Below are 41,637 nucleotides of genomic sequence, written 5' to 3' on the forward strand. Positions count from 1 at the left end.
CAGGAAACCGTCGCCCCGCACACACCCCCACCCGGAGACACCACTGCCACCGGCCCGGTCACCATCGGCTCCGCCCAAACCAGCGCCACCCCCGCAAACGCCTGGAACGGCACCATCGAAAGCCCCGTCCTCGTCCAAGAAATCCTCAACACCACCACCATCAAAAACCTCTACACCACCTACTAACCAGGACAGGGGGGCCTGCGCAATACCTGGTCTGCAGCGCCTTGTGGTCCCACGCGGAGGACGCCTCTAGGCGGTTCGGTAGTGTCCGCCGCACCTATCAGGAGGCGCGAGAACGGTCGAGACGGTCAGTCCGCCAGCGCGCGCTCCCGCCGCTTCTCCCGGCCCGACGCGATCAGGCTCGCCCCGGTGGCGCCGAGCATGGCGACGACGATGACAGTGAGCGACAGCCAGATCGGCACATCCGGCGCCCATTCGATCGGCTGGCCGCCGTTGATGAACGGCACCGTGTTCTCGTGCATCGCGTGCAGCACGAGCTTCACGCCGATGAAGGCGAGGATCACCGCGATCCCATAGTGCAGGTAACGCAGCCGGTCGAGCAGGTCGCCGAGCAGGAAGTACAGCTGACGCAGCCCCATCAGGGCGAAGATGTTCGCGGTGAACACCAGGAAGCTGTTCTGCGTGATGCTGAAGATCGCCGGGATCGAGTCGATCGCGAACATCAGATCCGTCACGCCGATCGTGACGAACACGATGATCGTCGGCGTCCAGACCCGCTTGCCGCCCACGACCGTGCGCAGCTTCGGCCCGTCGAACTCGTCGCTGACCGGGACGAGCTTGCGTACCAGGCGGACCGCGAAGCCTTCCCTCGCGGCAGTGTCGTCCTCCTGCTCCTTCTCCGGCATGGCCTGGCGGATCGCCGTCCAGATCAGGAACGCGCCGAACAGGTAGAACACCGGTGCGAAGTTCTCGATGATCGTGACACCGAGCAGGATGAAGATCCCGCGCAGCACGAGCGCGATGATGATGCCGACCATCAGCACCTCTTGCTGCAGCTTCCGCGGCACCGAGAACTGGGCCATGATCAGCACGAACACGAACAGGTTGTCGATCGAGAGGCTGTACTCCAGCGCCCACCCGGTGAGGAATTCCCCTGCATGGCCGGGGCCGGCGACGACGAGCAGGAGACCTGCGAAGCCGAGCGCCAAAGCGACGTAGAACACCACCCAGAGCGTGGACTCCTTGGTGGACGGGATGTGCGGGCGCCAACGAACGATCAGCAGGTCGCCGATCAGGATCAGCAGCAGCACGGCGAGCGAGACGATTTCGAACCAGACGGGAACGTCCACGGGGGCCTTTCGAAGAGTCGGTCAAAGACCGAAAGTCTCTTCCCCGCTGGAACAGCGGCCACGCGCCCGGAGATCTGGCCGTGATGGACGGCGGAACCTCGTGATGACGATCGCGTGAAGTCGGAATACTCCCCTTCGCGGGATCCAGTCTACGGCATGGGGCGCGGAGTAGATCCCTTCGACAGGCCCAAGGACCGGGGTGAGGCACCAGGGAGCGAGAAGGGGCGGTGATCCTCCGGCTCGAGAGCCACGCGTCCACTTCAGCGGAATCGGAAAGAAAACCTGCTCAAGCACCAATAACAGCTCGGTCAGGGTCTGGCTTTTCTCGTAGTTTTGTTCTATACTCGTCTCATGGCAGCAGATCCCGATCCCTACCTCACCCGCAGCGGTGAGATCACGGATCAGTGCCGTGCGCTCGATCAGATCATCGCGCGAGCGGAGGCCGACAAGGCGGCGCTGCTCGGCGAGCGGGTGGATCTGCTGCTCGATGCCGTTCCGCCGGGAAGCGCCGGGTACGAGGCGGCAGAGCGATCGATGTTCGCCGAGATCTCCGCCGCCCTGCACATCACGCGGGGCGCCGCCGCACGCTCTCTCGGGATCGGCTGGGCGCTGCAGAAGCGCTTCCCGCAGACGCGTGCCGCACTCGAAGCCGGATCGATCTCCGCCCGCCATGCCGCGGTGATCATCGCTGCGGCGGCGGCGTTCGATCTCGCCGATATCGACGCGCACGAACGGTTCGAGGGTCACGTGGTTCCTTACGCGAAAGCGGAGACGCCGCCGCGCACCGAGGCTTTCGCGAAGTCGGTCGCCGCTGCCGTCGCTCCCGAGACCGTCGTCGAGCGCCACCGCCGCGCCCGCGGAGACCGGCGCATCACCGTCACCGACGTCGATGACGGGATGAGCCTGTTCGCGATCCTGATACCCACGCCCCTCGCGCACGCCGCATACGACCGGGCAACCGCGATCGCGAAGCAGATCAAGCTCACCCGGGCCGCGGAAGACTGCGGGGCCTTCCACGGGCCTTCCGCGCCGCAGCCCGGCCAGGAACTGACCGACAAGGAGAACGAGAGGCTCGCGGGCTTCGAGAGCATTCTTGAGGATCTCGGGGAGTCCCCCACAGACGATCGCACGCTCGACGAGATCCGCGCCGACATCGCCACCGACCTCCTGCTGGCCGCGCGCACCGATTCGCTCGCCGAGGCCGGCATCGACGCCATCCACGCCACCGTCCAGGTCACCATCGCCGCGACCACCCTCATCGGCTCCGATGATCGCCCGGCGGAGCATGACGGGCACGGCCCGATCCACCCCGATCTCGCCCGATACCTGGCCGGCGGCGCGGAGCACTGGGAACGACTCTTCCTCGATCCCACCGGAATGCTCACCCGCACCGACAGTTATGCGCCGACCGAACGGATGCGCCGGTATCTCCGGGCGCGAGACCGGCATTGCCGGTTCCCGGGCTGCCGGATGCCCGCTCACCTCTGCGAGATCGACCACAATCATGACCACGCCAAGGGCGGCCCGACCGATCTCTGCAATCTGTGCTGCCTGTGCGCGGGCCATCATTCGCTCAAACACCCGGACCATGATGTCCGCTGGCGATGGACCGCGGTGCAGCACCCCGGGGGCATCGTCATCTGGACCAGCCCCGACGGGCGCGTCTACGCCGACACACCGCCGCCACGCGTGCAGTTCGTGTGATCAGCGCGGTGTCGGGTCTGGTCCCTTCGACAGGCTCAGGGACCGGAGCGGGTTCAGGGACCGAGGTCGGCTCAGGGACCGGACGTTGCCGCGTCGGGGGTGTCGATCGCCCCGCCGAAGCGGCGGTCGCGGGAGAGGTAGATGCCGATCGCGCGCCACAGCTCCTCACGGGAGAAGTCGGGCCACAGGGTGTCCAGGAACACCATCTCCGCGTACGCCGACTGCCAGAGCAGGAAGTTCGAGGTGCGCTGCTCCCCCGAACTGCGCAGGAACAGGTCGACATCGGGCATGTCCGGGATGTAGAGATGCCGGCGGATCGCCTTCTCCGTGATCGCGCTCGGCCGCATCCGGCCCGCCTTCACGTCCTCGGCGATCGCGCGCACGGCGTCGACGAGCTCGACCCGGCCGCCGTAGTTGATGCACATCGTCAGGGTCAGCGTGTCGTTGCCCCGGGTGAGCTGCTCGGCGACCTGGAGTTCCTTGATGACGGATCCCCACAGCCGCGGCTTGCGTCCGGCCCAGCGGATCCGCACGCCCCACTCGTTCAGCTGGTCGCGGCGGCGGTGCAGCACGTCGCGGTTGTAGCCCATCAGGAAGCGCACCTCCTCGGGAGAGCGCGCCCAGTTCTCGGTCGAGAACGCGTACACGCTGAGGTGCTTCACGCCCGCCTGGATCGCCCCGGCGACCACGTCGAGCAGCACCTCCTCCCCCGCCTTGTGCCCCTCGATGCGATTGAGCCCCCGGCGGTTCGCCCAGCGGCCGTTGCCGTCCATCACGATCGCGACGTGATTCGGCACGGCGGGGAACGCCGGCGGCAGCACCCCGGTCCAGTCCAGCGGACGATAGGGTACGGCGTCCTTGTGCGTATACGGCTTCGGGCTCAACGCGGTCCTTCCACGAGGGAGAGCGAGCGGATCCCCCGCTCGAGATGCCACTGGGCATAAGCGGCGATGACGCCGGATGAGGCCGCAGTGTCGCGATGCGACGCGGAATCGACGCGCTCCCAGTCTCCCGCGATCAGCGCCTGCAGCACGTCGAGCGCGGAGGACGGGATCCGCGGACTGCCCACCGGGGCGCACTCGTCGCAGACGATGCCGCCCATCTGGGGGACGAAGACCGTGTGCGATCCGGGCTTGGCGCAGCGCGCGCAGTCCGTGAACGACGGCGCCCAGCCGGACAGTGCCATCACCCGCAGCAGGTAGGAGTCCAGGATGCTCCGCGCGGCGTGCTCTCCGCGCGAGAGCGCCCGCAGCCCGCCCACCAGCAGCAGATACTGCTCGGGCGTCGCCTCGGTGTCGTTGAGCTGGTCGGCGGTCTCCACCATCGCGTTCGCGGCCGTGTAGCGGTCGTAGTGCAGGGCGATGTCGGCGCCGTAAGAGCCGAGCGACTCGGCCTGCTGCACGATGTCGAGCGAACGGCCCTGATACAGCTGCACGTCGGCGACCATGAACGGCTCGAGCCGCGATCCGAACTTCGACGAGGTGCGGCGCACGCCCTTCGCGACCGCCCTGACCTTGCCGTGCGCCCGCGAGAGCATGATGACGATCCGATCGGCCTCACCGAGTTTGTGGGTGCGCAGGATCACCGCTTCATCTCGGTAGGTGGGCACCTCTCGATTATCCTCCGTGCGGGACAATGGACGGGTGACCGAACCGCTCTTCACCATTCCGCTCTGGGCGGATCTGCTCGGCGTCGGCCTCGGCGGAGTGCAGGGTGCGATGTTCGCCTCCGGCTTCCAGGGGCAGCGGCGCCTGGACTGGCTCGGGGTCGCGATCATCGGCATCATGATCGGGATGGGCGGCGGACTCATCCGCGACATCCTGCTGGGCGTGCCGCCCGCCTCTCTGCAGAGCAACTGGTACCTGCTCACGGCGACCGGCGCCGCACTGTTCGGGATGCTGCTCGCGGGGCTGTTCAACCGCCTCAACCGGATCATCGTCGTGCTCGACGCCGTGGTGATCGGCATGTTCGGCGCCTTCGGCACGAGCAAGGCGATCGGATTCGGCATCCCGCCGGTGCCCGCCGTGTTCATCGGCGTCTGCGCCGCGGTGGGAGGCGGCGTGCTGCGCGACATGCTGATGGGGCTGCCGACCGCGATCATGCACGTCGGATCCCTGTACGCGGTCGCGGCCGGTGCCGGGTGCGCGTTCATCGTGATCGCGAACGCCTTCGGCATGTCGATCACGCTCGCCGCGATCATCGGCATCATCGTGACGACGATCATCCGCGTGCTCGCCGTGACGTTCGACCTGTCGCTGCCGGAACAGCGTCGCCTCTACCGTCGCAAGGTCGCCGCCGAGACCGGGATGATCCCGGTCATCAAGTCCTGAGGATCCCGACTCCGGGATGGTTCGGGGTCGTTGAGCGAGCAGCGACGAAGGAGCAGCGAGACGAAACGCGCCGTCCCCGTGGAATCAGCGCGTTTCGTCTCGGTCGTCGCTCCGCTCCGTCCTCGCTCAACGACCCCGGGAAGACCCCGAAGAGCGTCGATTCAGGCGGTGACGAGCTCTGCGGCGTCGGTGTGCGCACGGATCGAGCGGTTCACGCAGGAGACGATCGCCTTCAGCGAGGCCGTGGAGATGTCGCCGTCGATGCCCACGCCCCAGAGGCGCTGGTCGCCGACCTGCAGCTCGACGTAGGCCGCGGCCTGGGCGTCGCCACCGGTGGACAGGGTGTGCTCGACGTAGTCGTAGAGCGAGATCTCGAAGCCACGTGCGCGCAGCACCTCGATGAACGCCGCGACCGGGCCGTTGCCCGCGCCCGACGTCTCGACGCGCTCGTCGTCGTCGCGCAGCACGACCTCGAGGCTGACCTCGCCCGACATGTCGCTGTTCGTGCGGGTGCCGAGCAGCTCGAACCGGCCCCACTTGGCGTCGTCGGCCGACGCGGGCAGGTACTCGTCGGTGAAGATGTCCCAGATCTGCTCGCTGGTGACCTCGCCGCCCTCGGCGTCGGTCTTGGCCTGCACCACGCCGGAGAACTCGATCTGCAGCTTGCGCGGCAGGTCGAGGGCGTGATCCGTCTTCAGCAGGTACGCGACCCCGCCCTTGCCCGACTGCGAGTTGACCCGGATGACAGCCTCGTAGGATCGGCCCAGATCCTTCGGGTCGATCGGCAGGTAGGGCACGCCCCACTCGATGTCGTCGACCGTCACGCCCTGCGCCTCGGCCTTCGCGGCCATCGCCTCGAAGCCCTTCTTGATCGCGTCCTGGTGCGAGCCGCTGAATGCGGTGAAGACCAGGTCGCCGCCCCACGGGCTGCGCTCCGGGACAGGCAACTGGTTGCAGTACTCGACCGTGCGCTTGACCTGGTCGATGTCGCTGAAGTCGATCTGCGGGTCGATCCCCTGGGTGAACAGGTTGACGCCCAGCGTGACGAGGTCGACGTTGCCGGTGCGCTCGCCGTTGCCGAACAGGCATCCCTCGATGCGGTCGGCGCCGGCCATGTAGCCGAGCTCCGCCGCGGCGACCGCGGTGCCGCGATCGTTGTGCGGGTGCAGCGACAGGATCACGTTCTCGCGGTGCGCCAGGTGCCGGCTCATCCACTCGATCGAGTCGGCGTAGACGTTGGGCGTCGCCATCTCGACCGTCGCGGGCAGATTGATGATGACCTTGCGTCCGGGGCTCGGCTGCAGGATCTCGAGCACCTCGTTGCAGACCTCGACGGCGTACTCGAGCTCGGTGCCGGTGTAGCTCTCCGGCGAGTACTCGTAGTAGACCTCGGTGTCGGGGATCCGCTTCTCGAACTCCCGGCACAACCGTGCGCCCTCGAGGGCGATCTGCTTGACGCCCTCACGGTCGGAGCGGAACACCACCTCGCGCTGCAGCACGCTCGTGGAGTTGTAGAAGTGCACGATGGCCTGCTTGGCGCCCGCGATCGCCTGATACGTGCGGTCGATGAGGTGCTCACGGCACTGCGTCAGGACCTGGATCGTGACATCGTCGGGGATCAGGTCCTCTTCGATGAGCTGACGCACGAAGTCGAAGTCGGTCTGGCTCGCGGACGGGAACCCGACCTCGATCTCCTTGTAGCCCATGTCCACGAGCAGCTGGAACATGACGCGCTTGCGCTCGGGCGACATCGGGTCGATGAGGGCCTGGTTGCCGTCGCGCAGGTCGACCGCGCACCAGCGCGGAGCCTGGGTGATGCGGGCGGACGGCCAGGTGCGGTCGGGCAGCTCGACGGGGATCTGCTCGTGGTACGGCCGATACTTGTGGATCGGCATCGCGGAGGGGCGCTGGTTGTTGATCATGAGGGTTGTGCTCTTCTCGTCGCTTCACATGTGGGGCGGGCCAACACGAACACCGCGACGAGTGGGGCCCTCAGATACGGGACTCGTCGCGGCAGCTAAGAAGGAGCAGACCGCCTGCGCGCATGCCGCCATGCTAGCACGGCGTCATCGGGGCCTCGCGGCTGTGACAGACCTGCGAGAATCGAAGCACGCGGATCCGAGGATCCGGACGGCACAGACTCCCGAGGAGCACCTCTTGCAGTACATCTCCACCCGCGGTGGCGGCGAGCCCAAGACCTACAGCGAGGCCCTGCTCGAGGGGCTGGCCACCGACGGCGGTCTGCTGGTGCCGGCCCAGTTGCCGACGGTCGATGCCGTCGCGCTGGAGAGCTGGCGCGCCCTGTCCTATCCGGAACTCGCGACCGAGGTGCTCGGCCTGTTCGCCACCGACATCCCCCGCGACGATCTCGCCGCGCTGTGCGCCGCCGCGTACTCCCCCGCCGTGTTCGCGGAGCCGGTGCCGCTGCGCCCGATCGGCGGCGGGATCACGCTCGTCGGTCTCTCCGAGGGCCCGACGCTGGCGTTCAAGGACATGGCCATGCAGTTCCTCGGGCAGGCGCTGGAGTATGCGCTGGAGCGCACCGGCGGCGTGCTGAACATCGTCGGCGCGACCTCGGGCGACACCGGCTCCGCCGCCGAGCATGCCCTCCGCGGCAAGGACCGGATCAGCGTGTTCATGCTGTCGCCGCAGGGACGGATGAGCCCGTTCCAGCGCGCGCAGATGTACTCGCTGCAGGACGCGAACGTGCACAACATCGCCGTCGACGGCGTCTTCGACGACTGCCAGAACCTGGTCAAGGATCTCGCCGGCGACCTCGACTTCAAGAACGCGCAGCACCTCGGCGCGGTCAACTCGATCAACCTCGCCCGCATCACCGCGCAGGTCGTCTACTACTTCTGGGCCTGGCTGCGCGCCACGGACGGCCTCGATGAGAGCGCCCGTCGCGGGTTCGAGGTTTCGTTCGCGGTGCCCTCCGGCAACTTCGGCAACATCCTCTCCGGCTTCTTCGCTCGCGGCATGGGACTGCCGATCCGCCGGCTCGTGCTCGCCGCGAACGAGAACAACGTGCTGGACGAGTTCTTCCGTACCGGCGTCTACCGGCCGCGCAGCGCCGCCCAGACGCTGGCGACCTCCAGCCCGTCGATGGACATCTCGAAGGCATCGAACCTGGAGCGCTTCATCTTCGATCTGGTCGACCGCGACCCGCAGCGCGTGCGCGCCGCGTGGGACGACCTCGCTGCGACCGGCGCCTTCGACTTCACCGCCGACCTCGGCCGCTTCGCCGAGGAGTTCGGCATCGTCAGCGGGACCAGCACTCACGCCGACAGGCTCGCCACGATCCGCTCCGTGCACGAGGCCTCGGGCACGATCATCGACCCGCACACCGCGGACGGGGTGCACGTCGCGGCCGCATACATCGAAGACCGCGTTCCGATGCTGGTGCTGGAGACGGCCAAACCGGAGAAGTTCGGCGAGACCATCACCGAGGCCCTCGGGATCGCGCTCCCGCTGTCGGACGAGTTGCAGGAGCTGCTCGCCGCACCGCAGCGGGTGGTCGAGATCGGGAACGACGAGGCCGTGCTCCGCGAGATCATCACGAGCAACGCGCTGCACTGAGTCTCTGTGGCCTTCGGACCCTTCGGCAGGCTCAGGGACCGAAAGCGGCTCAGGGGCCGGGGCGGGCTCAGGACCGCGGGCGGCTAATCTGGCTGGCATGACGGCTCGACTGCGCGCCCGCGTGCTCGCCCTGCTCGGAGCGCTCGCTCTCGTGCTCGCCCCGCTGCTGACCGCGCAGGCCGCGCGCGCGGATGCGAACAGCTTCTCCTACGCCTCGTGGACCGCCCAGTATCAGCTCAGCCGCGACGACAACGGCCGTGCGAAACTCCTCGTGACCGAGACGCTGGTCGCGGACTTCCCCGCCTTCGACCAGAATCACGGGATCATCCGCGGCCTGCCGACCTGGTACGACGGCGCCCCTCTCGACCTGCGCATCGTCTCGGTCACCGACGGCAAGGGAACGCACCTGCCCTACGACAACAGCACGACCGACAACGGCGAACGGCAGCTGAAGATCGGCGACGCGGACGTGTATCAGCACGGACTCACGACGTACCGGATCCAGTACACGATGCGCGACGTCGTGCACCGCCCCTCTGACCGTCAGATCGACGAGTGGTACTGGAACCTGCTGCCGCTGAATTCACAGCAGCCGATCACGCACTTCTCCGCGGTGCTGATGTTCGATCCGGCCATCAGCGCCGCCAAGCTCGGCGCACCGTCGTGCTATGTCGGCCCGGCCGGATCGACGACCCCGTGCGCGCTGACCCCGGACGCGTCCTCCGCGAAGATCCTGACCGTGGCGCAGGACGACGTGCCCGCAGGATCCGGCGTGACCGTCGCGTTCCCGATGAAGCTCGGCACTTTCGCGCAGGCACCCGCGCGCGTACCCGACGCTATGACCGACGTCGTGCCGTTCCCGCTCGCCGCGGCCGGCGCGCTGCTGGCGATCGGAGGCCCGATCCTCGGGATCTCGCTGCTGCGCCGCAGCGGACGCCGGCGCGGGCGCGGCATCGTGGTCGCCCAATACGACGTTCCGGCCGCGCTGCCGCCCGTGCTCGCCGCAGAACTGGAGGGCCGTAAGCCCGTCGCGAACTCCGCGGAGATCGTGCACCTGGCCGTGCATGCCTCGATCCGCATCGAGGATGGCGAGAGCAAACCCGTCCTGGAGCTGCAGGATGCGTCGGTCCCCGCGGACCCGCTCGACGCCGAGGCCCTGCACGCGCTGTTTCCCGGCTCCCCCGTCGGCACGAAGCTCTATCTGGACATTCCGAACGATCCGCTCGTGTCCCGCCTGAAGACTCTCACCGGCTCGGCCCATGCCGCGGCGTTCGAACGCGGGCTGTTCGAGCGCCGGCGTTCCCCGCTCGCGATCGTGCTCAGCGGGTTCGGACTCGCCGCCGGTCTCGGCGCCGTGGCTCTGGCCACGCCGGGCATGGCCGTGGGGCGCCCTGCGGCCATCGCCGCCTTCGTCGTCGCGATCGTGCTGTCGGTCGTGGCGCTGGTCGCGTTGCTCGTCTCCCTGCGGCGCCGCGCCGTGCTCACGGCCCAGGGCGCCGAGGCCCGCGAATATCTGCTCGGCGTGCGCGAGTACATCCGCCTTGCCGAAGCGGATCGGATCCGCATGCTGCAGTCGTATCGCGGAGCCGAGCGTCGCAAGGACGGCTCAGTCGACATCGTCGTGCTGTACGAACGCCTGCTCCCCTACGCGATGCTGTTCGGCATGGAGCGCGAGTGGGGGCAGGTGCTCGCGGTGCAGTACCTGAACGATGACATCGTGCCCGCCTGGTATCTCGGCTACACCGGTGCCAGCTTCGCGGGATCGCTCTCCGGCATGGGCAGCGCGCTGACCGCGACCCCGACGCCGAGCTCTTCGTCGTCGTCGAGCGGGTCGTTCGGCGGCGGGTTCTCGGGCGGCGGCGGAGGTGGAGGATCCTCGGGCGGGTGGTGACACCTGCCGCTCTCCTCGCGAGCGTCGGCCCACCCCTCATCCTGAATCCGCGGCGGGCTCAGGGACCGGGCGCGCTCAGGGACCGACGAGCCTCAGGGGATCAGGGCGAGTTTGCCGCCGGGGTGGCCCTCGGCAAGGAAGCGGGTGGCCTCGAGTGCGTCGGCGAGCGGATAGGTGCGCGCGAGCGGCACTGTCAGCAGGCCTTCGTCGGCGAGACGCACGAGCTCCCCGCGGATCCGGTCGCGGAAGAGCGCGCTCTCCGGCTGCGAGCCCGCGATCGCCGCGAAGCCGTGTTCCGCCGCACGCGCCGGCGCCGCGATCGTGACGATGCGAGAGCGATCCGGCACGAGAGCGAGGGAGACGTCGACCGCCTCGTCCGTGCCCACCGCATCCAGCGCTGCGTGCACGGGAATGCCGAGCGCCCGCACGCGTTCCTCGAGACCCGCGCCGTACGCGATCGGGATCCCGCCGAAGCCGCGCACGCGGTCGGCGCCGGCCTCACTCGTCGTGCCGATCACCCGGATGTCGCGCAGCGCGGCGAGCTGCAGCACCATGACGCCGACCGCACCGGAGGCGCCGTGCAGCAGGATCGTCTCCCCCGGCTCCGCGCGCACACGGTCGAGCATCTCGGCGGCCGTGGACCCGGCGAGCAGCAGGTTCGCCGCCTCCGCATGCGAGAGCGGCCCGGGCTTGCGGAACGCCTTCTCGGCGGGGATCGTGAGCGCCGTCGCGTACCCGCCCTGCACCCGGAACGCGATCACCTCGTCACCGACCTGCGCGTCTCCGGATCCGATCCGCGGGTCCGGCCCGATCGCGAGGATCTCGCCGGACACCTCGTAGCCGATCGGCGCCGGCAGAGTGAGACCGGGGCGAGCCGTCGCGACGTGCTTGCGGTCGGCGGGGTTCATCCCCGCGGCCCGCACCCGGATCGTGACCTCGCCCTGAACCGGGGTCGGCGCCGTCGTCTCGACGAACCGCCACCGCTCGGGCCCGCCGAACTCGGGGGCGATCCAGTGCCGCGCGGGAACAGCCATGTCAGAACCCCAGCCGCCCGAGCTGCTTCGGGTCGCGCTGCCACTCCTTGGCGACCTTGACATGCAGACCAAGGAACACCCGGGTGCCGAGGAGCTCCTCGATGCCGGTGCGCGCGGTGGCGCCGACGTCACGCAGCCGCTTGCCCTTGTGGCCGATGATGATGGCCTTCTGGCTGTCCCGCTCCACGACGATCGAGGCGTGCACGTCGGTGAGATCGGTGCCCTCGCGTGGTGCGATGTCGTCGATCACGACGGCGATCGAGTGCGGCAGCTCGTCGCGCACGCCCTCGAGGGCCGCCTCACGGATCATCTCGGCGATCCGGTCCTCGGTCGTCTCGTCGGTGACGATGTCGTCGTCATACAGCGACGGCCCCACGGGCAAGAGCGCGAGCACCTCGTCGGCGAGCACGTCGAGCTGCACGCGGGTCAGCGCGGAGAGCGGGATCACCGCCGCCCAGTCCTCGCGCAGGGAGTCGACCTCCATGAGTCGCTCGGTGATCTCATCGCGCTCGGCCGCGTCGACCTTGGTGACGATCGCGATCTTCTTCGCCCGGGGGTAGCCGTCCAGCGACGCGGCGATCCGCCGGTCGCCGGGGCCGACCTTCTCGGTGGCGGGCACGCAGAACCCGATCACGTCGACGTCGCCGAGAACCTGCTCGACGAGGTCGTTCAGCCGCTCGCCGAGCAGCGTGCGCGGGCGGTGGATCCCCGGGGTGTCCACGATCACGAGCTGGCCGTCGGGACGGTTCACGATGCCGCGGATCGCTCGCCGCGTGGTCTGCGGCTTCTCACTGGTGATCGCGATCTTCTCGCCGACCAGCGCGTTCGTGAGGGTGGATTTGCCGACGTTCGGCCGTCCCACGAACGTCACGAAGCCGCTGCGGTGACCGTCCTCGGTCTGTGCGGGCTCTCGCTCATCGCTCATCGTGGTTCTCCTTGTCATGATCCTCCGTGCGCGGCTCCTCGGCCCGCTCGACGAAGACGTATTCGATGCCCCGGCCGCGCCCTCGCGAGGCGCCGCCGGTGAGGAGCAGCCCGCGCACGACAGCGGTCGCGCCGGGGGTCGGGATGCGGCCGAGCTCCTTGCCGAGGAGCCCGCCGATCGAGTCGACGTCGTCGTCCTCCAGGTCGACACCGAAGAGCTCGCCGACATCCTCGAGACTCAGCCGGCCGCTGACGCGATAGCGCCCCGGCTCGAGCTCGACCACCTCGGCGCTCGGGCGGTCGTACTCGTCCGCGATCTCGCCGACGAGCTCTTCGATGAGGTCCTCCATCGTCACGAGACCCGCGATGCCGCCGTGCTCGTCGATGACGATGCACACGTGCACGGCCTCGCGCTTCATCTGCTGCAGCAGGGTCTCCGCGCGCATGGATTCAGGCACGAACACGGCCGGCCGGGCGATCTGGCGCACCGAGGCCGCCCGCCAGCTGCGGTCGTCGCGGTAGGCGAACTGCACGAGGTCCTTGAGATACAGCACGCCGAGCACGTCGTCGGCCTCGTCATCGACGACCGGGATCCGGGAGATGCCGCGGTTGAGGAACAGCTCCATCGCGTCCGACGTGGTCGCGGTCGCGTCGACCGTGACCATGTCGGTGCGCGGCACCATGACCGCACGCACGAACTGATCCGTGAAGTCGAACACCGAGTGGATGAGCTCGCGGTCGTCGGCCTCGATGAGGTCGTGCGAGGCGGCCTCGTCGACCATGCTCAACAGCTGCTCCTCCGACGCGAAGCTGCTCCGGCCCGCACCGGGCGTGACGCGGCTGCCGAACACGGCGAGGCCCTGCGCGATCGGGCCGAGGATCACCCGCACGGCGCGCACCACCGGGGCGCAGGCGCGCAGCATCGCATCCGAGTGCAGCCGGCCGAACGACCGCGGGCTCGCGCCGACCAGCACGAACGTGGTACCCGTCATGATCACCACGGCGGCGAGCATCGCCCACCAGATCTGCCCGTTCAGCAGCAGCACGAGGGCGACCGTGACGAGCACGGCCGCCGCCGTCTCCACGAAGACACGCATGAAGGCGACGGCGTTCGCGTGCGGCTCCGGGTCCGCCGCGATCCTGGCGAGCGCTGCGGCATTGCGCCCCTCGGATCCCATCTCCGCCAGATCCGCGCGCGAGGTCACCGACAGCGCGGCGTCGATGGCGGCCATGAGGCCGCCGAAGGCGACGAGCAGGATCGCGCCGGCGAGCAGGAGGAAGGGAGTCATCGACCGCGGGATCGCTCGTCGGCGGCGAAGCCCGCGATGAGCTCGCGCTGCAGGCCGAACATCTCCTTCTCGTCCTCGGGCTCGGCGTGGTCGAATCCGAGCAGGTGCAGCAGCCCGTGCGTGGTGAGCAGGATCAGCTCGTCGATCAGGTCGTGCTTGGCCGTGACGGCCTGCGTCTCGGCCACCTGCGGGCAGAGCACGATGTCGCCGAGCAGTCCGGCGGGCGTCGGCCGGTCGAGGGTGCCCGGACGCAGTTCGTCCATCGGGAAGCTCAGCACATCGGTCGGGCCCGGCTCGTCCATCCACTGCACGTGCAGCGCCTCCATGGCGCCCTCGTCGACCAGGACGATCGCGACGTCCGCATCCGCGCTGACGTTCAGCTCGGCGAGGTTGCGCTCGGTGAGGCGCAGCAGCACCGTCTCATCGATGGCGATCGCGGACTCGTTGTTGATCTCGATCATTTCAGGCCTCGTTTCGGCATGCGGTCGCGGGGACCGGGGCGCTGCATTCCGGACCGGCGCTCCGCCCGGTTGGCGAACTCGGCCGCCTGCTCGCGCTCCGTGCGGGCCGCCGTACGCTGCTCGTCGTATTCGGTGTACGCGTCGACGATCCGCCCGACCAGCGAATGCCGCACGACGTCGTCGCTCGTGAGCAGGGAGAAGTGGATGTCGTCGATGTCCTTGAGCACCCGGGTGACGATGCGCAGGCCAGAGGCGGCCGTCGGCAGGTCGACCTGCGTGATGTCGCCCGTGACGACCATGCGCGTGCCGAACCCGAGCCGGGTGAGGAACATCTTCATCTGCTCGGGCGTCGTGTTCTGCGCCTCGTCCAGCACGACGAACGAGGAGTTCAGGGTCCGACCGCGCATGTAGGCCAGGGGCGCCACCTCGATCGTGCCGCTCGCCATCAGCCGCGGCACGATCTCCGGATCCATCATCTCGTTCAGCGCGTCGTAGAGCGGCCGCAGGTACGGATCGATCTTGTCGGTGAGCGTTCCCGGCAGGAATCCGAGTCGCTCGCCCGCCTCGACAGCCGGCCGGGTCAGGATGATCCGCTCGACCTCTTTGCGCTGCAGCGCCTGCACGGCCTTCGCCATCGCGAGGTAGGTCTTGCCGGTGCCCGCGGGACCGATGCCGAACACGATGGTGTTCTCGTCGATCGCGTCGACGTACTCCTTCTGACCGGGCGTCTTCGGCCGGATCACCCGTCCGCGCGTGGACAGGATCGCCTCGCCGAGCACCTCGCTCGGCCGCAGGCCCTCGGACCGCTCCAGCATGCGCGCCGACTGGGACACGTCGCTCGGAGCGAGGGCATGACCGGATCGGGTCAGCTCGATGAGCTCGTCGACGAGCTTGTGCGCCGAGCGGACCGCGTCGGGTTCGCCGGTGAGGGTGACCTCGTTGCCGCGCACGAGCACGTCGACGGCCGGATGCTCCTTCTCGAGCATGCGCAGCAGCCGGTCCTGCGGGCCGAGCAGCTGCACCATGGCGACACCGTCCACCTCGATGCGAGCGGACACCGTGCTCTCTGCCTGATCGTCAGAAGCCAACGAGCTTGTTCTCCTCGAGGTTGCCGAGCACATGGGCGTGCACGTGGAAGACGGATTGCGCGACGCTGGCGCCGTTGTTGAAGATGAGGCGGTACTCGCCGTTCGCATGCTCGGCGGCGATCCGCTGCGCTGCGGCGACGAGGTCGGCGAGCAGGCCGGGATCGCCTGCGGCCAGCTCCGTCACATCGCGGTACTGCTCGCTCTTCGGGATGACGAGGACGTGCAGCGGCGCCTGCGGATTGATGTCGCGGATCGCGAAGACGCGGTCGGTCTCCAGCAGGATCTCGCCAGGGATCTCCCCGTTCAGGATGCGCGTGAAGATCGACGGCTCGCTCATGGGCTCAGTCTATCGATCGCCCGGGACGCCGGTGGGCTGCTCGGGATCCTTGCGCGGGCGCTCTCTCACCTGCTTCAATGTTGACGTTAACACTGTTGACGTCAACACAATCACGAAGGAGTGATGGATGAAGAGCACCCGAGCAGTGGCGCTCGCGGCCTGCACAGCCGTCGCGCTGGCCATGGCCGGCGTAGGAACGGCTCAGGCCGCGGTTCCCACCGGCGACCCGACGACCTACTCGACATATCCCGCGATACAGGATCCTGGGTCCCGCGCCGCCGACTACTTCCAGCCGTATTGGTTCGACGACAAGGGCGCCCACATCCAGGCGCACGGCGGACAGATCGTCACGGCGCAGGAGCTCGGCGTCACCGGCGACGGCGTCACCAGCGGCGTGGAGTCGGGACGCACCGTCTATTACTGGTACGGCGAGGACCGGACCAACGGATACTACGGAAGCCCGGGCGTGCACGCCTACAAGTCCTACGACACCCTGAACTGGACCGACGAGGGCGTGGTGCTGCGCGCGGTGTCCAGCGCCTCCGAACTCACCTCACCGTACTTCGACGCGCTGTACGACACCGTCGATGACGCGGGCAACCCCCGCGCCGACCGGATCGCTCAGCTGGACTACCACCTGGACACGGCCGATGCCGCCGACCACACGACGGTCTTCGAGCGCCCCAAGGTGCTCTACAACAAGAGCACCCGCACCTGGGTGCTGTGGTGGCACTCGGACGGCCAGACGACTCCCGGCGGCAGCATGTACGCGCGCTCGATGGCGGGCGTCGCGGTCTCGGACAGCCCGACCGGCCCGTTCACCATGGTCGGCGTCTACCGGTTGCCCAACCGCACGAACTACAAGGACTGCATCTCTGCCGCGGTCCCGGGCCAGGCCCGCGACATGACCGTCTTCCAGGATGCCGACGGCACGGCATACATCTCCTACTCCTCGGAGGAGAACCGCTCGCTCTACGTTGCGAAGCTCGACTCCTCGTACACCAACGTGACACACACGACGAACGCGGATCAGCTGAACGCCGGGCAGTACTCGGCGGACGGCCGCTACCCGTACATCTTCGCCGACGGCACCGCCGCCGCACCGGTGCGCGGGCAGGACTTCCAGATCGTGAAGGAGTGCGGCATGCTCGAGGCCCCCGCTCTCTTCGCACACGGCGGCAAGTATTACGCCGTGGCGTCCGGCGCGACCGGCTGGGGCCCGAATCCGCAGACGTACTACACCGCGGACAGCGTGCTGGGGGCCTGGATCCGCGGCGTCGATCCGAACGACCCGTACGAGAACGTCGCCTACAACTCGATCCCCGAGGGCGGGGACGGCCTGCTGTCGATCGGCGACACCCGGCGCACGACCTTTGGCTCGCAGACCGCGAGCGTGCTCGATCTCGGCGGGGGCCGCTATGTCTACCTCGGCGATCGCTGGGACTCCGGAGCCGCCGACTCCACCTATGTCGCCCTGCCTATCACGTTCGGGGAGAACGGCCGCGCCGAGATGAGAAACCCCGCCACCGAGGATCCGGCCCGGTGGGCCCGCGGCTGGGATGCGACCTACTGGGATGACAAGGGCCTCGGCAACGGCATCTGGTCGGTCGGCGACACCGGTCTGCCGACCACGATCGAACCCGGCATGGACTTCGGCGCGAGGCTGCCGGTGACCGTACCTGTGACATCGGGCGGCAGCACCGCGCAGGTCGGGGTGACCTGGAGTGCGACTTCGTTCACCGAGCGCGGGTCGCAGACGATCACGGGAACGCTCGGCGCCGATGCGCAGTTCACCGCCGGCCGCACGTTCACGCGCACGATCATGGTCGCGACGCCGGGGATCGTGAACCTCGCGCCACAGGCGACTGTCGCCGCCTCGAGTCGCAATGATATGGCGCCCAGCGTCGTCGACGGCAACGTGAAGGGTAAGGGCTGGGACAACTGGGTGGGCGGCGGCGCCTACCCGGCCTCGAGCTGGCTGTCGTTCTCCTGGCCGCTCGCCGAAAAGGTCGACGAGATCGACGTGCACACCTACAAGGACGGATCCACCGCGACCTGGCCATCGAGCATCGCTGTCGAGTATGTGGACGCGTCGGGCGCCTGGCGGCCGTCCACCGTGCATGCTGCGCTCGCCCAGGATGCATCCGCGTCGGCACCCGTGGCGAAGCTCGACCTGACCGGATTGCCGCTCACGAACGGGATCCGGCTGCAGTTGAGCACCGCGACGAACACGTGGCAGTCGATCTCGGAGGTACAGATCTGGGGGGCGGACGGTGTCACGGATCTCTGCTCCGTGGCGGGCACGACGGTGTCGGCGAGCTTCTTCCAGACCGAGTGGGCGACGATGCCGGCGCAGAGCGCCTGCGATCGGAACGCCGCGACGTCGTGGTCCACCTGGACCGGCGGCACTCCCGTGTCCGCTGCGACGTTCACGGTCGAGCCGGCCACGGCGCAGATCGTGGATCGGGTGGGCTTCACGAACATCGAGGGGACGATCACCGGGGTGAGCGTAGACTACCGCGATGCGCAGGGCACCTGGCATTCGACGTCGGCGCGGAACCAGCCCCCGCACGCCAACGGTCTGCCCACCACCGTCTCGTTCGCACCCGTGTTCGCATCAGCGGTGCGGGTCGCCTTCGCGACGCCGGGTTCCTACCTGAAGATCCCCGTACTGGCCGTCGGCGCAGCGAAGAGCACCGTGGTCCCGTCGGTCGCGGTGCACTGCACCGGGAGCCAGATCGTGTTCAAGACCACCGTCCAGAACACCGCGTACAAGGCCGCCGACATCACGATCACGACCCCCTTCGGCACGAAGACCGCGGACAGTGTCGCTCCGGGGACGTCGAGTACGATCGCGTTCCCGACGCACACGTCGTCGATCGGAACCGGTGAGACGACGTTCTCCGTCGACGATGCGACCGTGACGGTCGGCTACCCCGCGGCCACCTGTCAGTGACGCGCGAACGCCGCCCGTCCGTGCCTGCAGGCTCGGACGGGCGGCGTTCCCTGAGCGCTCCGATGCGCGGTGCTACCAGCGCCCGCGAGCGACGTTCAGCACCGCGATCGCGGCAGGGCCTGCGGTGGAGGTGCGCAGGACCGTGTCGCCGAGCAGCACGCGTTCGGCGCCCGCCGCCGTCAGGCGATCCAGCTCCTCCGGAGCGATCCCGCCCTCCGGCCCGACCACGAGCACGATGTCGCGATCGTCCTGGACGATCGCCGACAGCCGAACCGGGGCGGTCGGATCCAGGATCAGCACCCGCTGCCCCGCAGCACGGCGTGCGAGATCCGCAGTGCTCTCGACGGCGGCGACCTCGGGCACCCAGGACCGGTGCGCCTGCTTCGCGGCCTCGCGGACGATCGTCGCCCAGCGCTCCCGGCCCTTGGCCGCCTTCGAACCTTCCCAGCGCGACACGCTGCGCGCAGCCTGCCAGGGCACGATCTCGTCGACGCCGAGCTCGCACGCGGCCTGCACGGCCAGCTCGTCGCGGTCGCCCTTGGCGAGCGCCTGCACGAGGAGGATGCGCGGATCCGGCCGCGGATCCACCCGGCGTACGAGGATCCGCACGTCCACTCGGCTCGGTGCGGCGGCCGTGACCTCGCCCTCGAGCCACACACCGGACCCGTCGCCGAGCGTGACCGGTTCCCCGGTCCGCACCCGGCGTACGACGGCGGCGTGTTTGGCCTCGGCCCCGGTCAGGGTCACCGTGCCGCCCGGCTCTACGGCGGTCGCGTCGTGCGTGACGAAGTGCAGGGCCATCTCGGCTCAGCCCCGGAAGCGGTCGCGCAGCTTGGAGAAGAGGCCCTGGTGGAACTCCGAGAGCTTCGGCCCCGGCGCCTTCGAGTGCTTGGCGAAGTCCTCGATGAGCTGGCGCTCCTTGTGATCGAGCTTGGTCGGCGTGAGCACCTGCACGCCCACACGCAGATCTCCGCGCTGCGATCCGCGCAGCGGCGTGATGCCGCGGCCCTTGATCGTGAGCACGTCGCCAGACTGCAGGCCCTGGCGGATCTCGAGATCCACCGTTCCGTCGAGCGAGTCGATGCTCGTCGTGGTGCCGAGGATCGCGTCGCTCATCGCCACCTCGAGCGTCGCCAGCAGGTCATCGCCGTCGCGGCTGAAGCGCGCGTGCGGCGCGACCGACACCTCGACGTACAGGTCGCCGTTCGGGCCGCCGGCGCGGCCGACCTCGCCGGAGCCCGGCAGCTGCAGGCGCAGCCCGGTCTCCACGCCGGCCGGGATGTCCAGGCCGACCGTGCGACGCGAGCGCACCCGTCCCTGACCGTTGCAGGTCTGGCACGGGAACGGGATCGTGGTGCCGAACCCCTCGCACGTTCCGCACGGCGCGGTGGTGACGACGTTGCCGAGGAGACTCCGCACCTGCTGCTGGATGTGCCCGGATCCGCCGCAGATGTCGCAGGTGACCGGCGAGGTGCCCACCTGGCAGCAGGAGCCCTGACACGTCTCGCACAGCACGGCCGTGTCGACCTCGATGTCGCGGTGCACACCGAACACGACGTCGCCGAGCTCGAGGCTGACACGCACGAGGGCATCCTGCCCGCGCTCACGACGCGATCGCGGGCGGGCCGCGCGCGCGCCTCCGCCACCGAAGAACGTCTCGAAGATGTCACCGAAGCCGCCGAACCCTCCGAAGCCGGCATTGCCGTTCTGATCGCCGCCCATGTCGTAGCGACGGCGCGAGTCCGCGTCGCTCAGCACGTCGTAGGCGTGCGTGACCGACTTGAACCGCTCTGCGGCCTCCTCGCTGGGGTTCACGTCCGGGTGCAGCTGCCGTGCGAGCCGCCGGTACGCCTTCTTGATCTCATCCTCGCTCGCATCGCGCGAGACGCCGAGAACCTCGTAGTGGTCCGTCACCATCGCCTTTCCGGGCCGCCCTGCGGCAGCGCGTGTGTTCGTGCGGCCGCTCAGCGGCCGGTCTCGTCCTCTTCGAGCAGCTGCGACAGGTAGCGGGCCACGGCCCGCGCCGCCGCGAGATTGCTCGGGTAGTCCATCCGGGTCGGGCCCATCACGCCGACGCGTGCGGTCCCGGAGTGCGTGATGTAGTCGCTCGCCACGATCGACGCCTCGCCGAGGCCGAACGCGGCGTTCTCCGTGCCGATGCTGGCGGCGAGTCCGTGCTCGTCGACCCGCATCTCGCTCATCAGCCGCAGCAGCGTCACCTGCTCCTCGATCGCCTCCAGGAGCGGATGGATGCTGCCGCGGAAGTCGTGCTCGCGGCGGGCCAGCGTCGCCGCCCCCGCCATCACCAGTCGCTCCTGCCGGAACTCGGCGAGCTCCTCGGCGACGGCCCGCAGCAGGGCGGCCTGCGCGGCGCCGATCCGCGGATCCGACAGGCTCTCCCCCGCCGCGGCGACCTGCTCCGCGCCACGGCGCACCGACCGCCCGGTGATCAGCGAGGTGAGCGTCGCGCGCAGCACCCCGATCTCGCTCTCATCGAGCTCGACCGGGAGCGGAACGATCCGCTGGGAGACGCCGCCCGCATCCGTGACGAGCACGACGAGCAGCCGGCTCGGCGCGAGCGCCACCAGTTCGATGTGCGTGACATGCGCCCGGGCGAAGGACGGATACTGCGCGAGCGCGACCTGCCCGGTGAGCCGGGTGAGCACGCGGACGGTGCGCACCATGAGGTCGTCGAGATCCGCGGGGTCTGCCAGGAACGCCGAGATCGCGGTGCGCTGCGCGGTAGAAAGCGGGCGGACCTGTGCGAGGTGGTCGACGAAGACGCGGTAGCCCTTGTCCGTGGGCACACGACCCGAGGATGTGTGCGGGGCCGCGATGAGCTCCTCATCCTCGAGCAGCGCCATGTCGTTGCGGATCGTGGCGGCCGAGACACCGAAGGCGTGCCGATCCACGATCGACTTGCTGCCGACCGGCTCGTTCGTCTGGACGAAGTCCTCGACGATGGCACGGAGCACTTCGAGTCCGCGTTCTGAGACCATCGCTCCTCCTCACCGCTGGCACTCGTGGGTCTTGAGTGCCAATCCTATCGTGTCGTGCTCCGCGACGGGCTCAGTCCGTGAGCGCGCGCACCACGGCGTCGGCGAGCAGGCGCCCGCGCAGCGTCAGCACGAGCGTGCCGCGCAGCGCGGCCGCGGGATCGACGAGGCCGTCGGCGATGAGTCCGGCGACGCGCGTCCGAGCATCCGGCGCGAGCCCGGTGAGCGGCAGGCCCTCGGCCATCCGGGAGCGCAGCAGGATCCGCTCCAGCTCTACCGCGGCCGGATCGGGTCGCTCGGTGCCCGCCGCCGGGGATTCCCCCATGGCGAGACGCTGCGCGTACGCCGCCGGGTGCTTCACGTTCCACCAGCGCAGGCCGGAGACATGGCTGTGCGCGCCGGGTCCGAAGCCCCACCAGTCGGAGCCCCGCCAGTACGCCATGTTGTGCCGCGAGCGCTGCGCGCCCGTGCGCGCCCAATTGCTCACCTCGTACCAGTCGAAACCGGTGTCGCGCAGCACGCCGTCCGCGAGTTCGTACATGTCGGCCTGCAGGTCGTCGTCCGGCGCCGGCACCTCGCCGCGGCGGATCTGCCGCGCGAGCTTCGTGCCGTCCTCGATGATCAGCGCGTACGCCGAGATGTGGTCGGGGGCGAGTTCGGTCGCCGCGCGCAGCGACGCGCGCCAGTCGTCCAGCGACTCCCCCGGTGCGCCGTAGATGAGATCGACGCTCACCGCCAGACCCGCGGCCCGGGCCGCCTCGACGGCGGTCTGCACGTTCTCCGGACGGTGGGTGCGATCGAGCGCGGCGAGCACGTGCGGCACCGCGGACTGCATGCCGATCGACAGCCGGGTCACTCCCGCCGCGGCCAGCTCCGCCGCGATCGCGGGCGTCACCGTGTCGGGGTTCGCCTCGACCGTGACCTCCGCGCCCTCCACGATCCCGAAGGCGTCGATCGCGGCGCCGAGCATCCGCGCCAGGTCGCCGGGCGGCAGCAGCGTCGGGGTGCCGCCGCCGAAGAACACGGTGTCCATTGGCCGGAGCGCGCCGGCCTCGCCGAGCACGGCACGGGAGAGCGCGATCTCGCCGATCAGGGTGTCGGCGTACGCATCCTGACGCGCCCCGCGCAGCTCGGACGCGGTGTACGTGTTGAAGTCGCAGTAGCCGCAGCGCACCCGGCAGAACGGCACGTGCAGATAGGCGGAGAACGCGACGGCGGGATCGATCCGCAGGTCTGCCGGCAGTCGCCCGTCGACCGGGGCGGGATCCCCCAGCGGTAGCGGCCCCGCCATCAGCGCCCCGCCGTCACAGCGGCGTCGCGTACAGCGGCGAGATCGCGCGCAGGTAGCGGGCGAACAGCTCGCGGCGGCGGCGCTTCACCAGATACGGCACGGTCCGGTACAGGAGGCTGTTCGGACGATCGAACGCGCGCACGGTGAACCACACCTCGTCGGCGTCGTTCCAGGCGATGTCGAACGACTCCTCACCGCTCACGACGGATCCGTCGACGGTGCCGAGCACGAAGCCGATCCGGCGCGACTGCTCCGTCACGGAGATCACGCGCAGCTCGGCATCGGCGCGCATGCCCGCCACGCGACCGTGCAGCTTGAGTGTCATGCCGGGACCCACCCACGGCGTGCCGTCCTCGTCGTACCGCGGCTCCACCTCGGTCTTGCTCGGGGCGATCGGGGCGCCCTCGGCATCGAAGCTCACTCCGGCGTAGCCCGGGCTCGCTGCAGGGCGGACGTCGGTGAGCTCCAGCCCGGCGGCCCGCTGCGCAGTCCAGGACAGCAGAGCGTCGCCCGCGGTGCGGAACCTCTCCTCGCCACTGCCGAGCCGCCACGACTCCTCCGCGGGGATGCTGCGCTCCGGCGGGTACTGCATCAGGTCGGGTGCATGGGTGGCACCCACAGCGGCATAGTCCACCGTTCCTTCTCGGAATGTCCCGCGACGCATGAGTGCAAGCCTACTTGCCGACGGCGAGGACACACCCAGGTTCTCCCAAGGGTGGGGTGCGCCCCGGCTCGCCTACTTCTTGTCCTTGCCCTCGACGTCCCCCGAGAGCGCGGCGATGAACGCCTCCTGGGGGACCTCGACGCGGCCGACCATCTTCATGCGCTTCTTGCCCTCCTTCTGCTTCTCGAGCAGCTTGCGCTTGCGGGTGATGTCGCCGCCGTAGCACTTGGCGAGCACGTCCTTGCGGATCGCGCGGATCGTCTCGCGGGCGATGATGCGGGCGCCGATCGCGGCCTGGATCGGCACCTCGAACTGCTGCCGCGGGATCAGCTTGCGCAGCCGCTCGGCCATCATCGTGCCGTAGGCGTAGGCCTTGTCGCGGTGCACGATCGAGCTGAACGCGTCGACCTTCTCACCCTGCAGCAGGATGTCGACCTTGACCAGATCCGACTCCTGGGTTCCGCTGGGCTCGTAGTCGAGCGAGGCGTAGCCCTGCGTCTTCGACTTGAGCTGGTCGAAGAAGTCGAACACGATCTCGCCGAGCGGCATGTTGTAGCGCAGCTCGACGCGCTCTTCCGAGAAGTACTCCATGCCCAGCAGCGTGCCGCGGCGGGACTGGCAGAGCTCCATCACCGTGCCGACGTAGTCTTTGGGCAGCAGGATCGCGGTCTTCACCATGGGCTCGGAGACGGATCCGATCCGCCCGTCCGGATACTCGCTTGGGTTGGTGACCGTCACCGTCTCGCCGGTGTCGCTGGTGAGCACCTCGTAGATCACGCTGGGCGCGGTGGTGATCAGGTCGAGCCCGAACTCGCGGGACAGCCGCTCGGTGATGATCTCGAGGTGCAGCAGCCCGAGGAAGCCGCAGCGGAAGCCGAAGCCGAGCGCGACGGAGGTCTCCGGCTCGTACTGCAGCGACGCGTCGGAGAGCTTGAGCTTGTCCAGCGCCTCGCGCAGCTCCGCGTAGTCGCTGCCGTCGATCGGGTAGACGCCGCTGAACACCATCGGCTTCGGGTCGGTGTAGCCGGCCAGCGCCTGGGTCGCAGGCTTGCGCGCGGTCGTGATGGTGTCGCCGACCTTCGACTGGCGCACATCCTTCACACCGGTGATCAGGTAGCCCACCTCGCCGACGCCCAGGCCCTTGGTCGGCACCGGTTCGGGGCTCGACACGCCGATCTCGAGGAGTTCGTGGTGCGCGCCGGTCGACATCATCTGGATCCGCTCGCGCGGGGACAGCTTGCCGTCCACCATCCGCACATAGGTGACCACGCCGCGGTAGGAGTCGTAGACCGAGTCGAAGATCATCGCGCGCGCCGGAGCGTCGGCATCGCCGGACGGCGCAGGGATCTCCTGCACGAGCTTGTCGAGTAGCTCCTCGACGCCGGCGCCGGTCTTGCCGGAGACGCGCAGCACGTCCTCCGGGCGCCCGCCGATGAGATCCGCGAGTTCCTTGGCGTACTTCTCCGGCTCGGCCGCGGGCAGGTCGATCTTGTTCAGCACCGGGATGATGGTGAGGTCGTTCTCGAGCGCGAGGTACAGGTTCGCGAGCGTCTGCGCCTCGATGCCCTGTGCGGCGTCCACGAGCAGGATCGCGCCCTCGCAGGCGGCGAGCGAGCGGGACACCTCGTAGGTGAAGTCGACGTGGCCCGGAGTGTCGATCATGTTCAGCGCGACGACCTCGCCGGCGCTCTCCCAGGGCATCCGCACGGCCTGACTCTTGATCGTGATGCCGCGCTCGCGCTCGATGTCCATCCGGTCGAGGTACTGCGCGCGCATGTCGCGGTCAGACACCACGCCCGTGATCTGGAGCATGCGGTCTGCGAGGGTCGACTTGCCGTGATCGATGTGGGCGATGATGCAGAAGTTGCGGATCTGCGCAGGGGGCGTCGAAGCCGGCTGCAGCGGAGTGTGGGCGCGAGGTGACATGTGGTCCTGAGGGTGCGGATCGGCGATCCCGGGCGAGGCTCCGAGGGATCTGCTCGATTCTACGGGAGAGGCCGCGCGGCCAGTCACCGGCCCCGCTTTCGCGTCCCGCCGCGCGTTTCCTAGACTCGACGCATGCCCGCCGCAACTCCCGCCGTCGTGTTCGTGCACGGGATCCGCACCTCGGCGACGATGTGGCGCGCGCAGGTCGAGCACGTCGTCGCGCGCGGCAACCCCGCGCTCGCCGTCGATCTGCCCGGGCACGGTTCGCGCATGGACGAGCCGTTCACGCTCGACGCGGCGATGCGCACGATCGACGACGCCGTGCGCTCGTTCTCGGGTCCGGTGCTGCTGGTCGGGCATTCGATGGGCGGGCTGCTGTCGACCGCGTACACCGGGGAGGATCCGGCGCCGCCGGTCGCGGGGTTCATCGGCGCATCCTGCACCGCGCTCCCCCGCGGTGCGGGCCTTGCCGCCTACCGGATGCTCGCCGGGGCACTCAACGCGATGCCGGACAACGGGCTGTGGCTGAGCCGGCAGGTGCTCGACGTCACGCTTCCCGCCGAGACGAGGGGCGACTTCGGCGCCGGCGGATACGCCATGGCCGCGCAGGACACGGCCCTGCGCTCGCTCGCGGCGCTCGACCTGGAGTCGGCGGTGCGCCGGATCGCGGTGCCCACCTGGTTCGTGAACGGGCAGTTCGACCAGCTGCGCACGCACGAGACGCTCTATCGACGCCTCGCCCCTCAGGCCGAGTTCATCGTGGTGCCGCGCACGACGCATCTGGTCACGGCCATGCGACCGCGGGTGTTCAACGCGGTGCTGGAGCTGGCGCTGGCGACGCTGGAGACGGCGTCCTGACCGCGTAGGTCATCGCCGCCCCGACGAGGGACAGCACCGCCGCGGCCGCGAACAGCAGCCAGAACCCGCCGACGAGTGCCACGAGTCCGGCGCCCAGCAGCGGGCCGAGGAGCTGGCCGAGCTGTGCGGAGACGTTGACCAGCCCGAGGTCGCGCGCGTGGTCGTCCGGGTCCTTCAGCAGATCCGTCGCGAAGGCCAGGCTCACCGCCATGTATGCGCCGTAGCCCGCGCCCATGATCGCCGCCGCGACCATCGTCGTGGTCAGGTCGGGGCTGATCAGGATCACGATGCCGGAGACGCCCTGCACGATCGCGGAGACCGCGGTCAGCATGCGTCGGCGGCCCGTCCGGTCCGAGATCATGCCCGCCACGATCGAGGCGATCACGACGAACACCGTGTAGATCACGATGAGCAGCAGCAGGTCGTCCTGCGACTGCGCCGCCGGCACATGCACGCCGTACAGCAGGAAGAACAGCAGCAGCGAGGTGCCGAAGGCGTTGCCGATGTTCACCGCGAGCCGGCTGATCAGCAGCCAGAGGAAGTCGCGATCCCGCCAGGACGGACGGCCTCCCGCGGCGCGGCGCACCGGCGCGGGCAGCTCGTGCGCCGGAGCGTCGGGCAGCAGCAGCGCAGTGCCCACTCCGATCACGGCGATGATCGCCGCGAGCAGGAGATAGGACTGGGTCACGTTCAGCCCGATCAGCACCACCGCGCCGACGCCGACCACGATGCCGACCGCCTGTGCGGAGCTCGCGGCAGCCGAGGCCGCACCGCGCTGCTCGCTGAGCTGATCCGCGATCATGGCGGTCAGGGCCGCCGAGGCGACGGACACGCCGACCGAGACCACGATCCACGCGGCGCCCACGGCGAGCGGGCCGGCGACCAGACCGGTGAGCACCAGGCCGGCCGCGGAGACCAGCGAACCGCCGATCGCCCAGGGCCGGCGGCGCCCCCAGCGCGAGCGCGTGCGATCCGACCAGCGTCCGGACAGTGGCGCCGCGACGATGCCGACGAGGCCCCCGACCGACAGCACGACGCCGGCCCAGACGACCCCGGAGATCCAGTCCTTCCCCTGACTGTTCGTGTCCAGCTGCAGGGGCAGCAGCAGCTGCACCGGCGTGAGCTGCACCGTCCAGATGGCCAGCCACGCCAGCGTGAACAGCGTCATCCAGAGCGGGCCGACCCGCTTCGTGGCCATCCCGATCATGCCCGCGCCTCCTCGATCAGCGCGCGATACCAGCTGTAGGACGCCTTCGGGGTGCGTCGTCCGGTATCCATGTCGACGTGCACGAGCCCGAATCGCTGGGTGAAGCCCTCCGCCCACTCGAAGTTGTCCAGCAGCGACCACACCGTGTACTCGTCGACCCGGACTCCGGCGCGGATCGCCTCCCGCACCGCGGCGACGTGGCCGCGCAGATAGGAGATGCGCGCGTCGTCGTCGAGGCGCTCCTCGGTGTGCGCTGGTTCGGGGAAGGATGCCCCGTTCTCCGCGATGGCGATCGGCGGGAGCGCGGCGCCGTAGCGTTCGTGCGCGTCGACGAGGAATGCGGTGAGCGCCTCCGGCACGATCGGCCAGAGCGGCCCGAAGCCGGTCGTCGGAGCCCCCGGGGTGGGCACCACCTCGAACGGCACCGGTCCCTCGCAGGCGGCAACGGTCGTCGGGTTGTAATAGTTCACGCCGTACACCTCGCACGGCGCGCTGATCAGCGCGAGGTCGCCGTCGTGCACGGGCATCGTGACGCCCAGCGGCTCAAGGTCGGGATAGCGGCCGAGCAGCACAGGGTCGGCGAAGACCCGGTTGTGGATGAGGTCGTATAGGTACGCGGCCTGCTGGTCGGCCGGGTCGGCGGACGCCGGGAGGACCTGCGTGTGATTGTTTACGATGCCGATCCGCTCGGCGCCGTGCGCGCGCAGGATCGGCACGGCCAGGCCGTGCGCGAGGAGCTGGTGGTGCACGGTCGGCAGGGAGTCGAACAGCAGGGTGCGGCCGGGCGCGAGCTCGCCGATCGCGTAGCCCTGCAGCGTCGTGGAGACCGGCTCGTTGATCGTGTACCAGTGCCGCACCCGGTCGCCGAGGGCAGCGGCGACGACCTCGACGTACTCGGCGAAGTGCTCTGCCGTCGCGCGGTTCAGCCAGCCGCCCTCCGCCTCGAGCGCGGACGGCAGATCCCAGTGGTAGAGCGTCGGGGCCGGCGTGACACCGGCGCCGAGCAGTGCGTCGACGAGCCGGTCGTAGTAGGCGATCCCGCGCAGGTTCGGCGCGCCGTCGGCGAGCACCCGCACCCACGAGATCGAGAACCGGTACTGGTCGACGCCGAGTCCTGCCAGCAGCGCCACGTCTTCGTAGAAGCGGTGATAGCTGTCCGGGCCGGGCTCGGCGGTGCTGCCATCCCGCACCCGATCCGGGGTCTCCACGAAGTCGTCCCAGATGGATCTGTCCCTGCCGTCCGCCCGCCTCGCCCCCTCGACCTGGAAGGCGGCCGTCGCCGCGGAGAAGCGCAGTCGGCGCAGCAGGGCGCTCTCGAGCGGGGCGGCATCGGGCATGGACGACTCCTTCGGGTCCTCCGCCCAGCTTGCACCCTGGATCCGCGCGTCGTGGTGCGCGACGCGCGCGCTCTCGCGCAGGATCCGCGCAGCGGCCGGCCGGTTCGGAGTTCGCCCCGTTCACCTGATAAGATCGGTGATTGGCTTGCGTGTGGGTTCTTCTCTCACGACCGCCGTACGGCGCCCTCTCTCGCCCGCGGCTCATCCATCCATCACTCGAACGAAGGTTTCCACCCGTGGCGAACATCAAGTCGCAGATCAAGCGCAACAAGACCAACGAGAAGGCGCACGAGCGCAACAAGGCCGTCAAGAGCGAGCTCAAGACCGCGGTCCGCAACGCCCGCAAGGCCGTCGCCACCGGCGACAAGGCCGCCGCCGAGACCGCGCTGAAGACGGCGACGAAGAAGCTCGACAAGGCCGTCAGCAAGGGCGTCATCCACTCCAACCAGGCCGCGAACCGCAAGTCGGCGATCGCGAAGCAGGTTTCGGCTCTCTGAGTCGCCCCTCCTCTGCCGAAGGCCCGTCCCGCTGGGACGGGCCTTCGTCGTTTCGCAGACGTGTCCGCAACCGCGTTCGCAGACACGGGTCGGCGTGCCTTCGCCGCGGATCAGCCGCCGTACGGGGCGCGGGTCGCGATCACCGTGATCATGCGCTCCAGCGCGAAGATCGGATCGCGCGCGGCGCCCTTGACGTCGGCGTCGGCGCGGGCGGTGGCCTGGATCGCCATGCCCAGTGTGCGCTCGTTCCACCCCGTCAGGTCGCGGCGGGCGCGATCCACCTGCCAGTCCTTCATGCCGAGCCGGGAGGCGAGCGCCGCGTTCGACTCGCGGGAGCCCGCGACCCGCGCCATCGAGCGCAGCTTCATCGCGAACGCGGCGACCATGGGCACCGGATCCGCCCCGGAGGACAGTGCGTGCCGGAGTGCCACGAGGGCATCCCCCAGCCGCCCGGCGATCGCCGTGTCAGCGACGACGAAGGCGGACACCTCGACGCGTCCGCCGTAGTAGCGCTCCACGATGTCGGGGGTGACGTCGCCCTCGACATCGCCGATCAGCTGCTGGCAGGCGGCGGCGAGTTCGGTGATGTCGTCGGAGAACGCCGAGACCAGCGCCCTGAGCGCCTGCGGGACGATCCGCCGGCCCGCGGCCCGGAACTCCCCCACCGCGAAGTCGGCCTTCTCGTCGTCGCGCTTGATCGCGGGGCACGCGATCTCGATCCCGCCGCCGATGCCGGCCCTGATCGCGTCGAGCAGCTTCTTGCCGCGCACCGTCGCGCCGGTGTGCCGGAGCACGACGGTCGCGCCGTCCTGCGGATGATCGAGGTAGGCGACGGCCTCCGCGAGGAACGCGTCGGTGCAGCGCTCGACACCGGAGATGCGCAGCAGCCGCGGCTCGCCGAACAGCGACGGCGACGCGAGACCCAGCAGGCTGCCGGACTCGTAGTCGTCGGCGCGCAGGTCGCTCACCTCGAGGGCGGGGTCCTCGGCGCGCAGATAGGTGCGGATCCCCGCGATCGCACGCTCCGCGCAGATCTCCTCGGGCCCGGAGACGAGCACGATGGGCGCAGGGCGCGGCTCACGCCAGGGCACATGAGGGATGTTCGACGCCTTCCCGCCACGGCGTGCTGCAGGGGAGGAACGCGGTGCGGGCATGGATCCAGCGTACCGGCGGGCACGGACCTTCACGGCGCCCGAGCCGTGGTCGTGGGGCGACCGGAGGGGTTCGGATCCGGCGTCGCGGGCGGCGTCGGCCGTTCCGCCCAGACCCGCAGGCCGTCCTCGCCCTGGGACACCAGGATCGTGCCGCGCTGATCCGTGCGCAGGATCGGCACGCCCAGCGCCCGGAGCATGTCGAGGGTGGACGCCCGGGGGTGCCCGTAGTCGTTGCCCTCCCCGACCGAGATGAGCGCGAGCGCGGGGTTCAGGACCGCGTACAGCTGCGGATCCTGATCGGCGCTGCCGTGATGGGCGACCTTCACGATCGTCTCGTCGTGCGGGCGCGCGATCCGGCGGAGCATTCCCTGCGACGCGGCCGAGAGGTCCGCCAGGAACAGCGAGCGCGGCACCCCGCCGCCGGAGACCTCGACGATCACGCCGACGTCGTTGCCGGGCGGGAACACCTTCTCGTCGCGCCGCGGCCACAGCACGCGCCAGTCCGCGTCCCCCAGACGCCCCGTCATGCCCGCCGCTGCGGTCACGAGGCGCGCGCCGCGCTGTTGCAGCCGGCGCAGCAGCTGCTCGTGCTTCGGGGTGCCGGGCGGGCCGTGCAGCACCACGTCCGCACGGCCCGCGAGCTCGTCCGCCGCCCCCGCGTGGTCGTGGTCGAAATGGGTGAGCAGCAGCACGTCGAGTCGATCGATGCCGAGATCTCCGAGACAGCGCCGCAGCGGCTCGTGGTCGGGGCCGGTGTCGATCAGCATCACGTGCCCCGCGCTGCGCACCAGGATCGCATCTCCCTGGCCGATGTCGCACATCGCGATCGACCAGTCGGCGGGTCTCTGTGCGAGGGCGACCGGCCCTTGCAGGACCGCCCATCCCCCGGTGGCTCCGACGGTCACCGCGAGCAGACCGGCGACGAGCATCCGCACGAGCGGCCGCAGCGGGCGGTGCGGCACGATCAGGGCGTACAGGCCGGCGCTCAGCGCTGCCACGACCAGTGCCGTGCCGATCCCCGCCGGGGCCGCGACGGTCGCGGCGGGAAGCGCGGCGGTCATCACCGCCGTCTGCGCGATCCACGCCGAGGGCAGCCAGGCGGCGGCCGCGAACAGATCCGCCACCGGCGGAACCGGCATCGCGAGGCACGCGAGCAGCCCGAGCACGGTGGCGATGGGCGAGGCGGGCTCGGCCAGCAGGTTCGCGAGCACGGCGACGACCGACTGCTGCGCGGCGAACAGCGCGATGATCGGACCGCAGGCCAGCTGCGCCGACAGCGGCACCGCGATCGCCAGCGCGAGCGGCCGCGGCAGCCAGCGTCCCAGTCCCCGCGCGAGCGGAGGCGCCAGCACGATCAGCCCCGCCGTCGCCGCCGCGGACAGGGCGAAACCGGGCGCCGCGGCGAGACGCGGATCGGCGAGCAGCAGCACCGTCACGGCCAGCAGCAGCACCGACAGCCCCGCCCGCGGCCGACCCAGCAAGAGCGCGAACATCGCGACACCCGCCATCGCCGCGGCCCTGATCACGCTCGGCTGCGGCGTGACCAGCACCACGAACCCCGCGAGGGCGAGAGCCGCGACCGCGATCCGCAGGAACCGCCCTCCGCCCAGCAGTGTGACGATCCCGAATCCGGCGGCGGCCACCAGCGCCAGGTTGCTGCCGGAGACGGCCGTGAGGTGGCTGAGGCCGCTGGCCTTCATCGCCGCGTCGAGTTCCGGGCTCACGGCGCGCACATCGCCCACGGCGAGTCCGGGCAGCAGTTCGGATCCGGGTTCCGGAAGCCGCTGCGTACGCGCGATGAACGCGGCGCGCACGTCGCCCGCGAGAGTCTCGACCGGCCCGCCGCGAGACAGGTGCTCGACGGAACCCGCCGCGAACAGCACGAGCGCGGCCCGCTCGCCGGCGTCGGTGCCCTTGGTCTGCGCAGTGAGCCGCAGCACCGTGCCCGGCCCCAGGGTCGCGGAGCGCGCGTCGACGGGGATCCCGATCCGCACCGGCACGCCGAGATCGCGGAGCCGATCCCCCGGTCCGATCCGGATCGTGTCAGCGTCCGCCCAGAGACGCCCGTCCGCACCGACAGACGGGAGCGACCGCACGCTCACCTCGGCGGTGACCGCGTGCCCCGCCCAGCCCGCCGCCTCATCGCGGGCGACCGTGGTCAGCGCGATCGAGCCGCCGATCCCTCCGGCGACACCGGCGCACACGATGAGGAGCGGCACCGCGCGCGCCGCGGCGCGGTACAGGCCGACCGGGCTCGCCGCCATCCGTCTCCGCACCGGCAACAGGATCGCGCCGAGCAGCACGGCCGCGCCCAGCAGAGGCCAGGACACGGCCGGCAGGAACGACACCAGCAGCGCCACCGTCCACGCCGTCACGGCGACGGGGACCATGCGGACGTCCCGCAACCGCTGGTGCGGGTGCGGAGCCGGCACCGCGGACGCGTCGCCGGTCATACCCGCACGAGATCCCGGATCGAGGCGAGCATCTTGTCGCCGATCCCCGGCACGGCCAGCAGATCGTCCACGCTGGTGAACCTGCCATTGGCCGTGCGCCAGTCGATGATCCGCTGCGCGAGGGCCGGACCGATCCGCGGCAGCGTGTCGAGCGCGGCGACGTCCGCGGTGTTCAGGTCGATGAGGGCTCCCGGCGCGCCGGAGCCGGCCGCCCCTGCGCTCCCGGTCCCCGAGGCGGTGCCCGCGGGTTCCGCCCCGATAGCCGGCACCACGATCTGCTCGCCGTCCGTCAGCGGACGGGCCAGGTTCACCGCGCCCTGGTCGGCGTCGGGCAGCGTGCCGCCTGCCGCGGCGAGAGCCTCCGCGACTCTCGCCCCGTCATCGAGCACGTACAGCCCGGGGCGGGCGACCTGACCGAGCACGTGCACGTAGACGGATCCGGCGGAGATCCCGGATCCCGCGGAGCTCGGCCGCGGTGTCGCCGGAATCGTCTCCGGCGCGGCAGATGAGCGGGTGAGCAGCCCGACCCCCACCGTGACCGACACCGCCACCAGGGCGACCACGACCGCGGCGCCGAGGCCCAGGCGGATGCGCCGGGGTGCGCGCGCCACGACCACCGCCGTCGGGGTCTCAGGATCCGGCTCGTCGGTCACACCGCGACGCTAAGCGCCTGCGCGATGCGGCGGAGGCGCCTGCGCGCATCCGGTGCGCAACTCGCGTCCGAAAGGCTCTGTGGAGGGCGGCCGCGTATCCGCCTGCAGATCAGCCCTTGACGGCGAAGTTGACGATCTTCGGAGCCCGCACGATGACCCGCACGATCTCCTTGCCCTCCAGCGCCCGCTGCACCTTCTCGTCGGCGCGCGCGAGCGCCTCCAGCTCCGCGTCGCCGATCTTCGCCGGCACCTCGAGCGTGGTGCGCACCTTGCCGTTCACCTGCACGGCGCACGTGATCGTGTCCTCGACGAGCAGCACCGGATCGGCCTGACGCCAGGTCACCAGTCCCACGGACGGCTCGTGCCCGAGGATCTCCCAGATCTCCTCCGCGGTGTGCGGGGCGACCAGGTCGAGCATCACGGCAAGCGTCTCGGCGGCCTCACGCACGGCGGGGTCGCCCGCGCCCGCACCGGTGTCGATCGTCTTGCGGATCGCGTTGACGAGTTCCATCAGACGCGCGACCAGCACATTGAACTTGGTCTGCTCCACCAGCGCGGGGGCCTCGGCGAGCAGGTGGTGGGTGATCCGGCGCAGCGCCGCGTCACCGCCGTCGAAGACGACGTCGACGGGACTGGCCACGTCGTGGGCGACCCGCAGCGCACGGGCCAGGAACTTCTGCGCCCCTGTCGTGGACACGTCCTTCCAGTCCTTGTCGTCCTCCACGGGACCGGCGAAGGCGAGCGCGACCCGCAGCGCATCGGCGCCAAAGGCGTTCAGCTCCTCCTCGAACAGCACCAGGTTGCCCTTGCTCTTGGACATCTTCGCGCCGTCCAGGATCACCATGCCCTGGTTGATCAGGCTGGAGAACGGCTCCGTGAAGTCGATCAGGCCCATGTCGAACAGCACCTTGGTGATGAACCGCGCGTACAGCAGGTGCAGGATCGCGTGTTCCACACCGCCGACGTACGAGTCGATCGGCGCCCAGCGCCGCGCCTCGTTCACGTCGAACGCGACGGTGTCGCTCTGCGGCGACAGGAAGCGCAGGTAGTACCAGGAGCTGTCCACGAACGTGTCCATGGTGTCGGGATCGCGCAGCGCCGGCTCCCCGGTGCCTGGGACGGTCGTCTGCACCCAGCTGGTCGCCGCGCCCAGAGGGCTGGATCCCTTCGGCGACAGATCCAGGCCTTCGATGCTCGGCAGGCGCACCGGCAGCTGCTCCTCGGGGACCGGCACGATCTCGCCGTCCTGCGTGTGCAGCATCGGGATCGGGGTTCCCCAGAACCGCTGGCGCGAGATCAGCCAGTCGCGCAGGCGGTAGTTCTTCGCCTTGCGGCCGGTGCCGGCGGCCTCGAGCTGCTCGATCGCGCGGGCGATCGCGTTGCGCTTGGAGAGCCCGTTCAGCTCGCCCGAGTTGATCATGCGGCCGTCGCCGGTCAGCGCGATGCCGGTCTTCGCGGGGTGCTGGTCATCCAGCGACTCCAGCGGCTCGATCGGCACGCCGTCCTCGTCCAGCTCGATCACGGGCATCGCGCCCGTGATCGGGGCGGTCGTGTCCACGACGACCCGCACCGGCAGGTCGAACGTGCGGGCGAAGTCGAGGTCGCGCTGGTCGTGCGCGGGCACGGCCATGACTGCACCGTGGCCGTAGTCGGCCAGCACGTAGTCGGCGGCCCAGATCGGCAGCCGCTCGCCGTTCACGGGGTTGACCGCGAAGCGCTCCAGGAACACGCCGGTCTTCGGACGGTCGGCGGACTGCCGGTCGATCTCGCTGGTCTTCTGCACCTGCGTCAGGTAGTCCTGGAAACGCGCCCGCACCTCGGCGGGCGCCCCGGCGGCGAGCTCGGACGCCAGGTCCGAGTCGGGCGCGACGACCATGAAGGTCGCGCCGTGCAGCGTGTCAGGACGGGTGGAGAACACCGTGACGGCGGCCTCGCGGCCCTCGATCGCGAAGTCCACATCGGCGCCGATGGACCGGCCGATCCAGTTGCGCTGCATCTGCAGCACCTTGTGCGGCCAGAATCCCTCGAGCTGGTTCAGGTCGTCCAGCAGGCGGTCGGCGTAGTCGGTGATCCGGAAGTACCACTGCGTGAGGTTCTTCTTCACAACCTCCGCGCCGCAGCGCTCGCAGCGCCCGTCGACGACCTGCTCGTTCGCGAGCACGGTCTGGTCGTTCGGGCACCAGTTCACCGGGCTCTTCTTGCGGTACGCCAAGCCCCGCTCGTACAGCTTCAGGAACAGCCACTGGTTCCAGCGGTAGTACTCCGGGTCGGAGGTGTGCAGCACCCGACTCCAGTCGAACGAGACGCCGTATGCCTGGAAGCCCGCCTTCTGCTGGGCGATGTTCTGGTACGTCCACTCGCGCGGATCCGCTCCGCGACGGATGGCGGCGTTCTCGGCGGGCAGGCCGAAGGAGTCCCAGCCGATCGGGTTCAGCACGTTGTGCCCGCGGTGCCGCCAGAAGCGCGCCACGATGTCGGAGTAGAGGTAGTTCTCGGCATGCCCCATGTGCAGGTCGCCCGACGGGTACGGGAACATCGCCAGCACATACTTGCGCGGGCGCACGTCGTCGGCGCCGCCGGCGGCGAACGTCTCGTTCTCCGCCCAGTACTTCTGCCACTTGGCCTGAAGCGCGTGCACCGACAGCGGCTCGTCGTCATTCGACGGGGATGCGGTGTGGGACAGGATCTCTGACAACGCGACGACCACTCTCTTGCAGCAAAGGAACGTCCCCCGAACAGGGGAACGTCCAGATTATCCCAGCCCGCTGGGAGCAGGACTCCGCCGGGTGTCCCTGCCCCGCCTGTGCGGGCGTGCGCTTCACCTCGGGCATGGGAGACTAGAGACGCTATGCCCGCGCCCGCACAGACTCCGTCCGCTCGACGTCCGGATCGGATTCACTGGTTCGCCCGCCTGGAGCACCGCTTCCACGCGTGGCGCGAGCGGCGCGCGCGCAAGCGCGGCAGGAGCGCCACCGTCCTCCCGTTCCCGGGCTACGGCGGCCCCGGCTGGATCCGCGTGGTCGGCCGCGTCCTGATCCTCCCGAAGACCGGGCGGAAGTCCCGTGACGCCAGCGCGCGCGGCTGGCGCAGCTTCGTCGGCATCCCCGTGAGCTTCTCCACCGTCACGATCACGATCGGCGACCGCACGCACGAGGTCACCGCCGATCGCGGGGGCGTGATCGACTGCCGCATCGAGGTCGAGCTGCCGGCCGGCTGGCAGCAGGTGACGATGTCGGTCGAGGATCAGGATCCGATCCCGGCGCGGATCTTCGTCGTCGGGAAGGATGTGCGCTTCGGCGTGGTCTCCGACGTGGATGACACGGTCATGGTGACCGCGCTGCCCCGACCGCTCATCGCCGCGTGGAACTCGTTCGTCGTGGACGAGCACGCACGCACGCCCGTCCCCGGGATGGCGGTGCTGCTCGAGCGGCTGATGAGGGACAATCCCGGCTCGCCCATGATCTATCTGTCCACCGGGGCCTGGAACGTCGCGCCGACCTTGAACCGGTTCCTGTCCAGGCATCTGTTCCCGGCAGGATCCATGTTGCTCACCGACTGGGGTCCCACGCACGACCGCTGGTTCCGCAGCGGCCAGGAGCACAAGCTGACGAACCTGGACCGACTCGCGACGGAGTTCCCGCACGTGCGCTGGCTGCTGATCGGCGACGACGGGCAGCACGACGAGTCCATCTACGGGCAGTTCCTCGGCGAGCACCCCGAGTCCGTCGCCGCCGTGGCGATCCGCCGGCTGCTGCCCGCCGAGGCGGTGCTGGCCGGGCGCCGGGCCGGATCCCGCACCGAGAACGATGTCGCGGTGACCGTGCCCTGGGTGAGCGCCGAGGACGGCGCCGGCATCCTCGACACGCTCATCACCGCCGGCGTCGTGCACTGAGCTCATGACCGCGGCCATGCCCGGATCGCCGATCGTGCGGCGGCGACTCGACCGCGAGGTCTGGAGCGAACGGGCGGGCGCGCATGCGGAGCGCGCCGACCTGCTGACGGCGGCGCATCGCGAGCGCCGGGCGCGCGGCGAGACGCATCCCGTGCACGACTTCCTGTTCACCTACTACGGGTACAAGCCGGGGCAGCTGCGGCGCTGGCATCCTGGCGCCGGCGTGACCCTCGAGGGCGCCGCCGAACGCGCGGCCTGGCGCTGGTACTCCCCCGATCCGGCCGCCGCGCCCGACGCCTTTTTCCCGGACGCCGCCGCGTTCGCCGCGGACAAGCCGGAGCTCGCCCGGCTGGTGCGGGCGATGCTCGCACGCACCGCGGCGCGCCCCGGCCAGTTCGGCTGTTTCGGCCTGCACGAGTGGGCGATGGTCTACCGCACGCCGGAGCATCGCCACGAGGTGCCGCTGCGGCTCGGACAGGCGGGGACCGACGCGGTCGTCGAGGCGGGCGAGCTGCGCTGCACGCACATCGACGCGTTCCGCTTCTTCACACCCGAGGCGGTGCCGCGCAATCGCCTGGCGCCGACCCGCGAGACGCAGCCGCTGCTCGAGCAGCCCGGCTGTCTGCATGCGGGCATGGACGTATACAAGTGGGCGATGAAGCTCGGGCCGCTCGTCGACGGCGAGACCCTGCTCGATGCGTTCGAGCTCGCGCGGGACATCCGGATCCTGGACATGGAGGCGGCTCCCTACGACCTGTCCAACTGGGGCGTCGAACCGGTGCGCATCGAGACGCCCGAGGGCAAGGCCGAGTATGTGCGCCGGCAGCGTGGCTTCGCACAACGCGGCACTGCGCTGCGCGCGCGGATCCTGCACGCGTGGCTCGGCGAGGAGTTCCCCGCGCTCGTGCCGTCGGATCAGCGGGCCACCGCGAGCTGAAGCCGCAGCGCGACCACCCGGGATACGGCGTCGGACAGCCGGTCGGCGGGCAGATCGCCGTGCTGCACGGCGGCGACCAGGCCGTCGGCGATCCGCTGCGGGGTGTCCGGTCCGGCTCCCCCGAGAGCGAGCACGAGATCGCTGCCGGCCGCAACGGAGCGCACGGCATCGGCCACGACATCCGTGTAGGCGGGGACGCCGGAATCGGTGAGCATGTTGAGGTCGTCGGTGACGATCACGCCCCGGAAGCCGAGGTCGTGCCGGAGGATCTCATGCCAGCGCGGCGACAGCGAGGCGGGTTCCGCGTCGACGGCGGTATAGGCGAGATGCCCCATCATCACGAGCGGGGCGCCGGCCACGATCCCCGCCGCGAAGGGCGGCGCGACCTGCGCCCGCCAGGTCGCGAGATCCATGCCGGTGCTCGGGATGGAGTGGTGCGAATCGCCCTCGGCCGCGCCATGCCCGGGGAAGTGCTTCAGCGTGCTGCGCACCGACGGCTCTTCGCCGCGCACCGCTGCGGCGACCCGCTCGGCCGCCGCCGCCGGATCGGTGCCGAATGACCGATCGTAGATGAACGAGTCCGGCCCCTGCGCCACGTCGGCGATCACGCCGAAGTTGACGGTGATCCCCGCGTCCTTCAGGATCCGGCCGCGCGCCGCGAACGCCGCCTGCGCGGCGGCGGCGGGCTGCGTCTTGAGCACGTCGGCTCCGGGCTGGTCGTCCCACTGCAGCCGCACCACATCGCCGCCCTCCTCGTCGGTGGCGATGAGGGGCGGCAGCGCCGGATCCGTCGTGAGCGCGGAAGTGACAATGCGCAGCCCGTCAGGCGTGTCGGGGATGTTGGAGCCCATCAGGATGAACCCGCCGAACCCACCGCGCATCATCGCGGTGAGGGCTGCGGGATCCGTGCCCGGCGCGTTCCCCATCACGACGGCGGCCGCGCGCTGCGCGAGGCTCATGCCGTCGACGATCGCCTTCACCCGCTGTGCTTCCGAGGGCTGTTGCCTCGCCGTGGTCGCCGACGGGCTCGGCGCCGTCGCCGATGAGGTCACCGCAGTCGCGGCTGGGCTCGGCGGAGGCGTGCGCTGCGCGGCCGGGGCGCATGCCGCGGTCGCGAGGAGCACCGTGAGCAGGGCGGCAGCGCCCGCCGCCCGCCGTGTCCCGTCCACGCGCGGGCGCCGTGAACCCGCCGATGCTCGCATGTCTCCAGCCTAGGTCGGCGACCTGGACGCACGCGGTGCGGCGGAGGCACCGCACACCCTACGATTTCAGGTGATGTCCCCTTTCGAACCCGTCAGCACCGACGTCGTGCTGGGTGATCTCGGCGCGCTGCTGCTCGATGCGGGCGTGTCGGTCACCGACGTGCGCGGCACCCTCGAGCGCGTCCGCGACGCGACCGCTCCCGGCGATCAGCTCGCCTTCGCCGTGCTCCCCGAGCACGTGCTGGTCAGCCGTCCCGGGGTGCCGGGCGCGACCACGATCGCATCCGGGGACGGATCCGATCTCACGTTCCGGCAGACCGCGCACGCCTCCCGCCTGGCGCGCCGTCTGGAGGCGGGGCGCGTGAGCCTCGACCAGGTCCCGGCACACATCGCGCACATCCGCGGGATCACCCTCCGTCACCCGTTCCTGCAGCGCACTCTCGGCGGCGGGCTTCTCGCCTCGGGTCTCGCCCTGCTGTTCCGCTGCCCGTGGTGGGCGGTTGTGCTCGCCCTGCTCGTCGGCGGCCTCGTCGCCGCGATCGTGGTGGCCACGGATCGGATCCGCGCCGCCGCTGCGGTGATCCCGTTCGTCGCCTCGTTCATCTCCACCCTCATCGTCGGGGTGGTCGCGGACCGTCTCGACTTCGGCGCCGTGCCGCTGTTCGCCGTCTGCGCACCGGTCGCGCTGCTGGTGCCGGGAGCTCTCATCACGAACGCGCTGCTCGAACTGACGGCGGCCGACATCGTCACCGGCGCATCGCGGCTGATGTACGGGCTGATCATGCTCGGATTCATGGCGGCCGGCATCTTCACCGGCGCCGCCGTGACGGGCCTGCGCGTGGATCCGCACTCCGCGGCGCTCGTCGGCGAGACGTCGCTGGTAACCGGGCATTCGGGGTGGGAGGCCGTCCCGCCGCTCTGGCTCTCCGGCATCGGCGTGGTGGTACTCGCGATCGGGATCGGGCTGAGTTTCGGATCCGGGTTCCGGCTCGGCATCGCGACCGTGATCGTGATGATCTGCACGTACGCGGCACTGCAGCTTTTGACTCCGTTCACGGGAAGCACTGTGGCGACGGGCATCACGGCCGGTCTGCTGTTCCTCGCCGCCCGTGTCCTGGAGCGCGTCACGCTCGCGGTGCCCGCGACGGTGTCGTTCCAACCGGCTTTCCTGCTGCTCGTGCCCGGCACCGTCGGTCTCGTCGCGCTCGCCTCGTTCGACGCGCAGGCGCTCGCGGCTGCTCCGCTGGTGTTCCTCAGCCTGTGCATCGGCACGAAGGTCGGCGCTCTCTTCGCCGACGCGCTGCGGATCACACGTCCGGTCTCGCCGAACACCCAGACCGGATCCATCCGGATCATCCGCTGAGGAAGGCGATCTCGACGATCCCGCGACGGGATCGCGCCCAGCACGTTCGTCATGGTCCTGGTGGTCCGAGGGCGCCTGCCAGCGTTTCGGCCGCGGGTCTGGCCGCGCCGTGGTGTCGGGGTCTGCGCCACGCGTGGTAGGGGTCCCACCAGTGGGGTCCGCGGATTTCGGGGGTCCCGTGTCTCATGCGGATGGCCCATCCGGAGGTGTCGAGGGTGCGGTGGTGGTGCCAACACAGGCTCACACCGTTGCTGGTGTGGGTGGGGCCGCCGTCGGCCCATTCCCGTACGTGGTGGATTTC

The 41,637-nt window shown here is 70.1% G+C and carries 35 protein-coding genes; 11 read left to right on the forward strand and 24 right to left on the reverse strand.

Annotation, left to right across the window (positions count from 1 at the left end):
- Positions 1-186, forward strand: a 186-nt coding sequence (locus ABD882_RS08570) for a hypothetical protein (RefSeq protein ID WP_345186089.1), incomplete at its 5' end; no start/stop codon positions are given.
- Between the two features lie 125 nt (positions 187-311).
- Here ABD882_RS08570 and ABD882_RS08575 read toward each other — a convergent pair.
- On the reverse strand, positions 312-1,313 hold the full coding sequence (locus ABD882_RS08575) for a TerC/Alx family metal homeostasis membrane protein (protein ID WP_345186091.1): 1,002 nt from the start codon (positions 1,311-1,313) through the stop codon (positions 312-314).
- A 351-nt stretch (positions 1,314-1,664) separates the two neighbouring features.
- Here ABD882_RS08575 and ABD882_RS08580 point away from each other — a divergent pair, with 351 nt between their 5' ends.
- Positions 1,665-3,017 carry an HNH endonuclease signature motif containing protein gene (locus ABD882_RS08580; RefSeq protein ID WP_345186092.1) on the forward strand — a complete coding sequence of 451 codons (1,353 nt, stop codon included), beginning with the start codon at positions 1,665-1,667 and terminating at the stop codon, positions 3,015-3,017.
- A 71-nt stretch (positions 3,018-3,088) separates the two neighbouring features.
- Here ABD882_RS08580 and ABD882_RS08585 read toward each other — a convergent pair whose 3' ends face one another.
- Both ABD882_RS08585 and recO read right to left on the reverse strand, forming a co-directional pair.
- The gene (locus ABD882_RS08585) at positions 3,089-3,901 is read right to left on the reverse strand and encodes an isoprenyl transferase (protein WP_345186094.1); all 813 of its coding nucleotides are present in this window, start codon (positions 3,899-3,901) and stop codon (positions 3,089-3,091) included.
- Positions 3,898-4,626 carry a DNA repair protein RecO gene (gene recO, locus ABD882_RS08590; RefSeq protein WP_345186095.1) on the reverse strand — a complete coding sequence of 243 codons (729 nt, stop codon included), beginning with the start codon at positions 4,624-4,626 and terminating at the stop codon, positions 3,898-3,900. The genes ABD882_RS08585 and recO overlap by 4 nt, the downstream gene beginning before the upstream one ends.
- A 34-nt stretch (positions 4,627-4,660) precedes the next feature.
- Here recO and ABD882_RS08595 point away from each other — a divergent pair, with 34 nt between their 5' ends.
- The gene (locus ABD882_RS08595; RefSeq protein ID WP_345186096.1) at positions 4,661-5,347 is read left to right on the forward strand and encodes a trimeric intracellular cation channel family protein; all 687 of its coding nucleotides are present in this window, start codon (positions 4,661-4,663) and stop codon (positions 5,345-5,347) included.
- Positions 5,348-5,508: 161 nt separating this feature from the next.
- Here the strand turns inward: ABD882_RS08595 and leuA are convergent, their stop codons facing one another.
- Positions 5,509-7,269 (reverse strand): 2-isopropylmalate synthase, encoded by a 1,761-nt coding sequence (gene leuA / locus ABD882_RS08600; RefSeq protein ID WP_345186098.1) that lies wholly within the window; start codon positions 7,267-7,269, stop codon positions 5,509-5,511.
- Between the two features lie 235 nt (positions 7,270-7,504).
- Here leuA and thrC point away from each other — a divergent pair, with 235 nt between their 5' ends.
- Both thrC and ABD882_RS08610 read left to right on the forward strand, forming a co-directional pair.
- On the forward strand, positions 7,505-8,926 hold the full coding sequence (thrC, locus tag ABD882_RS08605) for a threonine synthase (RefSeq protein ID WP_345186100.1): 1,422 nt from the start codon (positions 7,505-7,507) through the stop codon (positions 8,924-8,926).
- Positions 8,927-9,023: 97 nt separating this feature from the next.
- Positions 9,024-10,817 (forward strand): DUF2207 family protein, encoded by a 1,794-nt coding sequence (locus tag ABD882_RS08610; protein ID WP_345186101.1) that lies wholly within the window; start codon positions 9,024-9,026, stop codon positions 10,815-10,817.
- A 92-nt stretch (positions 10,818-10,909) separates the two neighbouring features.
- Here the strand turns inward: ABD882_RS08610 and ABD882_RS08615 are convergent, their stop codons facing one another.
- Genes ABD882_RS08615 through ABD882_RS08640 form a run of 6 tightly spaced genes read right to left on the reverse strand, consistent with a single transcriptional unit; the run spans position 10,910 to position 15,950 of the window.
- The gene (locus ABD882_RS08615) at positions 10,910-11,851 is read right to left on the reverse strand and encodes an NADP-dependent oxidoreductase (protein WP_345186103.1); all 942 of its coding nucleotides are present in this window, start codon (positions 11,849-11,851) and stop codon (positions 10,910-10,912) included.
- Between the two features lies 1 nt (position 11,852).
- Positions 11,853-12,776, reverse strand: coding sequence for a GTPase Era (gene era / locus ABD882_RS08620; protein WP_345186104.1), 924 nt, complete (start codon positions 12,774-12,776; stop codon positions 11,853-11,855).
- Positions 12,766-14,064: a hemolysin family protein gene (locus ABD882_RS08625; protein ID WP_345186105.1), complete on the reverse strand. Its 1,299-nt coding sequence runs from the start codon at positions 14,062-14,064 to the stop codon at positions 12,766-12,768. Before ABD882_RS08625 ends, era begins: the two co-directional genes overlap by 11 nt.
- Positions 14,061-14,525, reverse strand: coding sequence for an rRNA maturation RNase YbeY (gene ybeY, locus ABD882_RS08630; RefSeq protein ID WP_345186107.1), 465 nt, complete (start codon positions 14,523-14,525; stop codon positions 14,061-14,063). The genes ABD882_RS08625 and ybeY overlap by 4 nt, the downstream gene beginning before the upstream one ends.
- Entirely contained in the window at positions 14,522-15,550 is a 1,029-nt protein-coding gene (locus tag ABD882_RS08635; RefSeq protein WP_345186139.1) for a PhoH family protein, read from the reverse strand. The genes ybeY and ABD882_RS08635 overlap by 4 nt, the downstream gene beginning before the upstream one ends.
- Before the next feature lie 52 nt (positions 15,551-15,602).
- Complete coding sequence (locus tag ABD882_RS08640; protein WP_345186109.1) at positions 15,603-15,950, reverse strand: HIT domain-containing protein; 348 nt, start codon at positions 15,948-15,950, stop codon at positions 15,603-15,605.
- A 127-nt stretch (positions 15,951-16,077) separates the two neighbouring features.
- Between ABD882_RS08640 and ABD882_RS08645 the strand changes: the two genes are divergently transcribed.
- Positions 16,078-18,906 (forward strand): glycoside hydrolase family 43 protein, encoded by a 2,829-nt coding sequence (locus ABD882_RS08645; protein ID WP_345186110.1) that lies wholly within the window; start codon positions 16,078-16,080, stop codon positions 18,904-18,906.
- A 72-nt stretch (positions 18,907-18,978) separates the two neighbouring features.
- Here ABD882_RS08645 and ABD882_RS08650 read toward each other — a convergent pair whose 3' ends face one another.
- From ABD882_RS08650 to lepA, 6 genes are all read right to left on the reverse strand, one after another.
- Positions 18,979-19,707: a 16S rRNA (uracil(1498)-N(3))-methyltransferase gene (locus ABD882_RS08650; protein ID WP_345186112.1), complete on the reverse strand. Its 729-nt coding sequence runs from the start codon at positions 19,705-19,707 to the stop codon at positions 18,979-18,981.
- Between the two features lie 6 nt (positions 19,708-19,713).
- Entirely contained in the window at positions 19,714-20,820 is a 1,107-nt protein-coding gene (gene dnaJ / locus ABD882_RS08655) for a molecular chaperone DnaJ (RefSeq protein WP_345186141.1), read from the reverse strand.
- Between the two features lie 50 nt (positions 20,821-20,870).
- A complete protein-coding gene (gene hrcA / locus ABD882_RS08660) occupies positions 20,871-21,905 on the reverse strand; it encodes a heat-inducible transcriptional repressor HrcA (protein WP_345186113.1) in 1,035 nt (344 codons plus the stop codon).
- 70 nt (positions 21,906-21,975) lie between these two features.
- Positions 21,976-23,193 (reverse strand): radical SAM family heme chaperone HemW, encoded by a 1,218-nt coding sequence (gene hemW, locus ABD882_RS08665; protein ID WP_345186115.1) that lies wholly within the window; start codon positions 23,191-23,193, stop codon positions 21,976-21,978.
- A gap of 13 nt (positions 23,194-23,206) precedes the next feature.
- Entirely contained in the window at positions 23,207-23,857 is a 651-nt protein-coding gene (locus ABD882_RS08670; protein WP_345186116.1) for a DUF1990 domain-containing protein, read from the reverse strand.
- Between the two features lie 72 nt (positions 23,858-23,929).
- Positions 23,930-25,783, reverse strand: coding sequence for a translation elongation factor 4 (gene lepA / locus ABD882_RS08675; RefSeq protein ID WP_345186118.1), 1,854 nt, complete (start codon positions 25,781-25,783; stop codon positions 23,930-23,932).
- 132 nt (positions 25,784-25,915) lie between these two features.
- Between lepA and ABD882_RS08680 the strand changes: the two genes are divergently transcribed.
- Positions 25,916-26,641 (forward strand): alpha/beta fold hydrolase, encoded by a 726-nt coding sequence (locus ABD882_RS08680; RefSeq protein ID WP_345186120.1) that lies wholly within the window; start codon positions 25,916-25,918, stop codon positions 26,639-26,641.
- Here the strand turns inward: ABD882_RS08680 and ABD882_RS08685 are convergent.
- Positions 26,592-27,848 (reverse strand): MFS transporter, encoded by a 1,257-nt coding sequence (locus ABD882_RS08685; RefSeq protein ID WP_345186121.1) that lies wholly within the window; start codon positions 27,846-27,848, stop codon positions 26,592-26,594. The genes ABD882_RS08680 and ABD882_RS08685 overlap by 50 nt on opposite strands.
- A complete protein-coding gene (locus tag ABD882_RS08690; protein WP_345186123.1) occupies positions 27,845-29,185 on the reverse strand; it encodes a GH1 family beta-glucosidase in 1,341 nt (446 codons plus the stop codon). The genes ABD882_RS08685 and ABD882_RS08690 overlap by 4 nt, the downstream gene beginning before the upstream one ends.
- Positions 29,186-29,421: 236 nt before the next feature.
- On the opposite strand from ABD882_RS08690, the gene rpsT reads away from it, so the two are divergent.
- Complete coding sequence (rpsT, locus tag ABD882_RS08695) at positions 29,422-29,682, forward strand: 30S ribosomal protein S20 (protein ID WP_345186125.1); 261 nt, start codon at positions 29,422-29,424, stop codon at positions 29,680-29,682.
- Between the two features lie 110 nt (positions 29,683-29,792).
- Here the strand turns inward: rpsT and holA are convergent, their stop codons facing one another.
- The 4 genes from holA to leuS form a co-directional block, all read right to left on the reverse strand.
- Positions 29,793-30,836, reverse strand: coding sequence for a DNA polymerase III subunit delta (holA, locus tag ABD882_RS08700; RefSeq protein WP_345186126.1), 1,044 nt, complete (start codon positions 30,834-30,836; stop codon positions 29,793-29,795).
- Positions 30,837-30,865: 29 nt separating this feature from the next.
- Positions 30,866-33,289, reverse strand: coding sequence for a ComEC/Rec2 family competence protein (locus ABD882_RS08705; protein ID WP_345186128.1), 2,424 nt, complete (start codon positions 33,287-33,289; stop codon positions 30,866-30,868).
- Positions 33,286-33,942, reverse strand: coding sequence for a ComEA family DNA-binding protein (locus tag ABD882_RS08710; RefSeq protein WP_345186130.1), 657 nt, complete (start codon positions 33,940-33,942; stop codon positions 33,286-33,288). Before ABD882_RS08710 ends, ABD882_RS08705 begins: the two co-directional genes overlap by 4 nt.
- Before the next feature lie 109 nt (positions 33,943-34,051).
- Complete coding sequence (gene leuS / locus ABD882_RS08715) at positions 34,052-36,628, reverse strand: leucine--tRNA ligase (RefSeq protein ID WP_345186142.1); 2,577 nt, start codon at positions 36,626-36,628, stop codon at positions 34,052-34,054.
- 162 nt (positions 36,629-36,790) lie between these two features.
- On the opposite strand from leuS, the gene ABD882_RS08720 reads away from it, so the two are divergent.
- Both ABD882_RS08720 and ABD882_RS08725 read left to right on the forward strand, forming a co-directional pair.
- Positions 36,791-37,834: an App1 family protein phosphatidate phosphatase gene (locus tag ABD882_RS08720; RefSeq protein ID WP_345186132.1), complete on the forward strand. Its 1,044-nt coding sequence runs from the start codon at positions 36,791-36,793 to the stop codon at positions 37,832-37,834.
- Between the two features lie 4 nt (positions 37,835-37,838).
- On the forward strand, positions 37,839-38,771 hold the full coding sequence (locus tag ABD882_RS08725) for a 3-methyladenine DNA glycosylase (protein ID WP_345186134.1): 933 nt from the start codon (positions 37,839-37,841) through the stop codon (positions 38,769-38,771).
- Here ABD882_RS08725 and ABD882_RS08730 read toward each other — a convergent pair.
- Positions 38,750-39,973: a glycoside hydrolase family 3 N-terminal domain-containing protein gene (locus ABD882_RS08730; RefSeq protein WP_345186135.1), complete on the reverse strand. Its 1,224-nt coding sequence runs from the start codon at positions 39,971-39,973 to the stop codon at positions 38,750-38,752. The genes ABD882_RS08725 and ABD882_RS08730 overlap by 22 nt on opposite strands.
- A 73-nt stretch (positions 39,974-40,046) precedes the next feature.
- On the opposite strand from ABD882_RS08730, the gene ABD882_RS08735 reads away from it, so the two are divergent.
- Positions 40,047-41,336: a threonine/serine exporter family protein gene (locus tag ABD882_RS08735; RefSeq protein WP_345186137.1), complete on the forward strand. Its 1,290-nt coding sequence runs from the start codon at positions 40,047-40,049 to the stop codon at positions 41,334-41,336.
- Between the two features lie 49 nt (positions 41,337-41,385).
- On the opposite strand, the gene ABD882_RS08740 is transcribed toward ABD882_RS08735, so the two are convergent.
- Positions 41,386-41,634: an HNH endonuclease signature motif containing protein gene (locus tag ABD882_RS08740; RefSeq protein ID WP_345186144.1), complete on the reverse strand. Its 249-nt coding sequence runs from the start codon at positions 41,632-41,634 to the stop codon at positions 41,386-41,388.
- Positions 41,635-41,637: the final 3 nt, after the last annotated feature.

The sequence above is a fragment of the Microbacterium panaciterrae genome, from assembly GCF_039541635.1.
GTDB lineage: Bacteria > Actinomycetota > Actinomycetes > Actinomycetales > Microbacteriaceae > Microbacterium > Microbacterium panaciterrae.

Bases quoted from the DNA above. Each gene is read 5' to 3' on its own strand.
- era (WP_345186104.1), bottom strand. From the start codon at position 12,776: ATGAGCGATGAGCGAGAGCCCGCACAGACCGAGGACGGTCACCGCAGC.
- ABD882_RS08720 (WP_345186132.1), top strand. From the start codon at position 36,791: ATGCCCGCGCCCGCACAGACTCCGTCCGCTCGACGTCCGGATCGGATT.
- ABD882_RS08580 (WP_345186092.1), top strand. From the start codon at position 1,665: ATGGCAGCAGATCCCGATCCCTACCTCACCCGCAGCGGTGAGATCACG.
- ABD882_RS08615 (WP_345186103.1), bottom strand. From the start codon at position 11,851: ATGGCTGTTCCCGCGCGGCACTGGATCGCCCCCGAGTTCGGCGGGCCC.
- ABD882_RS08640 (WP_345186109.1), bottom strand. From the start codon at position 15,950: ATGAGCGAGCCGTCGATCTTCACGCGCATCCTGAACGGGGAGATCCCT.
- ABD882_RS08725 (WP_345186134.1), top strand. From the start codon at position 37,839: ATGACCGCGGCCATGCCCGGATCGCCGATCGTGCGGCGGCGACTCGAC.
- ABD882_RS08670 (WP_345186116.1), bottom strand. From the start codon at position 23,857: ATGCGTCGCGGGACATTCCGAGAAGGAACGGTGGACTATGCCGCTGTG.
- ABD882_RS08625 (WP_345186105.1), bottom strand. From the start codon at position 14,064: ATGACTCCCTTCCTCCTGCTCGCCGGCGCGATCCTGCTCGTCGCCTTC.
- ABD882_RS08645 (WP_345186110.1), top strand. From the start codon at position 16,078: ATGAAGAGCACCCGAGCAGTGGCGCTCGCGGCCTGCACAGCCGTCGCG.
- holA (WP_345186126.1), bottom strand. From the start codon at position 30,836: ATGCCCGCACCGCGTTCCTCCCCTGCAGCACGCCGTGGCGGGAAGGCG.
- ABD882_RS08680 (WP_345186120.1), top strand. From the start codon at position 25,916: ATGCCCGCCGCAACTCCCGCCGTCGTGTTCGTGCACGGGATCCGCACC.
- ABD882_RS08610 (WP_345186101.1), top strand. From the start codon at position 9,024: ATGACGGCTCGACTGCGCGCCCGCGTGCTCGCCCTGCTCGGAGCGCTC.
- hemW (WP_345186115.1), bottom strand. From the start codon at position 23,193: ATGGCGGGGCCGCTACCGCTGGGGGATCCCGCCCCGGTCGACGGGCGA.
- ABD882_RS08705 (WP_345186128.1), bottom strand. From the start codon at position 33,289: ATGACCGGCGACGCGTCCGCGGTGCCGGCTCCGCACCCGCACCAGCGG.
- ABD882_RS08730 (WP_345186135.1), bottom strand. From the start codon at position 39,973: ATGCGAGCATCGGCGGGTTCACGGCGCCCGCGCGTGGACGGGACACGG.
- ABD882_RS08650 (WP_345186112.1), bottom strand. From the start codon at position 19,707: ATGGCCCTGCACTTCGTCACGCACGACGCGACCGCCGTAGAGCCGGGC.
- ABD882_RS08635 (WP_345186139.1), bottom strand. From the start codon at position 15,550: ATGGTGCAGCTGCTCGGCCCGCAGGACCGGCTGCTGCGCATGCTCGAG.
- lepA (WP_345186118.1), bottom strand. From the start codon at position 25,783: ATGTCACCTCGCGCCCACACTCCGCTGCAGCCGGCTTCGACGCCCCCT.
- hrcA (WP_345186113.1), bottom strand. From the start codon at position 21,905: ATGGTCTCAGAACGCGGACTCGAAGTGCTCCGTGCCATCGTCGAGGAC.
- ABD882_RS08735 (WP_345186137.1), top strand. From the start codon at position 40,047: ATGTCCCCTTTCGAACCCGTCAGCACCGACGTCGTGCTGGGTGATCTC.
- ABD882_RS08685 (WP_345186121.1), bottom strand. From the start codon at position 27,848: ATGATCGGGATGGCCACGAAGCGGGTCGGCCCGCTCTGGATGACGCTG.
- ABD882_RS08690 (WP_345186123.1), bottom strand. From the start codon at position 29,185: ATGCCCGATGCCGCCCCGCTCGAGAGCGCCCTGCTGCGCCGACTGCGC.
- leuA (WP_345186098.1), bottom strand. From the start codon at position 7,269: ATGATCAACAACCAGCGCCCCTCCGCGATGCCGATCCACAAGTATCGG.
- ybeY (WP_345186107.1), bottom strand. From the start codon at position 14,525: ATGATCGAGATCAACAACGAGTCCGCGATCGCCATCGATGAGACGGTG.